Source organism: Clostridium sp. UBA2485 (genome assembly GCF_002341865.1).
In the GTDB taxonomy this organism is placed as follows: Bacteria; Bacillota; Clostridia; order Clostridiales; family Clostridiaceae; genus Clostridium_J.
Window position 1 is genome coordinate 57,672 of sequence record NZ_DDOV01000045.1, and the last position, 57,671, is coordinate 115,342.

Annotated in this window: 49 protein-coding genes and 1 riboswitch (1 of these 50 only partly in view); of the genes, 42 read left to right on the plus strand and 7 right to left on the minus strand. The window is 27.7% G+C overall.

From position 1 onward, the window contains the following. Positions 1–33: 33 nt before the first annotated feature. The 5 genes from B3603_RS08400 to B3603_RS08420 all read left to right on the plus strand — a co-directional run bounded on the left by B3603_RS08400 (position 34) and on the right by B3603_RS08420 (position 6,108). Positions 34–1,467, plus strand: a complete 1,434-nt coding sequence (locus tag B3603_RS08400) for a lipopolysaccharide biosynthesis protein (protein ID WP_291563242.1) — start codon at positions 34–36, stop codon at positions 1,465–1,467. Between the two features lie 69 nt (positions 1,468–1,536). Next, a riboswitch (SAM riboswitch) is annotated at positions 1,537–1,639 on the plus strand. Between the two features lie 436 nt (positions 1,640–2,075). Further along, complete coding sequence (locus B3603_RS08405; protein WP_291563245.1) at positions 2,076–3,041, plus strand: methionine ABC transporter ATP-binding protein; 966 nt, start codon at positions 2,076–2,078, stop codon at positions 3,039–3,041. Next, complete coding sequence (locus B3603_RS08410) at positions 3,034–3,693, plus strand: methionine ABC transporter permease (protein ID WP_291563248.1); 660 nt, start codon at positions 3,034–3,036, stop codon at positions 3,691–3,693. The genes B3603_RS08405 and B3603_RS08410 overlap by 8 nt, the downstream gene beginning before the upstream one ends. A 16-nt stretch (positions 3,694–3,709) precedes the next feature. Then, complete coding sequence (locus B3603_RS08415) at positions 3,710–4,498, plus strand: MetQ/NlpA family ABC transporter substrate-binding protein (protein WP_291563251.1); 789 nt, start codon at positions 3,710–3,712, stop codon at positions 4,496–4,498. Positions 4,499–4,797: 299 nt separating this feature from the next. Further along, the gene (locus B3603_RS08420) at positions 4,798–6,108 is read left to right on the plus strand and encodes a radical SAM/SPASM domain-containing protein (protein ID WP_291563253.1); all 1,311 of its coding nucleotides are present in this window, start codon (positions 4,798–4,800) and stop codon (positions 6,106–6,108) included. 993 nt (positions 6,109–7,101) lie between these two features. Here B3603_RS08420 and B3603_RS08425 read toward each other — a convergent pair. Next, on the minus strand, positions 7,102–8,463 hold the full coding sequence (locus B3603_RS08425) for a TIGR00366 family protein (protein ID WP_291563256.1): 1,362 nt from the start codon (positions 8,461–8,463) through the stop codon (positions 7,102–7,104). A gap of 385 nt (positions 8,464–8,848) precedes the next feature. On the opposite strand from B3603_RS08425, the gene B3603_RS08430 reads away from it, so the two are divergent. The 5 genes from B3603_RS08430 (at position 8,849) to B3603_RS08450 (ending at position 13,508) form a co-directional block, all read left to right on the plus strand. Further along, the gene (locus tag B3603_RS08430; protein WP_039635092.1) at positions 8,849–9,205 is read left to right on the plus strand and encodes a DUF2089 domain-containing protein; all 357 of its coding nucleotides are present in this window, start codon (positions 8,849–8,851) and stop codon (positions 9,203–9,205) included. Between the two features lie 183 nt (positions 9,206–9,388). After that, positions 9,389–9,778, plus strand: a complete 390-nt coding sequence (locus B3603_RS08435; protein WP_291563259.1) for a hypothetical protein — start codon at positions 9,389–9,391, stop codon at positions 9,776–9,778. Beyond that, positions 9,775–10,032, plus strand: a complete 258-nt coding sequence (locus tag B3603_RS08440) for a hypothetical protein (protein ID WP_291563261.1) — start codon at positions 9,775–9,777, stop codon at positions 10,030–10,032. Before B3603_RS08435 ends, B3603_RS08440 begins: the two co-directional genes overlap by 4 nt. 471 nt (positions 10,033–10,503) lie before the next feature. Further along, positions 10,504–12,060 carry an AbgT family transporter gene (locus B3603_RS08445; protein WP_291563264.1) on the plus strand — a complete coding sequence of 519 codons (1,557 nt, stop codon included), beginning with the start codon at positions 10,504–10,506 and terminating at the stop codon, positions 12,058–12,060. A gap of 338 nt (positions 12,061–12,398) precedes the next feature. Next, positions 12,399–13,508 carry a M20/M25/M40 family metallo-hydrolase gene (locus B3603_RS08450; protein WP_291563267.1) on the plus strand — a complete coding sequence of 370 codons (1,110 nt, stop codon included), beginning with the start codon at positions 12,399–12,401 and terminating at the stop codon, positions 13,506–13,508. A 234-nt stretch (positions 13,509–13,742) separates the two neighbouring features. Here B3603_RS08450 and B3603_RS08455 read toward each other — a convergent pair whose 3' ends face one another. Continuing rightward, complete coding sequence (locus B3603_RS08455; RefSeq protein WP_291563270.1) at positions 13,743–14,318, minus strand: cyclase family protein; 576 nt, start codon at positions 14,316–14,318, stop codon at positions 13,743–13,745. Further along, positions 14,308–14,796: a MarR family transcriptional regulator gene (locus B3603_RS08460; protein WP_349676802.1), complete on the minus strand. Its 489-nt coding sequence runs from the start codon at positions 14,794–14,796 to the stop codon at positions 14,308–14,310. The genes B3603_RS08455 and B3603_RS08460 overlap by 11 nt, the downstream gene beginning before the upstream one ends. A 282-nt stretch (positions 14,797–15,078) precedes the next feature. Between B3603_RS08460 and B3603_RS08465 the strand changes: the two genes are divergently transcribed. The 3 genes from B3603_RS08465 to B3603_RS08475 all read left to right on the plus strand — a co-directional run bounded on the left by B3603_RS08465 (position 15,079) and on the right by B3603_RS08475 (position 19,291). Further along, the gene (locus B3603_RS08465; protein ID WP_291563273.1) at positions 15,079–16,146 is read left to right on the plus strand and encodes a mannose-1-phosphate guanylyltransferase; all 1,068 of its coding nucleotides are present in this window, start codon (positions 15,079–15,081) and stop codon (positions 16,144–16,146) included. 585 nt (positions 16,147–16,731) lie between these two features. After that, positions 16,732–17,805, plus strand: coding sequence for a 3'-5' exonuclease (locus B3603_RS08470; protein WP_291563276.1), 1,074 nt, complete (start codon positions 16,732–16,734; stop codon positions 17,803–17,805). A 562-nt stretch (positions 17,806–18,367) separates the two neighbouring features. Then, positions 18,368–19,291 carry a GNAT family N-acetyltransferase gene (locus B3603_RS08475; RefSeq protein WP_291563279.1) on the plus strand — a complete coding sequence of 308 codons (924 nt, stop codon included), beginning with the start codon at positions 18,368–18,370 and terminating at the stop codon, positions 19,289–19,291. Positions 19,292–19,686: 395 nt separating this feature from the next. Here the strand turns inward: B3603_RS08475 and B3603_RS08480 are convergent, their stop codons facing one another. Then, positions 19,687–20,817, minus strand: coding sequence for a glycosyltransferase family 4 protein (locus B3603_RS08480; protein ID WP_291563283.1), 1,131 nt, complete (start codon positions 20,815–20,817; stop codon positions 19,687–19,689). A 340-nt stretch (positions 20,818–21,157) separates the two neighbouring features. Between B3603_RS08480 and B3603_RS08485 the strand changes: the two genes are divergently transcribed. The 5 genes from B3603_RS08485 (at position 21,158) to B3603_RS08505 (ending at position 26,341) form a co-directional block, all read left to right on the plus strand. After that, positions 21,158–22,162, plus strand: coding sequence for a CotS family spore coat protein (locus B3603_RS08485; protein ID WP_291563286.1), 1,005 nt, complete (start codon positions 21,158–21,160; stop codon positions 22,160–22,162). A 349-nt stretch (positions 22,163–22,511) separates the two neighbouring features. After that, positions 22,512–22,745: a hypothetical protein gene (locus tag B3603_RS08490; RefSeq protein ID WP_291563288.1), complete on the plus strand. Its 234-nt coding sequence runs from the start codon at positions 22,512–22,514 to the stop codon at positions 22,743–22,745. A 10-nt stretch (positions 22,746–22,755) separates the two neighbouring features. Next, complete coding sequence (locus B3603_RS08495; protein WP_291563290.1) at positions 22,756–23,532, plus strand: hypothetical protein; 777 nt, start codon at positions 22,756–22,758, stop codon at positions 23,530–23,532. Next, positions 23,532–24,569: a CotS family spore coat protein gene (locus B3603_RS08500; RefSeq protein ID WP_291563292.1), complete on the plus strand. Its 1,038-nt coding sequence runs from the start codon at positions 23,532–23,534 to the stop codon at positions 24,567–24,569. The genes B3603_RS08495 and B3603_RS08500 overlap by 1 nt, the downstream gene beginning before the upstream one ends. Positions 24,570–24,994: 425 nt before the next feature. Then, positions 24,995–26,341, plus strand: coding sequence for a hypothetical protein (locus tag B3603_RS08505; protein WP_291563294.1), 1,347 nt, complete (start codon positions 24,995–24,997; stop codon positions 26,339–26,341). Between the two features lie 128 nt (positions 26,342–26,469). Here B3603_RS08505 and B3603_RS08510 read toward each other — a convergent pair whose 3' ends face one another. After that, complete coding sequence (locus B3603_RS08510; protein WP_291563296.1) at positions 26,470–27,594, minus strand: glycosyltransferase family 4 protein; 1,125 nt, start codon at positions 27,592–27,594, stop codon at positions 26,470–26,472. 502 nt (positions 27,595–28,096) lie between these two features. On the opposite strand from B3603_RS08510, the gene B3603_RS08515 reads away from it, so the two are divergent. The 14 genes from B3603_RS08515 to B3603_RS08580 all read left to right on the plus strand — a co-directional run bounded on the left by B3603_RS08515 (position 28,097) and on the right by B3603_RS08580 (position 45,213). After that, positions 28,097–29,101 (plus strand): CotS family spore coat protein, encoded by a 1,005-nt coding sequence (locus B3603_RS08515; protein ID WP_291563299.1) that lies wholly within the window; start codon positions 28,097–28,099, stop codon positions 29,099–29,101. 559 nt (positions 29,102–29,660) lie between these two features. Beyond that, complete coding sequence (yabG, locus tag B3603_RS08520; protein ID WP_291563302.1) at positions 29,661–30,566, plus strand: sporulation peptidase YabG; 906 nt, start codon at positions 29,661–29,663, stop codon at positions 30,564–30,566. Positions 30,567–31,062: 496 nt separating this feature from the next. Further along, positions 31,063–31,299, plus strand: coding sequence for a Veg family protein (locus tag B3603_RS08525; RefSeq protein ID WP_039635127.1), 237 nt, complete (start codon positions 31,063–31,065; stop codon positions 31,297–31,299). Positions 31,300–31,712: 413 nt separating this feature from the next. Next, entirely contained in the window at positions 31,713–33,275 is a 1,563-nt protein-coding gene (locus B3603_RS08530; protein WP_291563308.1) for a DUF3794 and LysM peptidoglycan-binding domain-containing protein, read from the plus strand. 198 nt (positions 33,276–33,473) lie between these two features. Further along, positions 33,474–34,316 (plus strand): 4-(cytidine 5'-diphospho)-2-C-methyl-D-erythritol kinase, encoded by an 843-nt coding sequence (gene ispE, locus B3603_RS08535; protein ID WP_291563311.1) that lies wholly within the window; start codon positions 33,474–33,476, stop codon positions 34,314–34,316. A gap of 360 nt (positions 34,317–34,676) precedes the next feature. Continuing rightward, the gene (locus B3603_RS08540; RefSeq protein ID WP_291563315.1) at positions 34,677–34,874 is read left to right on the plus strand and encodes a CLC_0170 family protein; all 198 of its coding nucleotides are present in this window, start codon (positions 34,677–34,679) and stop codon (positions 34,872–34,874) included. Between the two features lie 31 nt (positions 34,875–34,905). Then, the gene (locus B3603_RS08545) at positions 34,906–36,369 is read left to right on the plus strand and encodes a spore germination protein (RefSeq protein ID WP_291563318.1); all 1,464 of its coding nucleotides are present in this window, start codon (positions 34,906–34,908) and stop codon (positions 36,367–36,369) included. A gap of 24 nt (positions 36,370–36,393) precedes the next feature. Continuing rightward, entirely contained in the window at positions 36,394–37,497 is a 1,104-nt protein-coding gene (locus tag B3603_RS08550; RefSeq protein WP_291563320.1) for a GerAB/ArcD/ProY family transporter, read from the plus strand. Then, complete coding sequence (locus tag B3603_RS08555; protein WP_291563322.1) at positions 37,487–38,764, plus strand: Ger(x)C family spore germination protein; 1,278 nt, start codon at positions 37,487–37,489, stop codon at positions 38,762–38,764. The genes B3603_RS08550 and B3603_RS08555 overlap by 11 nt, the downstream gene beginning before the upstream one ends. A gap of 306 nt (positions 38,765–39,070) precedes the next feature. Next, positions 39,071–39,745 carry a stage II sporulation protein R gene (spoIIR, locus tag B3603_RS08560; RefSeq protein WP_291563324.1) on the plus strand — a complete coding sequence of 225 codons (675 nt, stop codon included), beginning with the start codon at positions 39,071–39,073 and terminating at the stop codon, positions 39,743–39,745. Positions 39,746–40,125: 380 nt separating this feature from the next. Then, complete coding sequence (locus B3603_RS08565; RefSeq protein WP_291563325.1) at positions 40,126–41,157, plus strand: D-alanine--D-alanine ligase family protein; 1,032 nt, start codon at positions 40,126–40,128, stop codon at positions 41,155–41,157. Between the two features lie 592 nt (positions 41,158–41,749). Next, positions 41,750–42,733, plus strand: coding sequence for a tRNA 4-thiouridine(8) synthase ThiI (locus B3603_RS08570; protein WP_291563327.1), 984 nt, complete (start codon positions 41,750–41,752; stop codon positions 42,731–42,733). A 12-nt stretch (positions 42,734–42,745) separates the two neighbouring features. Beyond that, entirely contained in the window at positions 42,746–43,156 is a 411-nt protein-coding gene (locus B3603_RS08575; RefSeq protein WP_291563329.1) for a DUF1934 domain-containing protein, read from the plus strand. A 449-nt stretch (positions 43,157–43,605) separates the two neighbouring features. Continuing rightward, positions 43,606–45,213, plus strand: coding sequence for a CTP synthase (locus B3603_RS08580; protein ID WP_291563332.1), 1,608 nt, complete (start codon positions 43,606–43,608; stop codon positions 45,211–45,213). A gap of 303 nt (positions 45,214–45,516) precedes the next feature. Here the strand turns inward: B3603_RS08580 and B3603_RS08585 are convergent, their stop codons facing one another. Further along, positions 45,517–47,220, minus strand: coding sequence for a methyl-accepting chemotaxis protein (locus tag B3603_RS08585; protein WP_291563334.1), 1,704 nt, complete (start codon positions 47,218–47,220; stop codon positions 45,517–45,519). Between the two features lie 454 nt (positions 47,221–47,674). Here B3603_RS08585 and rho point away from each other — a divergent pair, with 454 nt between their 5' ends. Beyond that, positions 47,675–49,138 carry a transcription termination factor Rho gene (gene rho / locus B3603_RS08590; RefSeq protein WP_291563336.1) on the plus strand — a complete coding sequence of 488 codons (1,464 nt, stop codon included), beginning with the start codon at positions 47,675–47,677 and terminating at the stop codon, positions 49,136–49,138. A 140-nt stretch (positions 49,139–49,278) separates the two neighbouring features. On the opposite strand, the gene rpmE is transcribed toward rho, so the two are convergent. After that, positions 49,279–49,488, minus strand: coding sequence for a 50S ribosomal protein L31 (gene rpmE / locus B3603_RS08595; RefSeq protein ID WP_291563339.1), 210 nt, complete (start codon positions 49,486–49,488; stop codon positions 49,279–49,281). Positions 49,489–49,897: 409 nt separating this feature from the next. On the opposite strand from rpmE, the gene B3603_RS08600 reads away from it, so the two are divergent. The 9 genes from B3603_RS08600 to rpiB all read left to right on the plus strand — a co-directional run. Further along, on the plus strand, positions 49,898–50,497 hold the full coding sequence (locus B3603_RS08600) for a thymidine kinase (RefSeq protein WP_291563342.1): 600 nt from the start codon (positions 49,898–49,900) through the stop codon (positions 50,495–50,497). A gap of 256 nt (positions 50,498–50,753) precedes the next feature. Next, on the plus strand, positions 50,754–51,662 hold the full coding sequence (locus tag B3603_RS08605) for a DUF1385 domain-containing protein (RefSeq protein WP_291563411.1): 909 nt from the start codon (positions 50,754–50,756) through the stop codon (positions 51,660–51,662). Beyond that, entirely contained in the window at positions 51,637–52,488 is an 852-nt protein-coding gene (gene prmC / locus B3603_RS08610; protein ID WP_291563345.1) for a peptide chain release factor N(5)-glutamine methyltransferase, read from the plus strand. Before B3603_RS08605 ends, prmC begins: the two co-directional genes overlap by 26 nt. 188 nt (positions 52,489–52,676) lie before the next feature. Further along, on the plus strand, positions 52,677–53,753 hold the full coding sequence (prfA, locus tag B3603_RS08615; RefSeq protein WP_291563347.1) for a peptide chain release factor 1: 1,077 nt from the start codon (positions 52,677–52,679) through the stop codon (positions 53,751–53,753). A 195-nt stretch (positions 53,754–53,948) separates the two neighbouring features. Beyond that, complete coding sequence (locus B3603_RS08620; RefSeq protein WP_291563349.1) at positions 53,949–54,521, plus strand: hypothetical protein; 573 nt, start codon at positions 53,949–53,951, stop codon at positions 54,519–54,521. A gap of 205 nt (positions 54,522–54,726) precedes the next feature. Further along, positions 54,727–55,452: a ZIP family metal transporter gene (locus tag B3603_RS08625; protein WP_291563352.1), complete on the plus strand. Its 726-nt coding sequence runs from the start codon at positions 54,727–54,729 to the stop codon at positions 55,450–55,452. Positions 55,453–55,799: 347 nt separating this feature from the next. Continuing rightward, a complete protein-coding gene (locus B3603_RS08630; protein WP_291563355.1) occupies positions 55,800–56,849 on the plus strand; it encodes an L-threonylcarbamoyladenylate synthase in 1,050 nt (349 codons plus the stop codon). Between the two features lie 106 nt (positions 56,850–56,955). After that, positions 56,956–57,408, plus strand: a complete 453-nt coding sequence (locus tag B3603_RS08635) for a low molecular weight protein arginine phosphatase (protein ID WP_291563358.1) — start codon at positions 56,956–56,958, stop codon at positions 57,406–57,408. 57 nt (positions 57,409–57,465) lie between these two features. Next, positions 57,466–57,671, plus strand: the 5' end (the start) of a protein-coding gene (gene rpiB, locus B3603_RS08640; RefSeq protein ID WP_291563361.1) for a ribose 5-phosphate isomerase B. Its footprint extends 244 nt past the window's final position; the window shows 206 of its 450 coding nt (coding positions 1–206); it begins with the start codon at positions 57,466–57,468; the stop codon falls past the right edge of the window.

A 57,671-nucleotide genomic window follows, 5' to 3' on the forward strand; every position in this document is an offset into this window, starting at 1 on the left:
TATAAAGAGAACGTTAAATGAAGGAGAACTATTATGAAGAAGGATAGTTTGATAAGTAAGTTTTTATCTTTTTCCATTGGAAGTTGGATTAGCATTCTTATAGCAGTTGTAACAACTCCTATAACTACTAGACTTTTATCACCAGAGGAATTTGGTAAATTTTCAATGTTTGAGTTATACACAAATATAACAATGGCTTTTATAATTTGTGGAATAGACCAAGCCTTTGTTAGATTTTTTTATGAAGAGAAAGAGGAGGACAGAAAGAACTTACTCTTTAGTTGTTTAAAAATTCCTTTTATACTAAATATAGCTTCTATATTGATATTAGTTTTATTTGGCAAACAAATATCTAACTATTTATTTGGAGAATATAGTATAAGAATAATTATATTATTAATAGTACATACAACATTTCTAATACTTAATAGATTTGCAACTATGCTAATTAGAATGCAGCAAAAGGGAAAAACATATTCTGCGCTTTTAATAGCACAGAAAGTTTCAAATTTAATATTTATACTTCTATCAGCAGGATTTTTTAACAGAGATTTTAGAACACTAGCTTATGCAGCCTTTTTCTCTAATCTTGTAGTTACATTGGTGGGGGTAGTGGTAGAACTTAATTATTGGAACATATTTACTTTAAATAAAAAAGATTATAAGAGAAGGCAAAAAGAAATATTAGAATATGGAATACCATTGCTATTTACTTTTGTAATCACTTGGCTCTTCCAATCAGCAGATAAGATAGCCATTAAACATTTTAATGACTTGAATGAAGTTGGAATATATGGATCAGCTTTTAAAATTATTTCTATATTAAATATAATTCAAAGTTCTTTTACAACATTTTGGGTACCAGTAGCCTTTGAACGCTATGAAAAAGACCCAAATGATACGAAGTTTTTTGAGAAAATGAATTTATTAATAACCGTGACAATGATGCTTGGAGGTATACTTTTAATATTATTTAGAGATTTAATAATATTATTACTTGGTAAAGAATATAGAAGTGCTATTTTCTTAATTCCATTTTTAAGTTTTATGCCAATAATGTACACAATATCTGAAACTACTGTTATGGGAATTAATTTCCTTAAAAATCCTAGATCACATATATATATTGCAGCAGTATCATGCATAGCTAATATAATAGGTAATATTATATTAGTACCTATATATGGTGCAAAGGGTGCAGCTATTTCAACAGGAATTTCTTATATAATATTCTTTGCTATGAGAACTTTCATATCTTTAAAGCATTTTAAAGTTAATTATCATATAAAGGAATTCTCTATAATGACCGTAGCATTAACACTCTATGTATTGTACTCAACTTTTATGGAAGTTAACTTAGTTTATATACTTATAGGAATAGGTGAAATCATTCTGTTAATGGTTGTATATAAGGATTATTTAGGAGAAGGACTAAAAAAACTCAAATTAAAATTGAAAAAAAATTAAAAGTACTTGAAAAAAATTTAAAATAGATATAGAATAGTATGTAAGAAAAAAATAATAAAAAAATAATAACACTTATTAAGAGTGGTGGAGGGACTGGCCCTATGAAACCCGGCAACCAGTACATTATGTACATTGGTGCTAAATCCTGCAACGTTATGTTGAGAGATGAGGATACTTTGGTATATCAAGCCCGAGGATTTCCTCGGGCTTTAATTTATTTATTCGCGAATAATGTTTATTATACAATATTTACTATTTTTATATAATATTTATTATCTAATATATAAGATAAAACAACTAATTAAGATACAATATCTATTTCCTGCTAGTAAGATATAAAATTCGACTTAAGTTTGAGTTATTACTATATTCTAATGAAATAATAAAATGAAAACTGTAGTGATACATTCACAAGTCAATTTTTGAAGATACTAAATAAGTATCTTAGAATATAAGCAACTAATTATAGTAATTAGTAATTTATATCTAGAACTTTATTGATTTCTTTTATGATAGAAAAAAGTTTTTAGTAATATTAAAAATTATTCTTAATTATGAAATAGATATAGTGTATAGCAAATTATGTACTAAAAAAAGGGGTGATACTTTTGATAGAAATTTTGTCAGTAGAAAAAAGCTTCGGAGACTTAAAAGTACTGAAGGATATAAATTTAAAGATAAATAGAGGAGAAATATTTGGCATAGTTGGTCATAGTGGTGTAGGTAAGTCTACATTACTAAGATGTCTAAATAAACTAGAGAAGTATGATAGTGGCATTATAAAAATAGAAAATAGAGAAATAAATAACTTGCAAGGCAAGGAACTAAGAGAATTTAGAAAAAATTTAGGAATGATTTTTCAAAATTTTTCTCTTCTTGAAAGGAAAACTGTATTTGAAAATATTGCGTTACCATTAGAATGTTGGGGATTTGATAAAAATTATATAAAGTCAAAAGTTTTAGAATTATTAAAGGTAGTTAATTTAGAAGATAAAGTTAATTCTAAACCTAAAGAGCTTAGTGGAGGACAAAAACAAAGAGTAGCAATAGCTAGGGCATTAGCTTTAGATCCGCATATACTTTTATGTGATGAAGCAACTTCTGCATTGGATCCAAAAACAACTAAGGATATACTAAATCTTCTTAGAGAGATCAATGAAAGACTTAACATAACTATAATTATAGTTACTCATCAAATGGAAGTAATAAGAGAAGCTTGTAATAGGGTTGCAATTATGGAAAGTGGAGAAATAGTAGAGATGGGAGAGGTTGAAGAGCTTTTTATAAAGCCGCCTAAAGCTTTAAAAAGATTGATAGGAGAAGAAGAAATTGTTCCAGCTAGTGGAGTAAATATAAAAATATTTTTTCCTAAAGAAGCATCTAATGAAAGCATTATAACTTCTATGGCAAGAGAGTTAAATATTGATATGTCTATAGTGTGGGGAAAGCTTGAAAGATTTAGAGACGATGTGCTAGGAAGTCTCGTAATTAATATTGATAATTGTAATAAAGAAAAAGTCATTGATTATCTTTCAACTAGAAATATATCTTGGGAGGTGATTAATAATGAGTAGTGAGATTATAACCTTACTAAAGGATATATTATTAAAAGGTTTTTTAGAGACTTTATATATGGTATTTTGGTCTACAATATTTGCTGTAATATTGGGGTTTTTATTAGCATTAGTATTGACAGTTACTAATAGAGATGGATTAAAGCCTAATAGATTAATATATAAAGCTCTAGATGTGGTTATAAATATTTTAAGATCATTTCCTTTTATAATATTAATAATAGCCATAATTCCTTTGACTAAAGTTTTAACAGGATCAATAATTGGTGAAAAAGCAGCGATTGTACCTTTAACTATAGGAGCAGCACCTTTTGTCGCAAGGGTAGTAGAGTCAGCATTAAATGAGGTAGATAAATCATTGATAGAAGCAGCCAAATCCTTTGGAGCCAGCAACTTTCAAATATTATTTAAAGTAATAGTAAAGGAAGCTATGCCTTCTATAATATCAGCTATAACTTTAACTACAATCACTATCATAGGATATTCAGCAATGGCTGGTGCAGTAGGGGCAGGAGGATTAGGATCTGTTGCCATAATGTATGGATACAACATGTTTAATGAAAAGGTAATGATATATACGATTATTGTATTAATACTTTTAGTACAATGCATTCAATCCTTTGGAAATATAGTTTATAAGAAATTGAAATAATAGGGAGGTAATTTAAATGAAAAAAATTTTAACAATAATATTGAGTGTTTTATTAGTCTTTACATTAGGAGCATGTGGGAAAAAAGCTGATAGTAAAAAATTAACAGTAGGTGCAACAGCAGTACCTCATGCAGAAATATTAGAGGAAGTTAAACCAATATTAAAAGAAAAAGGATATGAGCTTGAAATTAAAGTTTTTTCCGACTATGTATTACCTAACAGAGCAGTAGAAGATGGTGAGCTGGACGCAAACTTTTTTCAACATATTCCATATCTCGAAGAATTTAATAAGAATCACAAAACTAATATAGTTGCCTTAAATAAAGTTCATTTAGAGCCATTAGGATTATATTCAAAGAAAATAAAAAACTTAGATGAATTAAAAGACGGTATAACTATAACAATACCAAATGATCCTACTAATGGATCAAGAGCATTGAAGTTGTTAGAGGAAAATAAAATTATAAAACTTCAAAACAAAGATTTAGTTTCTAAATTAGATATAGTAGAAAATCCTAAGAATATAAAGATACAAGAAATAGATGCACCTCAACTTTCAAGAACTTTAGATGATGTGGAAGCTTCTATAATTAATACAAATTATGCACTGCAAGCTAATTTAAATCCTACTAAAGATGCTATAGTAATTGAAGATAAGGAATCACCTTATGCTAATATAATAGCAGTTAAAAGTGGAAATGAAGATAAAGAGGATATAAAAGCTCTATGTGAAGCTATAGCTTCAGAAAAAATTAAAAAATTTATAGAAGAAAAATATAATGGAAGTATAATACCTTCATTTTAAGGAATCTTATAATGTATTGATGCAAAGGGGCTGTTTTAGAATTAATNNATTAATTCTAAAACAGCCCCTTCAAATTTTTTTTGGTTTAAATCTCATATTTATTTAACTTTTTTAATATGTAATTTAGAGTTAAATTTAGTAAATAAGCTTATTAAATTGTATATTTTGAATAATTTTCAATAAAGTAAGATGAATTTATAATAATTACTTTTGAATATTAAAAAATAATTACATAAGAAGGAAAAAAATGAACAATATAGAATATATAGATACAAAGCAGAAAGCGAGGGAAAAATAATATGAAAAAATCTAGATACAATTTTTTCTTTGATTTTGAAAGAGATGAGAAAAAAGTAGTGGCGTATAACGCTAGAACTAATTCATTAGCTTTGATGGATAAGAAAGATTTAAATAAATTTTTAGATTTTGAGAAAGAAAAAAATAGCATTAGTGAAGAATTACTTAATGATTTGGAATATGGGGGATTTATTGTACAGAATGATTATGATGAACTAAAAGAAATAAGATATTCATTATTTAAAAGTAGATTTGGGACAACTTCACTAGGACTTACTATAGCGCCTACATTAAATTGTAATTTTGGATGTGTGTATTGCTATGAAAAAAATAGTAGAAATACTACTGTAATGGATGAAGATATACAGAAACAAATAATAGAATTAATAAAACAACATTCATCAAGTATACATACTTTATCAATTGTTTGGTATGGAGGGGAACCTCTTTTAGCGATGGATGTGATTGAAAAGATGTCTAAAGAGATAATTAAGATTTGTGAAGAAAAGAATATTACTTATATTGGGCAGATGATTAGCAATGGATTTGGTATAACAGAAGATATTGCTAAGAAATTAAAGGAATGTAATATTTTATCTATGCAGATAACGTTAGATGGACCAAAAGATACCCATGATAAGAGAAGATTTCTTTTAGGTGGACAAGGAACTTATGACAAAATAATTTCTAATTTAGATATTATTAAAAAGTACATCAATAGAATATCTGTAAGAATAAATGTAGATAGGGAAAATGAAGAAAAAGTGGAGGAAGTTCTTAAAGAAATAAATCATATTAATACTGAAAATAATATTTTAGTATATCTAGGATTTGTGGAACCAACCAATAATTGCTATGAAAATAAGAAATGTTTAAGTAGACAAGCTTTTTCAGAAGCACAACTTAAATTTGCGGATAAACTTGTAAAATATGGATTTGAAGAAGATACTCCAATAAGATACCCTTCGTTAGTTCACAATTATTGTGGTGCAGATATGATAAATAGCTATGTTATAGACCCTAAAGGATATTTATATAAATGCTGGAGTGATATAGGAATGGAAAATTTAAGCATAGGTAGCTTAAATGAAGAAAAGGCAAATGCTAATAATATATTTAAATATCTTTTATATGATGCTAGTGAAGATGTAAGATGTAAAGATTGTAATATACTACCTATATGCATGGGTGGATGCCCAAGATATAGAATAGATGAATTTGATTCTATTAGGTGTTCAGAATATAAATATGTATTAGAAGATTACTTAAAGAAGGCTGCTAACCATTACTTATCAGTAGCCAATGATTCATAGTTCTTGCTAATCTTTTAATGATTTATAAGAACTGCAAGATGTAAAATTTATTGTTGGCATTGTTCATTGTATTTCCTTTTAAAGTAATCTTATCATGATTAGAGGGAAAACAATGTCCATATAAATCAATAAAACTTAAATTAGGAGAGGAGGAAATAAAATGAAATATTTAGTAAGCCCAAAAAACATGAAGATATTTGCATCAAGTCCTGGCCCATGTTGCCCAACATTTTGCTGGGGAAAACTATGTAGTGGTGCTAAAGCTGAACCATGCTAAAAAAATAGAGACTATTTAAAAGATTAACAAGTTTAGTAATTAATTATTTATAGTAAAAATATAAGGGGGAAAATAAAATGAAATATTTAGTAAACCCAAAAAATATGAAGATATTTACATCAAGTCCTGGTCCATGTTGTCCAACCTTTTGTTGGGGAAAATTATGCAGCGGTGCTAAAGCTGAACCATGCTAAAAACTACTAATTATTCATTTTCTAATAAAAAATTATTATTAAATATTTTCTAGAATTATATTATTTTAATCGTTTTTTATTAATTTGCACTAATAAAAAAGGAGGAGAAAATATAATGAAATATTTAGTAAAATCTATAAACAAAAATATATTTGCGATAAGTGATGATGACAGTTGTTGTCGGAGTTTCTGTTGGGGAAAATTATGTTCTCCAAAACGTAAACCAATTTGCTAAGGACATAAATGGTTATCATGGCTCTATCTTATTGGCATGCAATTCTAATGGTAAATATGCAAACATTGTTTGCATATTTACTTTTTAAAAATATAATTAAAGGATAGTGTATGTTTTATTATTTATTAAAATAGTATCTCATAATATATTTTTATTTGAAGTGGCAGATGGAATTATAAATTTATGAATTCATTGAATGAGATACCTTATATGAAAAGTCATAGCTTTAATAAAAAGAAGGGATAGTTAATACTATCCCTTTAAATGTTAGAAAAAAGCCAATTATTTTAGAATATGATACCACACAATAGGAATCCAACAGTTATTATTAATCCTGAATATATAAGGTCAACTATACAATATCCCATTATATCTTTAGCACCTAGTCCAGCTATTCCTAGAGCTGGAAGTGCCCAGAAAGGTTGTATCATATTTGTCCATGCGTCACCCCATGCAATGGACATAGAAGTTATTGCTGGAGATACTCCTAAAGCTTGACCAGCAGGTAGCATAATAGGAGCTTGAACCGCCCATTGTCCGCCTCCAGAAGGAACAAAGAAGTTAACTATACCTGCACTTAGGAAAGAAAATACAGGGAAAGTAACTCTATTTGAAATTGAAACAAAGCCGGTTGAAATTAATCCAGCAACTGAAACACCAGATGAGTTTGCTCCAATCATCATTCCAGTAAGTCCAGCATAGAATGGGAATTGTAGTAAAATACCGGAAGCACCTTTTGCAGCATCTGATATAGCAGCTACATAATTTTTAGGTGTTTTATGAAGTAAAATTCCTAAAAATAAGAATATAGTATTAACAATATCAAGATTTAAATTAAATCCATTTTCTATAAAGTAATAAATTATATAAGAAAAACCAAGCAAACACAAAATTATTGAAATTACAGGACTATTTTCAATTTTATCAGCAGGAGTCATGTCAACAGTGCTGGCAGCCTCAACCTTAGCTTCTTCTAATAAAGAAGGATCAATAAGTACTGTTTCCTTTTCGCTAGGATGCATTGCTCTATTTACCAAAGGTAAGGTTAAAAATAAAACGATTACAATTCCAAGCATAACAGGATTAAAAATAGTTTCACTAGTAGGTATAGGAGCATCAATTACTCCTTGAGTAAGTTTTTTTACAGCCTCTCCACCGCCAGCAACTGTTAATGGAATTGATCCAGAAAGTCCTGCATGCCAAACTAAAAAGCCAGAGTAAGCAGAAGCAATAAGTAAACGATAGTCTACTTTTTTTACAACTTTAGCAATTTCTTTTGCAAATATTGCTCCTATAACAAGACCAAAGCCCCAATTTATCCAACAAGCTAACAAAGATACCATGGTAACAGTTATAATTGCTTGAAAAGGTGTTTTGGGAATTCGTGCTAGTCTTTTAAGCAGTCTGTTAAATGCAGGTGCATTAGCTAAAGCATGTCCAAGTACAAGTACTAAAGCCATTTGCATTGAGAAGGCAAGTAAGGTCCAGAAACCATTACCCCAATGTTTTACCATATCTAACGGACTTTGTTTAGTTAAGAATATTCCTAGGATGAAAACAATGAAAGTAAGTGCGGAAGCAAAGATAAATGGATCAGGTAAATACTTCTGTACTAACTTAACACAACCGTTAGTAAATTTTTTAAACATAAATATCCCCCCTATAATATGATTTTGATAACTAGTTCATATAGATTATAACTCTTTGTTAACTTATTATCAATATACAGATTACATAAAGAATGTAAGTATTTAGGATATAATGTATTTAATTGATGAATAAACATATATTATTGCTATATAATAAAATTTTGCTATGAAACTTATTCCAGTACAAGAATATATATTGTAATTAGGATATTTTAATAAATTAATTTATTATGAAATACCAATTATAAAAATTAATATTATTAATAAATAAATTAATAATATTAATTTATTTCCTGATTATAATTAAAATATTTAAAATATATATTGAAAAATATAAAATGTATAGTATAATTAAATTATAAAACAACAAATGGAAGTGATTACTATGTACAAACTTATAAGTAAATGTCCGGTATGTGCTTCTAACCTTAAAATCACAAGATTAAAATGTAACACATGCAATACAGTAATAGAAAATGAATTTGATTTACCAGCTATAAACTATTTGAATGATGAACAAATACATTTTATGGAGGTATTTTTAAAGTGTAGGGGAAGTATTAAAGATGTTGAGAAAGAATTAAAAATATCTTATCCAACAGTAAGAGCAAAACTTGATGATGTAGTAGAAGCATTAGGATACAAATTAGCTAGAAAGAATGATAGCAATGATGACATATTAAATATGTTAGAGCTAGGAGAAATTACAGCAGAGCAGGCAATAGAAATGTTAAAAAAATAATTAGGTAAGGCATCTTCAAAAAATAATATACCAGTATGTTAGCCTATTTTCTATCACACTACGTTGTCAGAACCCGCACATAGTGCCACTATGAGCAGAACCTGACGCCTTGTCTAATATAAAATAAGCTAACATCTTTGGCTTATTATTTTCTTTCAGATGCCTAATTGGGGAGGGTTAATTATGAATGAAGAAGTATTAAGAATTACAAAAATGATTTCTGAAAACAAAATTACTGCTGAGGAGGGGGCTAAGCTTATTCAATCACTTAATAATGATAAAAGTGAAGTTATTATTCAAAATAAAGTTGATAAATTTAATAAGTTTGATAAATTGGAAAAAAGCTTAAAAATCAAAGTTACTTCTCAGAAAGACAACAGTGATAAGGTAAATATGAGTATACCTTTAAAGGTAATTAAAGCTTTTGGAAATTCTATAAAAAACATACCACAGTTACAAGAAAATGGTGTAGATGTAGGTATGATTATGGAGGCTATAGATTCAGGGTTAGAAGGCACTATTGTCGATATAAAAAGTGGAGATGGAGATATAGTGCAGGTTTATATAGAATGATAAAAATTAAAATTCAGCATAGTGAAAAGAAGAAAATAACTATTTATTGTCCTTATTGGTTATTGAGCGTTGCACTTAGTGATTTTTGTAGGAAGAAATTATTAAATAAAATAGCATGTAAGAACGTTGAATTTATAGAAAATTTAGAGAAAAATGATGTAAAAAGTTTCGTAAAGATACTGAAAGAATATAGAGGAGTAAATATTATTGATATTTCAAGTAAAAATGGAGAAAAAATAAAAATCAATTTATAAGAAAAAACTACTGTAATATTTTAGTTATATTACAGTAGCTTTTTATATTTTGATTATAAATTTTTGAAAATACAGTTAATTAGAATATTCAAACTAAAGAATAAGATAAAGATACAACCTTTATATATCTTAAAATATAAAATAATATTACCTTTTATGCAGTATTGGTAGTATGCATAATGTAGTATTTAATATGCCATAATACCTTAAAATTTTGAATTAAATGTACTACTAATTTACATTTAATCTAATTTATAGTACAATTAATTTATTTTTAATATAATTTATATTTTTAAAATTTTTTTGACAATAAAATGGATTGACTGGGGCAAAGTCATATGATAATATTCTAATATCAGCAATGGCTTTTGTATAAATTTGTCGAAAATTCGTACAAGCTATTAAGTAATGGATTACATTTAAGAATGTTTAATCTATTCAAACAAAAAAATAAAATATTAGGAGGTAATTATGGCTGAAAAGAAAAGAAAAAGTTTGTTTCAAAAATTTCTTGACGGTGTAGAAAAAGCTGGAAATGCACTGCCGCACCCAGTAACAATCTTCTTTATATTATGTGTTATTGTTATGATAATATCGCATATTTGCTATAAAGCTGGAGTTACTGTTAATTTCACAAAAATTGATAACAAAACTTTTGAAGTTAAAGACACAGTAGTTAGTGTAGTTAGCTTATTGACACCAGATGGAATAAGATACATGTTTGAAAATGCTGTTACTAACTTTACAGGATTTGCTCCATTAGGAACAGTACTAGTTGCAATGCTAGGAGTTGGAGTTGCAGAAGGTACAGGACTTATATCAACATTAATTAGAAAATTAGTTTTATCGACTCCAAAAAGTTTAATAACAGCAGTTGTTGTATTTGCAGGTATAATGTCAAACGTAGCATCAGATGCAGGATACATAGTTTTAATACCATTAGGCGCCTTAATATTTGCAAGTTTTAAAAGAAATCCACTTGCAGGTATTGCAGCTGCTTTTGCAGGGGTTTCTGGAGGATTTAGCGCTAACTTAGTTATAGGAACTATTGATCCATTATTAGGTGGTATAAGTACGGAAGCTGCTAAAATGATAGATCCAACTTATACAGTAGGACCAATNNGACCAATGGCAAACTGGGCATTTATGTTTGTATCTACATTCTTAATCACAATATTAGGTACATTAGTAACTGAGAAAATTGTTGAGCCAAGACTTGGTGAATACAAAGGAAACTCAGCGGAAATAAAACTAGATAAGATAAGTAAAGAAGAAAAAAGAGGACTTTTATTTGCTGGAATTGCATTCCTATTATTTATAGGAGCATTATGTTTATTATTAATACCAGCTAACGGTATATTAAGAAATCCTGAAACAGGAGAAATTCTTGGACACTCTCCATTTATGAATGGAATAGTATTTGTAATAATGCTATTTTTCTTCATACCAGCAGTTGCATATGGTATAGGTTCAGGAACAATAAAAAATGATAAACAAATTGTAAGTGCTATGTCTAAAGCAATGGCAAGCATGGGTGGATATTTGGTACTTGCTTTCATGGCTTCTCAATTTATAGCTTACTTTAACTATACTCAATTAGGTACAGTATTAGCAGTAAAAGGAGCAACATTCTTGGAAGCATTAAACTTTAAAGGTCTACCATTAATAGTTGCCTTTGTATTATTATCAGGATTCATAAATCTGTTTATGGGTTCAGCTTCTGCTAAATGGGCAATTATGGCGCCAGTATTTGTACCAATGTTTATGAAACTTGGTTTCTCTCCAGAGTTAACTCAAGTTGCATATAGAATAGGAGACTCATCAACAAACATTATATCACCGCTTATGAGTTACTTTGCGTTCATAGTAACAACAGCTCAAATGTATGATGAAGAGTCAGGAATAGGTACATTAATATCTATGATGCTTCCATATACATTAATATTCTTATTAGGATGGACAGCATTATTAATAGGTTGGTACCTACTAGGATTTAACTTAGGACCAGGAGCACCATTATTCTTTTAATAAAAACTAAAGGCACTATAAAGTGCCTTTTTCTTTTAAATAAGATATACCATATATAAATGTACCAGTTCTAAAATTATGTGAAAAAATTAATGCTTTTTAGTGTTATAATTTAAACTGCTGAATTCACAATTGTGGATATTTCTCAGCGGAAGCTGAGAAATTTAGAATTGATTAACTGTAGCGACGAACAGTGTTCGCTCCTACAAAAAATCTATTTAAAGAAATTAATTTATAAAATTAATTTCAACCTTAATTGTGCATTGTGAATTTTGAATTGTGTATTATTTTAAGTTGTTGATTAAAATATTTAATTTTACAGTAAAATGGAGGATGTTATGATAAATAGAGATAGAATAGTAAATGAGTTTTTAAAATATGTTCAAATTGACAGTGAAACTAAAAATGAAAAACAGTTTGCAGATTTTATAGCAACTGAGCTTAGAGAAATTGGATTAGAAGTGACAATAGATGATGCAGGGGAAAAAGTAGGTTCAAATACTGGAAACGTCATAGCTAAGCTTACAGGAACAAAAGAGGTAGAACCAATATTATTCAGCTGTCACTTGGATACAGTATCTCCGGGAAATGGTGTAAAACCTGTTATAAAGGATGATGTTATATATAGTGATGGAACAACTATATTAGGTGGAGATGATAAGGCAGGAATAGCTGCTGTAGTTGAAGCGTTAAGAGTTATAAAAGAAAACAATATAGAACATGGACCAATTGAAATAGCATTTACAATCTATGAGGAAGGTGGACTATTTGGTTCTAAAAATTTAGATTATAGTAAGCTAAATTCTAAACTAGGATTTGTGCTTGATAGTGGTGGAGAGCCAGGAAAAATTATAGTTAAAGGACCTGCTCAAGATAAAATAACAGCAGTAGTAAAAGGAAAACCTGCTCATGCTGGTGTTTGTCCAGAAGAAGGAATAAGTGCTATAGAAGTGGCTTCCCATGCTATAAGTAATATGAAATTACTTAGAATTGATGAAGATACAACTGCTAATATAGGTTCAATGATTGCAGATGGCCCTACAAATATAGTATCACCAGAATTAACTATAAAGGCTGAAGCTAGAAGTTTAGTTAATGAAAAATTAGATAAACAATCAGAACATATGGTTAAATGCTTAAAAGATGCTGCAGAAAAATTTGGTGCAGAAGTTGATATAGATGTACAAAGAATGTATGGTGCATTTTCTGTAGAGGAAAGTGATAGAATAGTTGAGATTGTAAAAAATGCTTCTAATAGCTTAGGATTTCCAATATCAATTGCTGCTACAGGCGGTGGAAGTGATACAAATGTATTAAATGCCAATGGAATAAAAGCAGTAAACTTAGGAATAGGGGAAAGAAAACCTCATACATTAGAAGAGCATTTACACATAAAAGATTTGATAGATTCCACTAAATTAATTATAGAGATAATAAAGTCTATATAAGGCATCTTTAAAAAAATAATAAACCAGTATATTATCCTATTTTTCATCATACTGCGTCACCAGAGCTCCATGATAGCTAGACTATCATGAAGACCTGTTTCATTGTCTGATGCAAAATTTTAACTAGCTATTTTATTTCATATGCCTAAAATATACTAATATATTTGGTTTATTATTTTCTTTCACATGCCTAAATAAAAAATCTTAGAGAGTTTTTCTCTAAGATTTTTTACTTTAAACTTCAGCAATTACTCTACAACAAAGTCCTGACATGCCTTCTATATTTATTGGGTAGGTATGAACCTTAAATTCTTTATTTGTTGTTTCTTTTAACAGTATTTCTAAATTATCAAGATTTTCGATAACAAATACATTATTATCAGCACAATATTGGTCTATTTTTACATGCTCAGAAGGTTTTCTTATTCCTGCTGTATCTATACCAATTATACTTACTTTCTTATCAAGAAGGTATTGAATTAGCTTTTCAGATAGCTCAGGATAGTCTTTAAAATATTCCTTTGTACCATATCCTTTTTCTTTTAAAGATCCTGTATAAAACATTACAAAATTATTTTCTTTTATTGATGTTATATCTATATCGTCTAGCTCTATTTCTCTATCCTTAATATGACTTACATCAAATACTTTTCCATTTCTTTCAGTGTTATCCAATGAGAATTCTTTATCCATAACATCAAAATGAGTTCCTATATGACCTAATATTGTCATTTTTTTGTTTTCTGAAGCTTCATTCCAAAGCTTATTCCACATGTCCTTACTTATTTTAACTGTTAAATCAATCTTCATATATATCTAACTCCTTAATTTTATTTTCTAAATGATGATTAAACTCTTCTAAGAATTTAATTATAATATCTTGTTCTTCTTCTCTTATTTGCTGAAAAAATTCTAAATCTCTTTTTTCATAATTTTTATGTGCTTTTTCATGTTTTATATAGATTTCTTTTCCAAGGTCAGTGAGCGCAAAATATATTTCTTTTTTATTGTCTGGCTTTTGATATTTTGTTATTACCTTTTGCTCCAGCATTCTTTTAGTCATTTTACTAATAGCTCCCCTTGTCATATCTAGAGCTTCTGATAATTTAGTAACATTGGGATCCTCTATTTTTCCTATTAAATCAATACAGTGTACTTCTGAAAGGCGAAAATCATTGAAGTATCCATAAGTGTCTGTAAGCTTACCTAATAAATCTTGTTTTTCATATACTTGTTTAAAATTATGGAAAAGAACATGTGACTTATTAATAATATTACCTCCTTTTATTTTAAAAAAGGTTTCCTAGGAAACAATTTAAGTATATATGCTTTTTGTTTCCTTGTCAACAAAAAAGTTATAAATATAAATAAAAAATAATTCAATTAGTTAATTATATTGAAATAATTAACTAATTGAATAAGAATTATAGATTAAAAATCTCATTAAGGTTTTATTATTATAAAAAAAATTATAACTTTATATGGAATAAAATATAAATTTATCCGTTATTATCACAAAAAAACAGAAGATATCATAGTATGAAATTAAGCAATATGTAAAGGTGATATTTTGTTGTACGCATTAATTCTGGCAGGTGGAAAAGGAACAAGATTGTATCCCTTATCAAGAGCTAATAATCCCAAGCAGTTTTTAAAAACTGTAAACAATAAGAGTTTTTTAAGAAATACTGTAGATAGAATTAAGCCAATAGTAAGTAAAGAAAATATCTTTGTTGTTACAAATCAAGAATATATTGATAAGATATATGAAGAATTGCCTGAAATAAGTAAGGAGAATGTATTTCTAGAACCGGCGAATAAAGAAACTGCAACTTGTATAGGATTGTCTGCTGTTAAATTGTTAAAGAAAGATAAAGATGCTGTTATGGTGGTATTGCCATCAGATCACTATATAGAAGGTGAAAAGCAGTTTATCGATACTTTAAATCAGGCTATTGAGATAGCAGAAAAAAAGAGAGGATTGGTTACTATAGGTGTAAATCCTACAAGACCAGAAACTGGTTATGGATACATTGAAATGGGTAAACCTATAGGGGGAAATATTCCAACCTTCAAAGTTGAAAGATTTACTGAAAAACCTAATATTGAAGTTGCTAAGGATTTTTTATTAAAAGGAACCTATCTTTGGAATAGCGGTATGTTTGTATGGAGGGCAGATGTATATTTAAGAGAAATGGAAAAATATCTTCCTAAGATGCATAGCTGTATAACGGAGATTTATATGCATATAGGTGAAGAATATGAGGAGGATATTATTAAAGAACAATATAACCTTATAGACGGAATATCTGTAGATTTTGGAATAATGCAGAAGACTCGTAAGGCTTATGTGATAAAATGTGAATTTACTTGGGATGACATAGGAAGCTTTGCAGCACTTACGAGATTTTTAAAGTGCTATAGAGGAAATAGTATATCTGGACCAGCTTTTTTGAATAGTAGTGAAAACTGTTCTGTATTTGGAGGTAAAAATTTAATTATTGGCTTTGGGCTTAAGGACTTAGTTATTGTAGATGCTGGGGATGTTATATTGGTAATGGACAAATCTAAAGATCAAGAAATAAAGCATTTATTAAATGAAATTAAAGAAGAAGAGGATTTAAGGGGATTCTTATAAAAATATATATGAGTAATTTTATGATAAAATAAAGGGTAAGGAATTAAGAATTACAGAAACTTCTCAAGTATATTGAGAAGTTTAAGATATTTTAAGAAAAGTGACGAAGTCACTTTTCTTTTTTATAATAAATTTTGTAAAGTCAATAAAGTAATATTTATAGTTTATTTTTAAAAGGATGTAGTACTTTTATAATTTTTATTTGATTTATCTATTAATTTTAGTTATGATTTTGAATAGTGATTTATAATTTTAATATAAAAATATAAACTTGTAAATTATAATGTATAAGTAATTATATATAGTTCATTTTAATTTATAAAGTTATACCAAATGGCCAGTAGGAATTATAAATATTTTAAAGTATAAGCTATTAAAATTGGTATTATATATAAAATAATAATGTATTTTAAACTATAAATTTTTGTATACATAAAAGTTAGTTAAGATAATTTACTGTATTTTAGAAACAGTTTAGCTATCAGTAAATTCTATAGATGTAATATAAGATAAAATTAGCTATATTGACTAATTATTTTTTTAGAATGCTTATTATAAATTACACTGTTAAAGGAGATGTAATAGTTGGAAAATCAGCAGAGACATATTATATGTTATTACAGCATGAAGTTTAATGCTGATAATGGTAATAGTAAAGGATTATTTTTGATTATTAATGAAAAAAAGCTAATATTCAAATCAAGAGAAAATTTTAATGCTGAAGATTTAAGAGAAGCACATATAAAATGCTTAAAATGTTTAATGGCAGAAATTGAAAGATTAGAGATAAAAGGAAAGATAACTTCTGAGGATATAGTTTATATTAATACTGATTCTAAAGCAGTAATAGATAAAATAAACGAAATTTTAAATGGATTTAAGGAAAATAAATGCAGTATAAAAAAATTATCTAAAATAGCTTTAAAATTACAATGGCATAAAAATTGGGAATTGGTTTTTAATAAGAATAATAGTAAAGAACTGTATAAGTTTTTAAAAGAATTTTATGGTAATAATAAAAAAATAAAAGATTCAAAAAGAAGAAATAAAGAAAATAATGATACTAAAAATATAAATAAAATATTAGAAAATAATGATTTAGATATTATATTTTTTGATTTTGAAATGAACTGTACCAATGCGGAAGGTGTAAATAATGAAATAATTTCAATTGGAGCAGTAAGATATAGTAACAATGATAATAAAGTATTTTACTCTTATATAAAACCATCTTTTAATTGGATTTTAAGTGATCGTTGCAAAACACTAACAAATATAAAACAGAAGGAAATAGATAATGCGGACTATTTTATAAAAGTTTTTTCTAGATTTGAAAGATGGGTAGGAGAAGATGAAGTGATTTTCATAAGTTGGGGAAATGATGATATAAGAGCTTTAAAAAGAGATGTAAGATTAAATAAATGTGATCTTTCAATTGTGAATAAAATGATAGATAATTATGGTAATTTTCAAGCTGTTTTAACGAAACACTTAAATAACAAGACTCAAATTTCATTAATAAATGCTCTGAAAGCGTATGATATCCAATTTGAAGGTCAGCAGCATAATGCCCTTGATGATGCTTGGAATCTAGGTAAACTATATATGAAATTTAAGGAAGAATTAAAAGGTAAAGAATTTACAAGAAGCAATAATTAATAGTGAGGAATTAAGAAAAGAATTAATTCTTCACTATTAATTCTTTGTATGTTTTTATAAAAAATAGTTAATTAAGATTTTCTCATATTTAGTAAAGAAATATATAATTCAATATAGCTACGTCCTTAAATATCCCAATTTACAACTTTAATCAATGGACAATTGATAGTTATAGTGAAAATTAGTCTGATTGAAACTAATTTCTTTAATAAATTTTTTTACTAACAATACAATTGCTAGTTTCCACCTCAGGGGAACAGTAGTGAAGCCCTTTAGGGTTCCCCTAAGGTACAGTATAGTTCGGAGCAACGCCTATTTATTTGACCATAACAATGGAGATAAGTAATGCAATTAAAGTATTAACTAATGTATTAAATGTCCACAATTGTGAACTTTGAATTGAAAAGGTTATGAATTCAATGGTTCTAATTATAATGCTAAAAAGCAACGATTATTTTCACATATATTAATTTTAGAACTGATATATATCTTATCATTATCTAAAATTTAATGATATAATATAGTATAAATGTTAAATTTTATATCTTACTGGGAGGAAGTAATGAGAATACTAACCTTTGATAGATTATATGATAAGAATAGAGAAGATTTGTACAATTTTATAATTAATTTAGATGAAAATTATAATAGAACTCTTGAAGATATGATAAAACTTTTTGAAAGTGAGATTTTTAATTACGGAAAGAATGTTTTTGCTATCTTTGAAGATGGAGATATAAAGGGGTCAATATCTGCCATAACAAGAGAAGTTAAAATCTCTGGAGATGGATATATTACTGATATTTACATAGCAGAAAAAACATTACAGAAAAATCCTAATATACTATTTTTGTTGATGAGTAAAGCAGAAGACGCTTGTGATAAGGCTTTTAGTAAGAGAATAATTTTAGGTATTAGAAATAAAATCATATATTTATCACCTTATATAGAAAGCTATAAATTTAAATATATTCATGATGCCATTATTATGAAGTATGATTTTGATAAATTATCACAGTTGCAAAATAATATAGAAGTAGAATTTATTCCTTTGACAGAGAAGAATATTAGTGAATTTAGAATAATTCACAATGAAGCATTTAAAGGTACTCCTAATGCTGGAACTTTAAGTGAGGAAGAGGTAGAAAATTTTATTTATCAGTATAAGGGAAATGAAGAACTTATAGGTATAGTTAAAGATAATGGTGTCAATGTGGGAATCTATATGTTAGCGGATATAGATAATGAAGGCTGGATTGATAATATTGGAGTATTAAATAACTCTAGAAGAAATGGAATAGGAAAGGCTATAGTTAAGAAATCCATTGAATTACTAAAAAAGAGAAATGTAATAGAAATTAAGCTTTTAGTTATAAGTTCAAATGAAGTAGCTTACAATTTTTATAATAAATATGGCTTTAAAGAAGAACTAGTTTTTTCTAAATGGTTTGAGAAGAAAGTGGAAAAAGGTATTGATAAAATCTAAAGTTATAATTTAAATAAAGCGACAAAGAAGTATAATTTTATTGTATCCTTTGAGTTACAATAGTAATATAGATAAAAACTTTCAGCCATGATATGCTAAGAATATATTAATAACGCATCTTAAAAAAAATAACAAGTCAGTATCCGCTCATAACATAACTATGAGCAGAATCTGATGCTTTGTCTGATATGAGGCATATACTAACATTTTTGCTTCATTATTTTCTTTCAGATGCTTAAATTAAAATAACTAGGCGTAAATTCTTGGAATATATTTTAATACTAATTTTAGGCTAAAAATAAAAGTGTAATATAATTTATTACACTTTTATTTTTATATTTTTAGGGAAAACTTATATTTTATTGATAGGACAATAAAGTAATCTAAGAGAAAACCTAGTATATATCTACTTTAGAATAAATCTCGTTGTATACATTTAGTGTGTTTTTAGCTGTATTTTCCCAAGAGTATAACTTAGCTCTTTCATAGCCTCGATTTCCATAGTGTGTTCTTAAGCTTTCATTTGAGAGCATTTCACCTATGGCATTAGAAAGTTCATCTATGCTATGAGGATTTACGAGCATACCACTATCACCTATTACTTCAGGTATAGATGTTACATTAGAAGTTATAACTGGAGTACCACAATTCATAGCTTCTAATGGAGGAAGTCCAAAGCCTTCATAAAAAGAAGGGTAAACAAAAGTTTCACAGGCATTATAATAAAGAGGGAGATCTTCTTCATCGGCGAAACCTGTAAATAATATCTTATCTGTCATATTCAACTTATCCCTAAGTTTTACCAGTTCTTGAGAAGCATCTCTATAGGAACCTACAATTACAAGATTAAATTCTTTATCTAAATCTTTATATATCTTTGTAAAAGCTGAAATTAGAGAGTGTACATTTTTTCTCTCACTAAATCCACCTAAATATAATATAAAAGGTTTGTCTATATTATACTTCTTACTAATAAACTCTTTGCAAACCTCTTTGTCTAAAGGTTTGTACTTTATATCTGCAGCTAAAGGGGTTACAAAAATTTTCTTTTCATCTACAGGAAAAAATTTCAATATATCCTTTTTACTGTACTCAGAAACAGTAATTATACCGTGAGCTTGCTCCATAATAGTAGGTATTTCTTTTAAAAATTTTAGTAAATATCCTTTACCTACAGTTTCAGGCATAATATAAGGTATTAAATCATGTATAGTAACTATTTTCTTGCAATGTATAGAAGAATTTAGTCCTATACCATTTTGGGGGATATGATATATGTCAATATCTTCAGATTTCATATTATAAGGAAAATAATGATCTTGAAAAAATCTATGATATTTTTTTGATGCCATTACTATTTTACTATTACTTTTCTCATATTTTTCATAATTCTCCCCAGACCAGTAAATATGATAATAATTATTTTTATCTATATTAAGTAGATTCAGTAGAACATTCTCTGTATAAGTACCAATTCCTGTTCCTCCATACCAATTGATACCTCTAGCATCAATTGCAATCCTCATAGAATTTCACCCCTTATAATTAATATAAATTAACATGTATTCTTCTTTATAGTAACTAATTTAACAATGGAAATGGATAATTCACAACTGTAAATATTTCTCAGTAGTAATCAACAATTTTTTAATTAAGTAGATGGTAATTAAAACACTAAAAAATAGCAATTATTTTACCACATATCAAATTTAAAAATGGTATCACTATAAAGGAATAATAAACCAAAACTATATATTACTATATTAGTTTAATTAAAAATATATGTTACAAACTTTACAAATTAAAACACACATTATAAATGCTTTTCATATATTACAAATAGAAGACTGTTTTGGAGGGAGATTTTTGGACCTTTCTACTATTGGACAATTAATTAAAGAGAATTATGATCTTGATATAACTCATGTAGAAAAAAATAAAAGTGTATATAGAGTGGAAACTCCTTATAATATCTATTGCTTAAAAGTCATAGGCTATGAATTTGAGCATTTTTTGTTTATATTGGGGGCAATTAAACATCTTCAAAACAATGATTTTAATTATGTTCCTGAAATAATTAAAACTATAGATGGATTAGATTATATTAAGGTATATGACAATTATGCTTATCTAACTCCGTGGATAAATGCAAGAGAAAGTAATTATGATAATCCTTTTGATGTTAAAAATGCGGCTAAAAAATTAGGAGAACTTCACAGTAAAAGTGAAAATTTTATTATAAAACCAAATATGCAGCCTAGAATTGGGTGGTTTAGATGGATAGAAACTTACAAGATAAGAAAAAACGAAATTGTAGATTTTAAGAGAAGGATTGATAAGAAAGAATGTAAATCCCAATTTGATTTGATTTATCTAAGCATTATGGAAGAAGAATTAAAAAGATGTGATAACAGTATAAAAAATCTTTTGAGTAGTAAATATATGGAGAAAATGCAGAATCATGTTTGTAATAAAGGCTTTTGCCATCATGATTATGCTCACCATAATGTATTAATTAATCATAATGGAGACATAAATATCATAGATTTTGATTATTGTATATTAGATTCTTATCTTCATGATTTAAGTAGTCTTTTAATTAGAAGGATGAAATATAGCAAATGGGAATTAAATAGTGCTAGGGAGATTCTAGATGCTTACATGGAGACTCATAGATTAAATCAAGATGATATTCCTATAATGGCAGCATTTATGGAATTCCCTCAAGATTATTGGCAAAGAGGTATTCAATATTATTGGGAAGAGAAACCATGGGGTGAAGAGTTTTTTCTTAAAAAATTAAAATTTTTCTGTGATGATCGAGAGGAAAAACAAGAATTTATAGAGAGTTTTAGAAATCTCATAATCTAAGGCATCCTCAAAAAAAATAATAAACCAGTATGTTAGTCTATTTTCTATCATACTGCGTTGTCAGAACCCGCCCATAGAAGCACTATGAACAGAACCTGATGCCTTGTCTGATATGAAGCATATTCAAAAAAATAACTAGTCAGTATGCTCATCTATTTTGTATCATACTGCGTCGTCAGAACTCCATGATAGTTAAACTATCATGAAAACCTGTCTTCTTGTCTGATGCAAAATATATTTCGCATCTTTAACTAGCTATTTTATTTCATATGCTTAAAATATACTAACATTTTTGATTTATAATTTTCTTTCAGATGCCTAAATTTATCATTTTAAATGGAGGGGTGTTATGTCATATAAAAGAGATGAAGAAAACAAAATAGAGAACTATGAAAAAGATTATGAAGAGGATAATGGATTAAAAACAGTTGACGACTATGACGAAAAGTTAAGACAAATGGAGGAGAATATTAAAGAGCTTAAGAAGATTAAGAAGAGACAAAAGAAGCTTCAAGAACTGGAACAAGAGAAGCAAGAAATATTAAATAAAATGTCTAAAAGGCTAAAAAGAAAGCACAAGTAGGGGTGGTGCTATGAGAAGATTTTTCTATGATACTTTTGGAGAATATTTAAAAGAAAAAGGAGTTAAAAAGATCGATTTTATATTGAAAGATAATAAATCATTGAGCAAGAGGGGGTTAGATGAAAGGGTAGCTAATCAACTACAATTAATTTCTGAATTTCATGCTAATTCTTGTGGCTTTAATGGTTATTTAAAAAGAAGGATAAATAATGATACTTGTAAGCTAGTTGAAGAATATAAAGTACAGATAAAGAGATTTTCTAAGCATATGGAAACAATAAAGGAAGTTGGACCTAAGAATGAATTTGAAAAATTATTAATCTTTAATGGTGATAAATATTTAAAAAGAGCTGAAGAATGCATGAATTATATTTATAGTTCAAATTATATGGACTTGATTTCAAGAAGTATGAAAAATGTTGAGGTGTGTCTAAGTGATGTAGGTTTTGATAATTTAGATAAGGGAGAAACTTTAGAAATAGTTAATTTTTACGACATAGCCTATAATATGGTTGAAATGGATGCCTATTACTTATTATCTAAGCTTAAAAGAAAAGGGGCAAATTTAAATTGGGAAAAACATGTTAAGAAATTTTGCGATTTAGAAAAGCTAGATAATAACAGTGAAAGATTTATATTAGCAATGCTATCATATCCTCATGAATTTATGAAAATATATGATAAATATAGAAAAAATAAAAAAAATTGGAGTGATAAAGATTATAGTAGCAAACTAATAAAGGCTATGGAGGAGGATGGTTTTTCCCTAATAGGTGAGGTGGAGTAATGATAGAGGGAAGATTTAGAGATAAAGACTTTTTGTGTAAATATGATTTAGATATAGGACTTTTTAAGAAATATAATTATAAGGTTAATGATATAATTCCGATTAGAAAGCTATTTATAATTTCTACAAATAAGGGAAATAAAATATTAAAGAAATTAGATTATGATTTAAATCATCTAGAATTTATAGATAGTGCTATTAATTATATAGAGAATAATAATTTTAAGAACACTTTTAGTTTTGAGAAGAATAAAAAAGGTAAAATATGTACTAAACATTATAATAATTATTACGTAGTTATGAACTTAATTGAAGGAAGAGAATGCGAATTTAATAATCCCATAGAGGTTAGTATGGCATCTAGAGCACTTTCTAAGCTTCATTTATCATCTGAAGGTTTTAGATATAAAGAAAATAGTTATAGATATATGGTAGGAACTCTGATCGACAATTTAGCTAGAAAGAAGGAAGAACTTTTAATTTTTAAGAATTTAGTTAAAACTTATGAAAATAAAAAAGAATTTGATAAAATTTTTATAAAAAATGTAGATTATTATATAGAGGAAATGGATAAAAGTATAGAAATTTTAAATTCATCTCCATATTTAAAACTTTGCAGCGAAGAAGATAAAATAGTTTTATGTCATCATGATTTAGCATATCATAATATATTAATCAAAGAGGATGATGTTTATTTTATAGATTTTGACTATGCAATTATAGATTTAAGAGTCCATGACCTTTGTAATTTTATAAATAAAGTAATTAAGAATTTTGCTTTTGATTTTGAAAAAGCGCATAATATAATAAATTGTTATAAAGAAAATATAAATCTTGATAATAGAGAACTAGAAGTATTATACGGAATGTTATACTTTCCTGAGGATTTTTATAGTGTAAGTAAGAATTACTATAAAAGAAAAAAAATATGGACAGAAGAAGTGTTTTTATTTAAACTTAAAAGAAAATTAGAATATCAGGAGGAGAGAAAAGAATTCTTAGAGCAATTTAAAAGTTATTATAATATAAAATATTAACATAAAAGAATAGCTATGATGAGGTTATAGCTATTCTTTTTATTATATAAATATATAATAGCATTTCATAAATATTTCACTAATAACAAAGTTATCAAGACCAATTACTGACGTACTTTATGAGACAAAACATACTCAACTCAGTTTAAATATTCGAAATAAAAAATTAACTTTATTTAATATAATTTGATCCCAGATTAGAAATAAATTTTCCCATTTTATTATTGCTATTTTTAAATTTTGCATAAATTGTTAAAAAGCAAGAGGAAGTTATGGATATTGTTTAATAATTTTATAATAAATTGAAAAAATGAAAGATTGATAAAAAATGAAATAACATTCATGAATTATTAATTAATAATTGCTTTGAAATGTTTTACATTAGAATTGTATCATGATACTAAAAAAATTAAGGAGTGAGATATTTGAAGAAAAAAATTGTATCTATTATATGTTTCTTATGTGTTTTAGTAGGAGCATTTGTTTTTTATAATCGTCCTATTAATAACATTGATTATATTAAGAAAAACAGCAGAGATTTAAAACTTAATGATATTAATGATAATAGCGACTTAGATTTAATATGGGAAAATATAAAAGATAAAAGCATAATTTTCACAAATAAGTACCATGCAGTTAAAGAAAACTCATATATTCAATATAAATTTATAAATTATTTGATAGATAATTGGGATTTAAAATATTTTCTAGTGGAATGGGGGCATGCGTCTGGAGTTATTTTTAATAAGTATTTACAAAGTGGAGATGAAAAATTATTAGATGATATTTTTAAATGGGAAATTATAGAAATGAGAAATACCGAAGAAGCAAAGGAATTTATGAAAAAATTATATCTAAAAAATAAAAGTTTATCAGAGGATAAAAAATTAACTATAGTTGGGTTAGATATTGCGGAAGAACAAGGTGGTGTAACTTATTATTTTAAAAATATATTAGAGGAATATAAGGAAATTCCTAAAGAACAATTGGATAAAATGAAAAAGGTTCTAAAATATTCTGAATTAGAATGGACTATAGGAAGAAAAAGCAGTGAATTCTTAAAATCCCTTGAAGATCTAGATAAAGATTTAGAAGAAAATGAAAATATATATGTAAAATATTTAGGTAGTGAAGGAGTATTTGATCTTAAGTTAATAGTAAATAATTTAAAAAACAACTCTGGAATAAATGAAGTGTTTAATGCACCAGTATATGTTAATAAAGATTGTTATGAACAAAGAGATAAAATGAATTATGAGAATTTTAAGAAAATATATGAACATTTTGATGGTGGCAAGTATTATCTTCATTATGGTACACAAAATGCTTATCAAAATGAAATCAATACTGTAAAATTTTTAGGCGCAAATATTAAAGAAGACTCTAATTTTAAAGATAAAATATATAGTATAAATATAATATATAAAGAAGGACAATGTTATGATTATGGTTGGTTGAGGCCAAAGTATTTTTATAGCATTACCACAGATTTAAAAAATACTTTAAAAGAAGCTGATATAGAAAAGGGAAGCAAAATAATTGTATTAGATAATAAAAGAAGTCCATATAAAAAGAAAATTTTTAAAGAGTGTTTTTCATTTTCTGATGTATATGAAGGTCATGAGATCTTACATGTAAATAAAAAGCTTTTTGAAACTAATAAAGGTGTAACTACAGATTATTTTCAATCAATAATAGTGATAGAAAATCCAACTCCAATTAAGTGGTGTTGGGAAGATTTTAATAAAAGACAAATTTCAAATAAACGTTAAAAAATTTATAATGAGTTCAAAATTGAATATAAATAAGAACTGCTTTAGAGTTAATTTTTCAAATTAATTCTAAAGCAGCTTTTTTATGCAATTCTAAAATAATCTAAAAAAATTATTTTAATAATTTATCATGGTGAAAGTATTGATTTGTAGGCTTTTAAAGTATCCAAAGCTGTTTTTTCCCAAGACAAGGAGTTATTCTTAATGAAACCCTTATGAATAAGCTCCTGTTTAATATCTTCATCCATTAAGACCTCATATAATTTACTACTCAGCTCATCAATGTCATTAGGATTAAATAATACTGCTGCATCATCTAATACCTCAGGTATAGAAGTTACATTTGAAGCTATTACAGGAACTCCACAAGCCATAGCTTCTATAGGAGGTAAACCAAAACCCTCATAAAATGATGGATAGACAAATAATGAGGCAGCGTTATATAAATAAGGCATGTATTCCATAGAGATAAATCCAGGGAATATAACATGATTATCTATATTGTATTCTTCAGCACATTCTTTGTACAGTTCATAGGATTTACCTTTATTGCCTGCTATAACTAAGTTATGAGATTCTCTTATATTTTTGGGTAATTTACTATATGCTTTTATAAGGCCTAAAATATTTTTTCTAGGACTAAAACCACCTACATATAAAATATAATTATTAGGAAGAGAATACTGTTTTTTTAAGATAGAACTTGCGATAACTTTATCTATAGATTTATATATATTTTCACTAGCAAGATAAGTTACAAAAATTTTTTCTTTAGGATAATTAAAATCTTTAGATATATCTTCTTTAGAAAACTCCGAAACAGTAATTATACCATCGGAGTTTTCTACAATGGATTTCATTTTAGTTGTAAATATTTCTAAATATCTATCACCTACAGTTTCAGGCATATGAATAGGAATAGTGTCATGAAGAGTTATAATAAAAGGACACTTTTTCTCAATAGGAAGCCCTACTCCATTTTGAGGAACATGATAAATATCTATATCCTTTCCATTTAACATATTAGGTATATTAACTTCATCCCAAAAGTTAGAAGAGTTACTTTCTTTAATAGGTGAAAGAAAAAAATTATTTTTAAAATCTATATGATTATTATAATTTTCAGCAGTAAACAATAAATATTCATTTATGAAGTCTACTTTATTTAATGAATTTATCAATTGATAAGTATACGTACCAATACCTGTTCCTCTGTACCACTTAGCTGCTCTCGCATCTATTCCAATTTTCATATTAAAACTCCTTAAACATACTTTTTCAGATACCTTTAGAAAAATTACTATTAATAAATTATATTAATTGAGTATAGAAAAATATGTTATGGTCGGGTAAGTTGTATAACAAATATTAATATTGGTTTTATAGTATACATATATTACTTAATATGATAGCTATATAAACTAATATAGTTGTTTATTTAAGTATTTTAATTCATAACTTTAATCAACGAAAAATTTATAATGAATAACTTATAAAAATTAAGAATTAATAATGAAGAATGAAGAATTATGGTGGAAATTAATTTTTATCAAATAATTTCTTCAAATGGTTTTTCAATAAAAGTGACTATGTCACTTCAAAAAGAAATCAATTAAAAACTTCTCTTTTATAAGAGAAGTATCGATAATTCTCAATTGTCAATCGTCAATTGTCAATTGCATAAGTGAGAAGTTCCTATAATCATATTCTAAACGCATATATAAATACATATAAATTATAGGGGAGGTGTTAACTATGATGAGAGAATTTGAGATTGAGCGTCAATTTGATATTAAAATAGAGAGTATAAAACCTAATAAAGGTGTATATTTCTTAAAGACCGATGATGGCGCAAAATGCCTTAAAAAAATTAATTACGGCACTCAAAAGCTATTATTTGTATATGGTGCAAAAGAGCACTTATATAAGAGTGGATTTCTAAATATAGATAGGTATTTTTTAAATAAAGAAGGGAATCCTTATGCACTGGTAAATGAAGATATTTATACTTTATCTCAGTGGATTGATGGTAGAGAGTGTGACTTTTATAATGATGACGACTTAGTTATAGCTGCAAAGAATCTAGCACATATGCATATTGCTTCTAAAGGGTATGAACCACCTGAAAACAGTAAATTAAAATCAGATTTAGGAAGATGGCCACATCTTATTGAAAAAAGAATTAAATCCTTTGATAAGATGAAGGAAATGGTGAGAAAAAAGAAAAATCATAAATATGAATTTGACATCAACTATTTAAAGACAGTAGACTATTATAAAAATTTAAGTAAAAAAGCCTTAGACAATCTTAACTCTTCTGATTACTTTGAAATTTGTAGACAAACAGAGGAGAGTAAAAGTTTTTGTCATCATGATTACACATATCATAACATAATAATTAGTGATAATAATGAGGTTAATGTTATTGACTTTGATTACTGTAAGAGAGAAGTACGAGTTTACGACATATCAAACTTTTTAATTAAGGTACTAAAAAGAAGAGAGTGGGATATTAAATATGCTAATTTAATAATAGATGCATATAATAGTATAAGTCCACTTACAAAAGAAGAATATAAGGTTTTATATTCATTTTTATTATTTCCTCAGCGTTATTGGAGATTATGCAACAGATATTATTATAACGAAGTAAATTGGATTCAGAACACCTTTAACAAGAAGATGGAGGAGTTAATCTCTGAACAGGAAAAATTTACAACATTTATTAAAGAATTCAGTAGTATTTATAATTTGGAATAATTTATCCATTGTAGTTAATTAAAGTTATGTAATTATATTAATTACATAGCTTTAATTTATTTATGTGTTAGACATAAGAAAGAAAAGACTAGTCAAAGATGGTAGTATATTTTGCATTAGACAAAGAAATAAATCTCTATGATGCACAGCTGTAGGGATACAATGTAAAAACTCGAAATATACTCTTGAAAATAAATTTTCTAAAAAAATAGCTTAACCTTTTGAAAATTAATAGTTAAGAATGAAGAATTTAGGATGAAATTCACCTTTAGTGAATTTCTTAAAATAAAATTTATTCTAAAAAACTCCAAAGCTTTTGTCAGTGGAGTTCTAACCATAATTCGTATCTTTAATTTTTAATTTATAGAAAAAATTGCTATGAAAATCAAAATCATGTATAAGTTAAACTTTCATTATGAAACCCTATATCACAGAGCTCTGACAACCTAGTATAAGAAAAAACAGAGGACATACTGTCTGGTTATTTTTAAATCTATCACCTTAATTTTACATTTCCATATCATATAATTATAGCTAGTTATAATGGAGAGGATTGTATATGAAAATAGGAGATGTTGTAGTAAGAAAGTCTTATGATGGAGATATAGCTTTTAAGATTATAGATATTAAAGAAGAGAATGGAAAAGAGGTTTATGTATTAAAAGGATTAAACATAAGAATTGAGGCGGATTGTTCTAAAGAGGATTTAGAACCTGTATCTAGAGATAGATTAGGAGAAATAGATAAAGTTTTCAATAAAAAAATAAATTCTTCTATTAAAAAAATATTGTTATCTAGAACTTCTAATTATAGAGGCGAAGCAGCTGAAGTATTAGATAAATCTTATTATGATTATGTAAGAAGAGAGAAAACAGGGCTACAAAATAGAGAATTATTTTTTGGAAGACCAGGCAAAGTACTTCATGTAGATGGAGATCCTAATTATCTTCAAGTATGTCTTAAAACGTACAAACAACTTTCAATAGATGCTGTAGGTAGAATAATAAATGAAAAGGAACAACCAAGTAAGATATTGGAGGTAGTTAAGGAAGTAAATCCAGATATAGTTGTTATTACAGGTCATGATGGTATGACAAAAGGAGTAACAGATTATATGAATTTAGATAACTATAGAAATTCTAAAAACTTTGTAGAGTGTGTATCCATATTAAGAGAATACAAATCAAATTATGATGACTTAGTTATTTTCGCAGGTGCTTGTCAATCATGTTATGAAGCACTTTTAGATGCAGGAGCAAATTTTGCTAGTTCACCTAATAGAGTTTTAATTCATTGTTTAGATCCTGTACTTATATGCGAAAGAATAGCTTATACAAGTATCGATACTATAGTAGATATTCAGGATGCAATTCAAAATAGTATAACAGGAATAAAAGGAGTTGGAGGACTTCAAACTAGAGGAAAATATAGAGAAGGATTTCCTAAGTCTCAATATATAAGATAATTAAAAAAAAGATATTGCCTAAAAAGTCAAAAATAATTTTTATGCCATAAATTTATTTCTAGAAAAGTGACTGGGTCACTTTTCTTTTTTATAAGAAGTTACTAAATAACTTTGAAGAAATAACTGTTGAACTATTGAAGGAATATCTATGAGGCCTTCATTCTCAATTTTTATTTGTAATTTTATCTTTCATTTTTATATTGAAGAAGGCTTTAAAATAAGCTTTGTTAATTGTTAACAATCTAAGAATAAAAATTATATAAGTATAGTAATCTTCAAATACAGCCATACTAAAGTTACACAAGTGAGTTCATATTTAAAAACACATGAAAATTCAACCAATCCTTAGCAAATATAATTTAGTTATAAAATTATCAAAGAATTTCCCGTATAATTATTATTGACAACGATTAATTAAAAGTGATAAAATTATAAGTTTTATTTTGACATAAATGTAATTTGGGCGTATAATATAAGATGAAAGAAGGTGTTTACCATGCAAAGAAGGGATGTACTGACTTCAATTAAAAAAGATATTGAACGTCATGTTGGCGAGAAGGTAACATTAAAGGCTAATGGTGGCAGAAGAAAAATACTAATAAATGATGGAATTTTAGAAAAAACTTATGATAGTATTTTTGTCATCAGATTAGAAAACGGATCTCAGAGGACTGTTACATACAGTTATTCGGATGTACTAACAAAGACTGTTCAATTAGTATTTGCTGGATAAGGTTTAGACATAAATAAAGAAAAACGATACAAATTTCATGTATCGTTTTTCTTTTTTTATGTTAAATTAGATTTTAAATTATATTGATATTATTACATATTCATTATATATTTGAACAACTATTTTATTTTAGTCATCTTATATAAATAAAAAAATGAAAGATGGGGTATCCATCTTTCAGCTATGGTATAAAAGGGTATTGAGAATTTATGAGAGGTTATATGGTCAATAACCATCTTTATAATAGAACAAATATCGACAAATGTCAACAAAAATGATAAAAAAAATTAAAAAAAATATTTAAACTATCGTAATATGACGAAAATATGAATTTATTGTTTTGTATTTAAGTCATATTTTTATTAAGAGATATATATAAATTATTAGTAGGTATTTATAGGAGGGATTAAGTTATGGATTTGAATCTAGTTAAAGACAATATAGACTATGAACAATCATTAGGTGAAAAATCTCAAGATATAGTTATAAAAGAAGAATACGTAGTACCAGATACTCTTCCGGATGTAACTGAAATATTGATGCTTGATGCAACGCCGTTAGTTACCAATAAAGAAGTAATGAATGGAAAAGTAGTAGTAGAAGGCCAAATTCAGTTTAATGTTTTATATATGGCTAGGGAAGATGAGAATACTGAAGCTCATGCAATTACTTATAATACTAAATTTAATACTAATCTTGATGCTCCAGATGCAACAGATGATATGCTCTGCGAAGCAAAGGCAGATATGGAACATATTCATTGTATAATAGTTAATGAGAGAAAAATTTGTATTCAAGGTGTTATGAATGTTGAATGCGAAGTTATTAAAAAAAATAGCTTTGAAATAGTTAAGCATGTTGATAGTGATAATGACATTCAATTCTTGAAAAATCCTATGATAGTAGATAAGGTTGTAGGACAATTCCAAGGAGAGATTATAGGTAAAACTGATTTTAAGATAGATATGGATAAGCCTGAGATAGGTAGAATAGTTAAATGCTTTATTACACTAGGAAAAAAAGATATTAGACTCTATGATGGTGGAATTCATATAGAAGCTGTTGCTAACGTTCAAGTCTTATATAAAGCTAAAAATTCTAGAGAGCTTATATGTGTAAGTGAAAATGTATTATTAACAAAGGAATTAGACGTAGAAAAAATATCACAAAGAATGGAACATAATACAGACTTTTTAATTCATCCAATTGAATGTGAAGTTAAGGAAGATGATATGGGGGAAAATAGAATATTAGAAGTAGAATTTTTAGTTAAAACTACTACTAATGTTATGAGCAAGGACGAAGTCGAAATGATAGAAGACGCTTATTCTCCAAGTCAAATGATTAAAATGGAAAAGCAAGACTTTGATATGAACGTAGTCCAAGGAAATGTTGGAAATGAAACATTAGTTAAGGGTGATATTGAGTTAGATAACGATATGCCTAAGCCAAATAGGATTATAATGTCTACTGGTACTGTTAATATTACTGATAAAAAAATTATGGAAGATAAAGTGGCTTTAGATGGAGTGCTTAAGGTAGATGTATTATATTCTACTAACGATGAAAAAGATTATGTGGCTTCTGTAAGTGATGAGATACCATTTACTACAAGTACTGATGTAAATGGCGCTAAGATAGACATGAATGCTATATGTAAAATGTATCTTGAAATGTTAGAGGCAAGTATTGAAGCGGGTAATATTTGTGTAAGAGCAATAGTTAGGAATTACTGTAAGGTGCTATATACAGTTAAGAAAAAATTCTTGACAGAGATGATGCCGATGGAAGGCGAAATGCCTAATAAGAAAGCTAGTATAACTATTTATGTAGTTCAACCAGGAGATACTTTGTGGCAAATAGCTAAAAAATATTATACAACTAAGGAAGAAATCATGAATATTAATGAATTACAAGAAGAAAATGATATTAAACCTATGGATAAATTGATTATCCCAGGTAGAGCGGTAATGTAAAATAAAGTTGCAAGGAATTATCCTTGCAGCTTTATTTTATTTATTTAGGATAAAAATTTAAATGTGATACTTTCTAATTTATAATTATTGGATAAAATTGTATATTTAAAAACTTGCTAGCTCTTTAAAAAAAGCTTATATATCTGTTATAATTGTTATACTATACTAATGAAAAATATTTTTATGGTGGTGAATTAAATGAAGATTAAAGCTTATGGAAAGATAAATATATCCTTAGATGTAGTAGGAAAAAGAGAAGATGGATATCATTTGCTAAAAATGATAATGCAAAATATAGATATATATGATGAATTAGATTTTGAAAAGTGTGATGAAGGTATACACATTAAGTGTAATAAACACTTTCTACCTGTGGATAGTAATAACTTAGTTTATAAATCAGCAGAATTATTTAAAAATACATATAAAATTTCTGAAGGAGTTAAAATAAATATTACTAAAAATATACCTGTAGCCGCTGGAATGGCAGGGGGAAGTGCTGATGCTGCAGCAACTTTAAAAGCTATGAGGGATTTATATAAAAATGATGTGAGTGATGAGGAACTTATGGACGTAGGGCTTAAAATAGGCGCTGATGTGCCATATTGTATTTTAGGCGGAACTGCACTATGTGAAGGTATAGGAGAAGTTATAACTCCGCTAAAGTCTTTTAATAATCATATATTAGTTGTGGTTAAACCTAACTTTGGAGTTTCTACTAAGGACGTTTATAAAGCTTTAGATATAAAAAAGATATTTAAACATCCTGATACAGAAGGATTAATCTCTGCCATGGAAAATAGTGATATAGAATTTGTGAGCAAAAATATGAGAAATTTACTTGAGAATGTTACAATAAAAAAATATCCTTTTTTAAAACATGTAAAAGAAGAAATGATAAAATTAGGTGCATTAGGCTCTATGATGAGTGGAAGTGGTCCTACAGTATTTGGTTTTTTTGATGATATGTTAAAAGCTCAAAGATGTTTTGAAAAGTTAAAAATTAAATATAAAGAATGTTTTATAACAAGAACTATATAAAACCGTGACTGATAGTCGCGGTTTTATTTTTTCTAACTAGTTTATCTAAAGTCCCTAAAATAGCTAATTAAAGATGGAATGAATACTATGTATAAGATAAGGCGGTAGTTTTCAATGAGAATGATTTTTCAGTAGAAATGTACAACAGAATATGGTATAAAGCACATCAGTATATTGGCTAATTATTCTTGAAGATATCTAAAAATCCATTTTAAACTATTCTTGAAAATATGAATTTTTTTTAAGTTCATATTTTTTTATTTCTAATTTTTAAGATCTCATATAGTTTGAGAAAAGTATATTTTTCTCTTTTACTGTAGACAATAAGATTACATAAAAATGCAAAAGTGAGGGTATTTTATGAAGATATTAGAAAATTTCGATATATATATATTGATTTTATGTATTTTAAATGGTGGCATTGTAGCATTTATTGATACAGCTTATTTTAAAAATAATAATGAGATGAAAGCTTATAAGGAGGCAAAATATGTAGGGTTTGGTCTTATGATTTTTGCGGTATCAGTATACTTAATAAGAATGTTTTATAAGTTATAAATTTAAAAAATAGTGAGAGGAAGGGTAAAGCATGAAAGAAGTTATAAACGATACCATATATACTAGTGCAAAAGAAAATATTGAGTATGTTAAAAAATTATTCAAAAATGCAACCGATGTTGTTTATAGGGAATTTGATATAGATGATAAATACAAAGCTGCTATTGTTTATATAGATGGAATGTCAGAAAAAAATCTTCTTAATGAATATCTCATGATGCCACTTATGACTGGAGATATAAAAATTCAATCTCCAAGTGAAATAAAAGATAAATTGATTACTATTTCTGATATGAAAGAAATTGACAAACTTAGTGATGGAATAAATATAGTTTTAGCTGGAGAAACCATTTTATTTATAGATGGTTTGAATGTTTGTTATTCTATAGCAAATAGAGCGTGGCCTAATAGAGGCATAGGAGAGCCTTCAGGTGAAACGGCGATTAGAGGTTCAAGGGAAGGTTTCACTGAAACTTTAAGATTTAATACTGCATTAGTCAGAAGAAGAATAAGAGACACAAGATTTAAAATTGAATCTTCTCAAATTGGTACAAGATCAAAAACAGACGTTGTAATAATGTATATAGATGACATAGTAAATAGAGATGTATTAGAAAAATTAAAGAAAAGATTAGATAAAATAAATCTTGATGCTATTTTAGATAGTGGTTACATAGAACAATATGTTGAGGATAATAGTTTTACTCCATTCCCACAGGTGCAAAGTACTGAAAGGCCAGATGTAGTAGCGGCGGCTCTATATGAAGGGAGAATTGCCTTAATAGTAGATGGTTCTCCTTTTGCATTAATAGTTCCAGCAGTACTAGCTACATTTTTACAATCTCCTGATGACTATTATAATAGATGGCTTAACGGATCTGGTGTTAGAATTATAAGATTAATTGCTATAATAATTTCATTAATTATGCCAGCAATGTATGTGGCGGTTACATCTTTTCATACTTCTATAATACCCACTAAGCTTGCCTATGCTATAGCGGCTTCCAGAGAGGGCGTTCCTTTCCCATCTTATATTGAAGTAATATTTATGGAGTTAAGTTTAGCTCTTTTGATTGAAGCCATTATAAAGCTACCTAAACCTGTAGGCTCTACAATAGGGATAGTTGGAGGATTAATAATGGGCCAATCTGCGGTAAGCGCAGGGCTTATAAGCCCTATAATGGTTATAGTTGTAGGAATAACAGCTATTACTACATTTTTAATACCAAACTATTCTTTAACTAATGCTTTTGCCTGTTTTAGAGTGTTATTTGTTATATTGTCTGCCATATTAGGTTTGTATGGAATTATGGTTGGAATAATATTCTTTTTAATACACTTAACAAGAATAGAAAGTTTTGGAATACCTTATTTATCACCAGCAGTAAATCTTGTTACTAGGGATATGAAAGACTTATATGTTAGACTTCCTTTTATAAAATTTAAACAAAGACCAGAATTTATGAAGCCTCAAGATAAAATAAGGCAAAAATAAATTGCTAAGGTTGGAGGAGTGAAAATGAAGAATAATGATTTTATAAGAGAACATGGATTATTTACCAGTTTAGTAGTTTCAATGATAGGTATAGGAGTATTTTATGGGCCATCTTCTCTTGCTAAGATTGTAGGGCGTGATGGTTGGATTTCAGCTTTAATTATGGGAGTAGTATTATTTTTACTTCTTTATATAATTAACCATCTTATGAAACTTAATGATTATAGAGATATTGTAACAATCTTAAATAATACTTATGGAAGAATATTAGGAAACATAATATCCCTAGCTTATGCAATGGTAATGATCTATATATTATCTATTTCACTTAGGATTTTTGCTGATGTTATAAATATGTACTTACTTCAAAAGACGCCAAGGGAATTTATAATTGTAATTATGATTTTCATAGGAGTTTATTTGGTAAGAGGCGGACTTATGAATATAGTAAATTTTAATGAAATTACATTTTGGATTATGTTTATTCCAACTATTTTTATATTACTACTTAATATTCCAAACGCAAATTTCACTATGTTACTTCCAATGCTAAGGGAAAAGCCTATATCATATGTAAAGGGAGTTTTAGATATACTTTTTTTAATCAATGGTTTTTGCATAGTGTTTGTACTGCTTCCACATGTTAAAAAAAAAGAAAGTATAACTAAAATATTTAGAAGTAGTAGTATTTTTATAGCATTATTTTATGCTGTAACTTTTATATTTGTAATTTCTACTTTATCTGTTGAACAAACAGCAGAGCGAATATTTCCAACAATAACTATGCTTAAATCCATAAATACAAGGAGCGGAATATTGGAGCGTTGGGATGGATTGGTTATGGCATTATGGGTATTGTTTTATTTTACTACTTTTTGCAATACATATTATTTTTCTTCTTATATAGTAAAGAAAGTCTTAAATTTAGAACATATAAGAATTTCATCAATATTATTTATACCTGTTATTTATATAGCTGCATTATATCCTGAGAGCATGATAGAAACACATAGTGGAGATATTAGTATGTCTAAAATGATTTTTATAATATCTATAATTGTGGTTATTATTATATCTTATTTGATAAGTTTACTTAAAAAGAAAAGGAGCATAAAAAATGAGAGTTAAAAAATTTTTCATAATTTTTATAATGTGCTTACTTTTAACAGGTTGTTGGGATAACGTTGAAATAGATAGAAGAGCTTTTGTATCAACTATTGCAGTAGATATAGGAGCAGATATTAATAGAGTAAAAGAACTAAAGCATATAGGATCAGAAGAAGCTTTTTCAGAAAAGCCATTATCGATTATTGAAGTTACTTATGGGTTTCCTGATATAAGAAATCTGAACCCACAAAAAGGAACTGCAGAGGAGATAGCCATAACTACTAGTGGTTACTCTATGACAGATACTTATTTTAAAGCTATTGCTCAAAGCAGTAGGGCATTACATTTTGGACATACGAAATTATTAGTTATAAGTGATAGGCTATTTAGTTATCCAGAAGTATTAAGAGAAGTATTTGATTATGTAGAAAGAGATGCTATTTTAAATAGATCAATGATGATAGTAATTGTAAAAGATGTGGCTAAAAATTATGTTTCTTACAAACCTACAATGGAAGAAAATTTAGAGTCTTATATCTCAGGTATTATGAGCAATAATAGTAGATATGGAGCAATTATTCCTGTTACTTTACATAATTATTTAGAGGATGTAAAAAAGCAAGATAGTATGCTGCCTTATATTGTATTAGAAGAAGAAAAAGAACCAGAAGAAGAAAGAAAGAAAAAAGAAAAAGAGAAAGAAAAAGCAGATATGATGCAAGAAAAGAAAAAGAAAAGTACAAATGAAAAAGAAGAGCTAAGAGCAAAACAAGATTTATCCCTTTCAGGAATGGCAATAATTAGAGATTTTAGCATAATTGGATATGTCAATGATGTTGAAACTCAAGATATTCAAATAATTAGAGGCAAGTTAGGATCAGGGAAGAAAGTTGTGTATAGAGATGGACGTCCAATTGATTATTATATAGATGAAAATGTAAGTAAAGTTAAGGTTGATTATAAAGAGGGGAAATTATTTGTAAATTACAAAATAACAAATGAAGGGGCTATTAAGGGATATTATAAAGGGGCTAAACTCTTAAATGAGAAAGATATTAAGGAGATTCAAGAAAACTTAAATGTGTCGATGAAAAAGGAATTAGAGAAGGTAGCAAAAAATCTCCAAACAGATATAAAAGCTGATTCGCTAGAAATTAGAGAATATATTAAGAGATATAAACCTAAATTATGGGCAGAAATAAAAGATAAATGGAATATCTTATATGAAAATGCTGAGATAACTGTAGATGTAAATAATAAGATAATGAATGTAGGGGTAGTGGATTAAATTTACAATTCGCAATGCAAAATTTACAATTATAGTAGAAATTAATTTTTCAAATTAATTTCTTTAAAAGAATTATTCTAGGGGGGACACTGTTCGCCCCTAGAATAATTATCAATAGTTTCAGTTATGATATTAAGTAATATTAATTATTTTTACATATATAACAATTTTAAAAGTACTACCTTGCAGATGTTTATTTAGACAAATAGCTATAAAGTTTTAAAAAATAAAAAAGGTTGTATAGAAAAAATATAACTGGAAATAATTGTAATATAACAATAAAAAAGCAATTAGGGGGATTTAAATATGAAAAGAATGATGTCAATTTTATTAACTTTAACAATAATTATTACAATATTTTCAGCTTATAAATCAAATTCTGTTAAAGCAACGGATGTATCTATAGATGATATTTCTAATAAACTTATAAGATTTCATGTAATAGCAAATAGTGATAATGAAAGTGACCAAGCGTTAAAACTTCAGATTAGAGATAGAGTTTTACAATATATATCACCAAAATTAAATAATTCAAAATCTATTGAAGAGTCAAGGGAAATATTAGACATAGAAAATGAAAATATATTAAACATAGCAAAAGAAGTAATAAATGAGAATGGATATAATTATGACGTGGAAAGCACATTATCAAAAGAATATTTTCCTATTAAAACTTATGGAAACATAACTTTACCACAAGGAAAGTATGAGGCTTATAGAATAATTATAGGCAGCGGAGAAGGTCAAAATTGGTGGTGTGTAATGTTTCCCCCGCTTTGTTTTGTAGATGTTACTAAAGGTTCAATTGCTTATGAGGAAACTGAAAAGCAAATGAAAGAGGTTCTAAATGAAAAAGAGTATAATAAAGTAAATAATTTGGTTAATGGCAACCAAGGTGTAGATCTAATAGATAACTCAAATGATAATAATATAGTAATTAAATCTAAAGTTTTTGAGATATTTGAAAGTGTGTTTAAGTAAACTCCCCAAATTTAATATAAATAATACAAATAGGAAATAAGCCTAATCTTCTAAAAAAAGTTAGGCTTATTTTCTTTTACATTGCAAGCTACACATATTTGAGAAAATAATTAGTTATTATGCTGCTGTGCCTTTCATTCGTAATTTTTAATTTATATATATTAATATTTAACAATCTTGTTTAATAGTGTTATTATATGTAAATTTATAATGTAGTTCAGTTAAAAAGTATTAATTGTTAAATACAATTTTAATAATTTTCCTTGATAAAGTTAGTGAAAATAAATAAACTATATTGTAGCAGTAATTATGATAGAGATTCCAAATTAAAACAAAAGAATATTATAATAATATGAATTTCAATTTAGGAGAGATGTTAAATGAAGAGAAAAGTAGCAGTATTATTTGGTGGACAATCAACAGAACATGAAGTTTCAAGAGTATCTGCCTCTTCTGTATTAAGACATATAGATCAAAGTAAATATGATATATACCCAATAGGGATTAATAAAGATGGCAAATGGTTTGAATACTCAGGGAAAATAGATAATATTGAAAATGGAGATTGGGAAAAGGATGAGTTTCATAAAAGCCCTAATGGAGAAAAAGTTGTTTTTAATAAAGAAGTAGAAGTAGTGTTCCCTGTTCTTCATGGTCAATTTGGTGAAGACGGAACAGTTCAAGGGTTATGTAAATTACTTAATATACCTTGTGTTGGACCAGGGGTAATGAGTTCAGCTCTTTGTATGGATAAGATATATACAAAGTATATATTAGAGCATGCTGGAATAAAGCAAGCTGATTATGTAGTTATAACTAATTATGATTATAAAACATCAAAGGATGAATATATAAAAAAAATAGAAGAAAAATTAGGATATCCTGTATTTGTTAAACCTTCGAATAGTGGATCGTCCGTAGGGATAACTAAGGCTCATAACAGAGAAGAGCTTGAAGCTGGATTAGAAGAAGCGTTAAAACATGATAGAAAGATATTAATAGAAGAAGGATTAAATGCTAGAGAGATAGAGGTTGCGGTTTTAGGTAATGACGATCCTAAAGCATCGATACCAGGAGAAATCATACCTGCTAAAGAATTCTATGATTATGAAGCAAAGTATCAAAATGCAGCTTCAAAGTTATTGATACCTGCAGCACTTGATGAAAAAAAGTTAGATTTTATAAGAGAGCAGTCAGTAAAAATATATAAATCGCTAGATTGTGCGGGAATGGCAAGAGTAGATTTTTTAGTAGATAAAGATACTGAAGAAGTATATTTAAATGAAGTAAATACAATTCCTGGCTTTACTCACATAAGTATGTACCCTAAAATGTGGCAAGCAACAGGATTATCTTATAGTGATTTAATTAGTGAATTAATAGAGCTTGCAATGGAAAGAAATAATAGATAATATATTTAGGCACATGAAAAAAATAAACAAGTCAGTATGCTAGTCTATTTTGCATCATACTGCGTCAGCAGGACCCACTGATAGCTCTACTAGCAGTGGAACCTGCTTCCTTATCTGATACAAAATATCCGTCGCATCTTTCACTTGTTATTTGTTTTCATGTACCTTTAGGCACATGAAAAAATAAACAAGTCAGTATGCTAGTCTATTTTGCATCATACTGTGTCAGCAGAACCCACTGATAGCTCTACTAGCAGTGGAACCTGCTTCCTTATCTGATACAAAATATCCGTCGTATCTTTTACTTGTTATTTATTTTCATGTACCTTAATCAATGGAGAACTTTAAATAATGTAGAATTCACAATGCAAAATTCACAATTGTGGATATTTCTCAGCAAAAGCTGAGAAATTTAGAATTGATTTATTTTTAAAGTGACACAGTCACTTTTATTAAAGAATCTATTAAAGAAGTTAGTTTGATTAAAACTAATTTCAACCTTAATTGTGAATTTTGAATTTTAATTGTGAATTAAAAAAGTTGTGAGCTAAGATATGTCAAATTATGAATTGAACTAAATGGGGGAGAGAACATGACAAAGGCTTTAGCGATGGTTTCAGGTGGTTTGGATAGTATATTAGCTGCAAAGCTAATAAAGGATCAAGGAGTGGAAGTTATCGGCATTTGCTTTAAATCACATTTTTTTAATGAAGAAAATGCTAAAAAAATGGTTAAACAAATTGATATACCACTTGAAGTAATAGATTTTAGTGAAGAACATTTCAAAATGGTAAAAAAACCTAAGCATGGATATGGAAAAAACATGAATCCGTGTATAGATTGTCATGCAATGATGATGAGATACTGTGGAGAACTATTAGAAAAGTTCAATGCAGACTTTATAATAACGGGTGAGGTTTTAAATCAAAGACCTATGTCTCAAAATAGAAGTGCTCTAGATAAGGTTAAAAATGAAAGTGGAATAGGTACTAAAATATTAAGACCACTGTGTGCTAAAAATCTTCCGCCTACAGAGATGGAAGAAAAAGAATTAGTAAACAGAGAGAATCTTTTAGATATTCAAGGGAGAAATAGAAAAGTTCAAATGGAACTTGCTAAGCAGTGGAATATAGTTGAGTATCCATCGCCAGCAGGAGGTTGCAAGCTTACAGAACCTAACTATTCCAGAAGGTTAAAGGACATATTAGAAAGTCAAGGAGATGCATCTGATAGGGAATTAGAACTATTAAAAATAGGAAGACATTTTAGGATAGGTACTAACTCTAAGATTATATCTACAAGAACAGCTGAGGAAGCAGAAATTATAAAAGACCTTTTAGCTAAGAATGATACTATATTTTTAGCAGCAGATTTTAAAGGATCAATGGTTGTTATAATTGGTGAGCCTACAGAAGCCGATATAGAATTAGCAGCAAAAGCAACAGCACGTTATAGTAAAGGAAAAGATGAAGAGTTTGTTACCGTTAAATATGGGAAGTATGGCAAGCCTTCAAGTAATATAATAGAAGTAAAAACAGTAAATGATAGTGAACTTGAAAAATATATAATTAATTAGTGAGGAAGAGATATGGTTGATAATGCTATAATAACTTTAAATAGTAAACAAAATGATGAAGAAGAAATTAAGGTAGTAACACCAGGAGTATTTTATGAAGAAGAAGGAGTATTCCATGCAAAATATGAAGAAACAGAAGTTTCAGGTATGGAAGGTACTACTACTATCTTAAAAATAGAAAAAGAAAAATTTTCTCTTATAAGAGAGGGTAGTATAACTACTAATATGAATTTTGAAAAAAATCATCAAGAAGATATTTTGTATAGTACTCCTCATGGAGGATTATCTTTAAAACTTAGAACTAAAGCTTTAAAGATTGATGTTAATAATGATGGCGGTGACATACATATAGAATATGAGATGGTAGTCCAAGGACAAGAAGTTTTATATACAACATTAGATATAAATATTAAGAAATTATAAGAAGAATTTTACAAACAATACAATAGAAAAAAATATATGCAACTATATTAATGAAGTATGAAAGGAATTTTTAATTGCGATAACTTGTATATTTCATAATTTGATAAATACTTTTATAGTTTTAATTAATGTTATTAAAATACAAAAATATAGTATGAATAATAAATTATATATTAAAAAAAAGGTGACATATGTCACCTTTNNAAAATATATAAAAATAAAAAACAAAAAAACACTAGCATAAAGCAAAAAATTATGATAGTATAGTACTTGTTTTTTAAATACAAATATCCCATTATACGATAGGGTAATTTCTATTATAATCAAACTATTTTAATTTGTCAACATGTTTTAATAGAAAAATTATTCGTATTTTTAGAATTTTTGTTTTTGCATTATAAAATATTGGTAAATTAATGTATAGGTAAAATTAGTGAGGAGGAGTTATTATGAACACGAAATATGTATTTGTTACAGGTGGAGTTGTTTCTTCTTTAGGAAAAGGAATTACAGCGGCTTCTTTAGGAAGATTATTGAAAAACAGAGGTTTAAAAGTTTCTATACAAAAATTCGATCCTTATTTAAATGTTGATCCAGGTACAATGAGTCCATATCAACATGGAGAAGTTTTTGTAACTGATGATGGTGCAGAAACAGACTTGGACTTAGGGCATTATGAAAGATTTATAGATGAAAACTTAAGTAAAAATAATAACGTAACCTCAGGAAGAGTGTATTGGTCAGTAATTTCTAAAGAAAGACGAGGAGATTATTTAGGTGGCACTGTTCAAGTAATTCCTCATATAACAAATGAACTAAAAGATAGAGTATATAGAGTCGCAAAAGAAAAAGATGTTGATGTAGTTATAACTGAAATTGGTGGCACTGTTGGAGATATAGAATCATTACCATTTTTAGAAGCTATAAGACAAATAAAATATGAAGTTGGAAGAGAAAATGTATGCTTTATACATGTTACCTTAGTTCCGTACTTAGGAAAAGCAGGTGAACTTAAAACAAAGCCAACTCAACACTCAGTTAAAGAATTAAGATCAATAGGGATTCAACCAGATATAATTGTTTGTCGTTCTGAAAAAGAAATTTCTAATGATTTAAAAGATAAAATAGGATTATTTTGCAATATACAAGGTTCTTCGGTAATACAAAACTTAGATGCTGAAAATTTATATGAAGTTCCATTAATGTTACATAGCGAAGGATTGGATACATTAGTATGTGAAAAACTGGGGTTAAATTCAAATTCTATAGATAATAGTGAATGGATTGACATGGTTGATAAACTTAAGAATTTGAAAAGAAATGTTAAAATTGCTTTAGTAGGTAAGTATGTAGAATTGCACGATGCTTACATATCAGTTGTTGAAGCGTTAAATCACGGTGGATTGAATAATGATGCTAAAATAGAAATTAAATGGGTAAATGCGGCTGAAGTTACAAGTACTAATGTAGAAGAGTACTTGGAAGATGTAGATGGAATATTAGTACCTGGTGGTTTTGGTGATAGAGGGGTAGAGGGTAAGATAGAATCAATAAAATATGCAAGAGAAAACAAAGTGCCTTTTCTTGGTATATGTTTAGGAATGCAATGTGTTGTTATAGAGTATGCTAGAAATGTATTAGGGCTTAAAGGTGCTAATAGTGCAGAGCTTATGCCAGAAACACTTCATCCAGTAATAGATTTAATGCCAGATCAAAAAGAAGTAGATGAAAAAGGTGGCACTATGAGACTTGGTTTGTATGCTTGTAGATTAGAGAAAAATACAAAAGCTTATGAAGCCTACAATAATGAAGTGATATACGAAAGACATAGACATAGATATGAGCTTAATAATCAATTTAGAAAGCAATTAATAGAGTCTGGGTTAATATTAAGTGGAACAAGCCCTGACGAAAGATTAGTAGAAATAGTTGAGATAAAAGACCATCCATGGTTTGTAGCTTCACAGTTTCACCCAGAATTAAAATCAAGACCAAATAGACCTCACCCATTGTTTAGTAATTTTATAAGAGCTTCTCTTAAAGGAAAAGAAAAATAAGGTAAATGAAAAGTTTTCCATTTTCTATTTTATAAGGAGAACTTAAAACAATGGAGAATTGAAAATGGACAATNNATTATGGTTGAAATTAATTTTGCAAATTAATTTCTTTAAATAGATTTTTTAATAAAAGTGACTGTGTCACTTCAAACAGAATCAATTTTAAATTTCTCAGCTTCTGCTGAGAAATATCCACAATTGTGAATTTTGTATTGTGCATCGTGAATTAAATTAAGTTTCTCATAATAAAAAAGATATATAGTTTCAGACTCCGTATATATCTTTCTAAAAGAGATAATATATTTATTTTAACTTAAATTTATTTACTTCATCTAGAACTTCTCTAACTTTAAAAGTTAAATTTTGGGAAGTGCATGCCACTTCTTGGGAGGAAGCTGATGTTTCTTCAGATGAAGCTACTATTTCCTGTGAAAAAGCAGAAACTTGTTGAGCAATAGCAGAACTTGAATGGATTTTATCTAATATAGAAGCCTTTTTATCTATAATATTAATAGTATTATTATTAACAGCCACAATTCTAGGACTCATTTCTTCAACGGATTTTGTAATTTCTTTAAAAGATTCAATGGCTATATCTATATTTGATTTTTGGTTCTCTATTTCATTTTTCATATCATCAGCAGTTTTTAACATTTTATTTGACTCAATAGAAATATTTTCTATAAGCTTGCTGATTTTTTGAGATGAGGTTTTAGACTGTTCAGCGAGTTTTCTAATTTCATCAGAAACTACGGAAAAGCCTCTTCCTGCTTCTCCTGCTCTAGCAGATTCTATTGCAGCATTTAAGGCTAATAAATTTGTTTGCTCTGAAATGCTATTAATTAAATCTGTAATTGAAGATATTTGTGATAGGTATGTTTCTGCTGTTGACATTATGTTTGTTAGCTTAGAGAAGGATTCAGAGGTATTCTTCATGGATAAATTAAGATTCTCCATATCCTTATTACTCTCAGTTGCTTTAATATAAATATTTGAACTATTAAGTTCTACTTCCTTTATAGATTCTATCATATTATTAAGATCATCATTTAAATTATTCATTAAGGTAGTGATATATAATAAATCCTCTGCCTGTGAAAGAGTTCCTTTTGATACATCTTGAATAGTAGCACTCACTCCATCAGAAGCAGATGAAAGCTGCTTAGAAATATTTGATAACACCTCAGAGGCGTCAGTTATATATTGAGCTTTATCTTTTATTACAGTAATCATCTCACATATATTATCTTTAGTTGACTTTAATGAAGATTTCATCATTCCAAATTCGTCATTTCTAGACTCATTAATTTTTATAGATAAATCTCCCTTTGAAAATACATCTAAAAGTTCAACCATTTCCTTAGAGGATTTTCTAAGTCTTGAAACTATTAATATAGAAGCTAGAATATTAATAAATATAACTATTGATAGAATTATAAGAAAGTTCATCATAGTATTTTTATACACTTCACTATTTTCATTAATTATATTATTAGCATTATCTAGTAAGTGAAGTCTAAGTTTATTTAATATGTTTTCTAAATCATCTCCTATTTTACTTAAATCATTTATTCTATTATTTGATATGGGTTTTCCTTGCTTTAAATCTTTTCTAATTTCTAACCAGCTATTCCAGTAATCATTAAATAAATCTCTATATGAACTAAAGAGAGTCATTTCAGTAGAGTCCATATTTATACTTAAGTAATCTTTAATCTCATCTTCTAAATCACTTTTTTGAGAATTTAGAGCATTTTCTAAATCAACATTATAAGAATTTATATTTCTCAATACATAAAGTCTAAGATTTATAAAGTTAGCCTTCATATTTGTTACAGTAGAAAGTGATGTAATAGACTTTGAAGATAATTTAACAGAATTATCATTCATTTTTTTTATACTTAGAGTACCATCTCCACCTAAAATTAGAGTAGACATACTAGATAAAATTACTAGTATTATGGTAAGTGTAGCAATCTTGATATTCTTTAATTTTTTAAATTTCATTTTATTTTATTTCCCCCTCTTAAATAGAAATAGTTCCAACAAATGTATACAATACAATTACATTTTATTCACATTATGTAATGAAGTGCAATATATTTTTAAGATAAATTTATTTTGAATACAAAAAGAGTATAATTAAAATAGGATAAATCATTAAACTTAAAATATAAAAATAGAAAAAACAAATAAAACATTTGAAAAAATATTGCAAAAGATATATGGTATATGTATAATAAGGCACTGTAACCTTACTAATAGTTGCTGTTTTTTAGAAATACATAAAACATGAAGTATTTATAATACATATTAAAAGTATTCCAATTATTTCTTGAAAAATATGGATAAAACTCTTTAAATAGGATATAATTTAACCTAACAATATTTACATATGTATCATAGAGAATAATTTTGTACTTAAAATAGATAATTTAAGAATTCGGAGGTGGAAATTCTCATGAGTAAGGACTTAGATGAAATGAATCTTAGCGAGCTTAAGGAACTTGCAAAGAGCTTGGGTATAAAAAATATTTCTAAGTTTAAAAAAGCTGAACTTATACAAGAAATAAAAAAAGTGTCGCCAGTATCAATAGAAAAATCGGGAATTATTTTAAGAGAGAGAATTAGTCCTAAGGAAAATAAAATTGAACAAGAAATAGTAGAACCTGAATATAGTAAAGTAGAAGTAACTAATAAGGAACTTCAAAGAGAAGAAGATTCTACAGATTTTGAGGAAGAAAAAATTGAAACAGTTCAAGAGAAAAAAGAGAGACTTAGAGAGTTAATAAATGAATCAGACACAGCAAAAGGTGTATTGGAGATAAGTGATAACGGAAATTTTGGATTATTAAGGTCCAACAATTACTTAAGTGGACCAGATGATATATATGTATCACTATCACAAATTAGAAGATTCAATTTAAAAACTGGAGATGAAGTAGAAGGAAAAGTCAGAATACCAAAAGAAGGCGAAAAATATAAAGCGTTATTGTTTGTTCAAAGTATTAATGGGGAAAATCCAGAAAAAGCTTCTAGAAGAACATCTTTTGAAAAGCTTATCCCAATATATCCAACAGAAAGAATCAAACTTGAAACCAATTCTAATGATTTATCTTCCAGACTTATGGATATCATATCGCCAATCGGAAAAGGGCAAAGAGGAGTTATAGTTGCTCCACCTAAAGCAGGTAAAACGACTCTTTTAAAGAAAATTGCTCAAAGCATATCCGCAAATCACCCAGAAACCAAATTAATAGTTTTACTGATAGATGAAAGACCAGAAGAAGTTACGGACATGCAAAGATGTATTCATGGAGATGTTATTTATTCAACTTTTGATGAAGAGCCAGAACATCATGCTAAAGTAGCATATATGGTACTTGAAAGAGCAAAAAGGATGGTTGAACAGGGGCAGGATGTTGTAATATTGTTAGATAGTTTAACAAGACTTGCAAGAGCGTATAACCTTACAATAACAAGAACAGGAAGAACCTTATCTGGTGGACTAGATACTGGGGCTCTTTTAATGCCAAAAAAATTCTTTGGTGCAGCTAGAAATGTTGAAGAAGGTGGAAGTTTAACTATACTTGCAACGGCATTAGTGGAAACAGGAAGTAGAATGGATGATATGATTTTCGAAGAATTTAAAGGTACAGGAAATATGGAAGTTCATTTAGATAGAATTCTTCAAGAAAGAAGGATATTTCCTGCTATAGATATATATAAGTCAGGAACTCGTAGAGAAGATTTATTATTAAATAAATTAGAATTAGAGATTACATATAGTATTAGAAAGCTTATGTATAATGAGGGTAATTCTCAAGCAGTAACTGAAAAGCTTATAAATCTTCTATCGAAAACTAAGAGCAATAAAGATTTTTTTGATATTCTAAGTAAAAATACAGATTTATTAAAACAATAAATAGAATCTTAACAATTAAAAATTGTCCATTACATTATGAAATAAAAAGTCGTGATAGCTTATCACGACTTTTATATATAAGTTTGTCCATAAAAAAATAAAAGCAAGAAATTACATTTTCTTGCCTTATATATTCATTACTATTCGCTTTTAATGTTGAATTTTTTCATGAATTTATCAACTCTTCCACCAGCATCAACAATCTTTTGTTTTCCAGTGTAGAATGGATGACATTTTGAACAGATTTCAACTTTTAGTTCATCTTTTACTGAACCAGTTGTGAAAGTGTTTCCGCAAGCACATTTAACTACTGTATCATGATTGTAATTTGGATGTATTCCTTCTCTCATTATCTTCACCTCTTTCGAACATACTTACCCGTATTGTCAACTACTTGATTATAGCATAATTTAAAACTTTAAGTCAATAAATTTAGAGCCTAGTGTAGAAATTTCCAACAATTTTTATTAAAGCTTAATTTGATTTACAATCAATTATGGATTAAAATAAATTATACGATTTTGTAATAGTGAAACATCATAATATATAGAGATTCAATGTGAAAACTTAAAATAAAATTTATTAAGAAAACTCCAAAGGCTTTGACGATGGAGTTCTAGCCGTAACTCGTATTTTTCATTCTTAATTTTCAATTCATAAATAAGAATTTTTTATGAAATTTAAAATGATGTATAAGTTAAATTTTCGCTAATAAACTGTATAGTTATGTTTTTGTGTTAAAAAGTGGAGGTAATTATAATGAGCAAACTTTATTTTAGATATGGTGCTATGAATTGTGGAAAATCAACAAACTTATTACAGGTAGCTCATAATTATGAAGAGAGAGGTATGAAAGTACTTATAGTAAAACCTAAAACTGATACTAAAGGAGGAAATAAGGTAGTTTCACGATTAGGTGTTACAAGAGAAGCAGACATTTGGGTACCAGGCGATGTAAATTTATATGATGAAATAGGTAGATATATAGAAGAAAATGGTCCTATAGATTGTATCTTAGGAGATGAGGTACAATTTTTTAAGTCTAAACAAATTGATGAACTTTTTGAGATTGCAGTTAAAATGAATATACCAACTATATGCTATGGATTAAGAACGGATTTCCAAATGAGAGGCTTTGAAGGAAGTGAGAGATTATTACTTTTAGCACATAGTTTGGAAGAATTAAAGACTATTTGTAATTGTGGTAAGAAAGCTCTATTAAATGGAAGAATGATTAATGGAAAGTTTGTTTTTGAAGGTGAACAGATTGCTATAGATAAAGAAGATAATGTAGAATATGAGGCGCTTTGCCCAAAATGTTATTTTGAATATAAAGATAAGTATGAGAGAGAAAAATAATTAAATATCCATTAGAAGCATATTTAAACTTGAGATATTAAATTGATTTTTTAAAATAGGATATCTTAAAAATAATTAGTTGATATTCTAGTACATTTTATATCATACTGTATGGTAAAATCTTAATTCTATAAAATAATCTAAATATTTTAAAATGAAGCAAATAATTAGGTAGGTAGGTGTTTATGTGAATAAGGATTTAAGTTTAAAAAAAAGAAAGACTTCCGTAGGAGGGCAAGCTGTAATAGAAGGAGTTATGATGAGAGGAGCTAAAGGCATAGCTACTGCTGTGAGGGTTACTAACGGAGAAATTAAAGTTGAAAGTGAAAGTTATGTAAGTAATACCAAAAAAAATAAGCTATTATCTCTACCTATAATAAGGGGATTTGTATCTTTAATTGAATCTTTAATTATAGGAATAAAAAGCCTTAACTATTCAGCATCATTATTTGAAACAGAAGAAGAGGAAGAAAGTAAATTTGATAAATGGTTTGAAAGAACCTTTAAGGATAAAGGACAGGATATAATACTTGGAATTTCATTGATAATATCTCTTGGGTTTGCAACACTATTATTTTTTATACTCCCAACCTTCTTAGCTAATGTTACCAAAAACTATATAAAAGATACTCCTCTAATATTAAATATAGTAGAAGGAATAATAAGAGTAACTATATTTTTTATATATATTGTTGCAATAGGAAAAATGAAGGATATACAAAGGGTTTACATGTATCATGGTGCAGAACATAAGTCAATTGCCTGCTATGAAAGTGGAGAAGAGTTGACACCAGAAAATGCTAAAAAATTTAGTAGATTACATCCAAGATGTGGAACAAACTTTTTATTTCTAGTTATGATTATAAGTATATTAATATTTTCATTAACAGGTTGGCAATCAATATCACAAAGAATTATTTCTAGACTATTATTGCTTCCTATAGTATCTGGTGTAACTTATGAAATTATAAGATTTTTGGGGAAAAGTGAAAGTAAGTTATCAAGAATTATTGCAAAACCAGGACTTATGCTTCAACATCTAACTACTAAAGAACCAGATTTAGAAATGATAGAGGTAGCAATAAAAGCTCTAAAGGAAGCAGAAGGAATAGAAGATAAGGTATTAGATGAGGTAGCTTATGAAAATAGCAGCATTATTAACTAAAGGTTATGAAATATTAAAAGATAATCAAATTGAAAGTTACATGATAGATACTAATCTTTTACTTTGCCATGTTTTGAAGGTAGAAAAACTGTATATAATGATGAATAGGGATATTGAGGTCTCTAAAGAAGATGAAGAAGAATTTTTATCTCTTATAAAACTTAGAAGTGAAAAAATGCCTATAAAATACATACTAGAAAGTTCAGAATTTATGGGGTTAGATTTTCATGTTAAAGAAGGGGTTTTAATTCCAAGACCAGACACGGAAACATTAGTAGAAGAATGTATAAAAATTATAAAAGAAAATAATCTTAAATATATATGTGATGTTTGTTCAGGCAGTGGTGCAATAGGAATTTCTATTGCACATTACATAAGCAATTCAAATGTTATTCTTTATGATATAAGCGAAGTAGCGTTAGAAGTAGCAGAAAAGAATATAGAAAAGTTAGGGGTAAGAGAGCGATGTAAGGTTTACTATAGTAATTTATTAAATAAAGGAATAGAAGAAAAGAAAAGCTTTGATATGATAGTTTCTAATCCACCTTATATAAGAAAGGATGAAATTGAAGCTTTAATGGAGGATGTTAAAAATTATGAACCTCATTTAGCATTAGATGGTGGAGATGATGGTTTAGATTTTTATAGAACAATTACTTTAGAAAGTAAATATACTTTAAAAAGTGGAGGATATTTAGCCTTTGAAATAGGTCATGACCAGAAAGAAGCAGTGATAAAAATTTTAAAGGAAAATGGGTTTGAAAATATCTATTCTTTAAAAGATTTATACCAAAATGATAGGGTTGTAATTGGTCAAATATTTTAGAGAACTTCTAGTATATTTTGCTAATTATTTTACTTAAGATATCACAGTGAAATTTTTATTTCACAAATTGCAAACAAATTATTTTATTGGTATAATGATATGATGTAGAATAATAGTATGTAAGTGTTTACGATAGATTAAACTAGATTTTAGATAAATTTAAATTGATTATACGGAGTGATAATTTTATGTTAGATAGATTGGATTTTATTGAAAACAAGTATGATGAACTTTCAAACAAAATAAGTGACCCATCTGTTATGGCTAACCAAAAAGAATGGCAAAAGCTTTGTAAGGAACATTCTGATCTTGAAGCTGTTGTAACAAAATATAGACAATATAAAACCTCTTTAGAAGATTTAGATACTAATAAAGAAATGTTAAATGAAGAATCAGATAGAGAAATGAGAGAGATGATTCAAGAAGAAATAAAAGAACTTAATGAATCAATAGAAGCATTAAGAGAAGAACTAAGAATTTTATTATTACCTAAGGATCCTAATGATGATAAAAACGTGTTTATAGAAATAAGAGGAGGAGCTGGTGGAGACGAAGCTGCACTATTTGCTGCAAATCTTTTTAGAATGTATACAAGATATGCTGAAAGAAATAGATGGAAAGTTGAAGTAATGAGTGCAAATGAAACTGATATTGGTGGTTTCAAAGAGATTGTATTCATGGTTAAAGGTGACAAGGCTTATAGTAAGCTTAAGTACGAAAGCGGAGTTCACAGAGTACAAAGAGTTCCAGATACAGAGTCAAGCGGAAGAATTCATACATCAACAGCTACTGTTGCAGTACTTCCTGAAGTTGATGATGTTGATCTTGAAATTAATATGAATGATATAAGAGTAGATGTATTTAGAGCATCAGGAAACGGTGGACAATGCGTTAATACAACTGACTCAGCAGTAAGAATGACTCACTTACCAACAGGGCTTGTAGTATCATGCCAAGATGAAAAATCTCAGCTTAAAAATAAAGAAAAAGCACTTAAAATATTAAGAGCTAGATTATTTGAAGCAGCAGAAGCTGAAAGACTTGCGGGTATAGCTGAAGACAGAAAAAGTCAAGTTGGTACAGGGGATAGAAGTGAAAGAATTAGAACTTATAATTATCCTCAAGGAAGAGTAACAGATCATAGAATAGGTTTAACACTATATAAATTAGAAGCGTTCCTTGATGGAGATATAGACGAGATGTTAGATGGATTAATCACAACTGATCAAGCAGAAAAAATGAAAGCAATGGGAAATAATAATTAAATATAATTAGATATCTTGAAAAAATAACTATGTAGTATTTATGAAGGATATTTTAACTTACTATTATATAGTATTATAAATAACTATTTTAGAGTTAATTTAATGTTTATATAATAGAATATTGATAACAATATGTTTATTAAATTGTTATGTTTTAATTAGCTAAATTAATTTATTATTATGGAGTGTGAGATTATGGACATAAATAAAGCTCTTAAGAAGCAAAAAAAATCTTATAAAAGGTTTATGCTGTCTATGGGCTTTATTTTCATTTTATTACCAGTGGTATTATTTTACTCTAAAAAGTTCAATATATTTTTTATTATATATTTATTAGTAACGGAATTTTTAATATTTCAAGCTATGTTAATAAGATATAATGAAAATTATTTAGAGTTTGAACAAAAAGATGATAGGCTTTTTATTGAGACAGGAATATTAAAAAATAAATATAACATCATAATAGATAAAATTGCAATAGTTCATGCTATTCCTAGTGATAAATATTTTAATATTATGATTATAACCAAATCAAAATTTAGAAATAAAAGGATTTATCAAATAGGCCCTAAATTTTTGCGAAAACAACGTACAGTAGCAAAATACTATAGTAGGGTAAGATTGCTAGAGGAAGACCCCTATTTCTACTTTATAATTAGAAAGGGTGGAATTAAAAAGTATATTTTACTTGAGTATTTATATAAGATGTGTGTAAATGCAATTTTCACTGACAGTGCAGTAGAAATAATAAAAGAATGCAGAAGATAAGAATAAATTTCCCTAACCTAAAATAAATTGATAGTAATAGAATTGGTAATGATGGTTTATAGTTTACATTTAAAAATCTAATTTGTATTTTTATATCAAAGTCTAAAATAGACTAATATACTAACTAAGTACTTTTAAAGATACATTATAAACAAGGTATTAGTAATCGTAAATTATTAATTGTCATGGGGTTAGGGGGACACACATGAAAACTGTAATTTATGTAGGTTTATTTTCTGCTTTAGTATCGCTTGCGGGAACACTTTTAGGTGCAGCACTAGGAGTCTTTATAAAGAATCCTTCTAAAAAATTGATGGGAACAATTTTAGGAGTAGCTACAGGTATTATGGTATCCATAGTTTTTTTAGAGCTAATACCAGAAGCTTTAAATTATAATGGATTTATTAATACATTGTTGTTTGTTTTGTTTGGCATAATAATTATATTATTAACGGATATGCTAAGTAAGGAAACAAGCCTTCATAAAGATGCACATATGAAAGTTGCTTTTTTAATGGCATTAGGTATTATGCTTCATAATTTTCCAGAAGGGCTTATTATGGGATTTGGTTTTTTAAAAGAAGCAGATTTAGGTATAAAGATGAGTATATTGATTTCAATCCATGATATGCCTGAAGGACTTGCTATGGCGACTCCTCTTATTATTTCAGGAGTTAAGCCTTCTAAAATATTGTTCTACGCTTTTTTAGTTGCATTGCCAACAGCTATAGGAGCATGGCTAGGAATTATCTTAGGAACCATTTCACAAGCAATATTAGGAAAGTGCCTAGCTTTTGCTAGTGGTGTAATGCTTTATGTTATTTTTGGTCAAATGTTGCCAGAAAGTAATGAACTAACAGATGATTTTACTACTACTTTATCAATACTTAGTGGTATAGTTTTAGGATTTATAATGTTAAATGTAATTTAGACATCTTCAAAAAATAACAAGCCAGTATGTTAACCTATTTTATATCATGCTACGCTCACAGAACCCGCCCATAGCACTACTATGAGTGAAGCTTGATGCCTTGTATGATATAAAATAGACTAACACCTTTAACTTATTATTTTCTTTCAGATGCCTAAGGTATCTTCAAAAAAATAATAGACCAGTATGTTAGCCTATTTTCCATCATACTGCGTTGTCAGAACCTGACCATAGCACCACTATGAGCAGAGACTGACGCCTTGTATGATGTAAAATAGACTTACATCTTTGATTTATTATTTTCTTTTAGATGCCTTAAACAATAGAAAATTTAGGAGAATAAATATATGGAAACAAAGGTTGCGAATTTAGTTGAAGAAAATATAGATAAAGATATAATAAGGGAAGCAGGAAATGTGATAAAAGATGGAGGAACTGTAGTTTTTCCTACAGAAACTGTATATGGATTAGGGGCAAATGCATTAGATAGTGAAGCAGTAAAAAAGATATTTATTGCTAAAGGCCGTCCTCAAGATAATCCTCTTATTGTTCATGTAGCAGATTTTGATATATCTCCTTATGTCAAAAATGTGCCAGAGGTTGCTAAAAAAATAATGAATAAGTTTTGGCCAGGACCAATAACTATAATATTTGAAAAAAGTGATATGATTCCAGAGACTACAAGTGCAAACCTTTCAACTATAGGTATAAGAATGCCATCAAACAAAATAGCACTTGAGCTTATAAAGGCATCCAATACTCCTATAGCAGCACCTTCTGCTAATATTTCAGGTAGACCTAGTCCTACTGATTTAGAGAGTTGTATAGAAGATTTAGGTGGGAAGGTTAATTACATTTTAGGTGGCAATAGAAGTGAAGTAGGTTTAGAATCTACTATTGTAGATTGTACATCATCACCACTTTGTATGCTAAGACCAGGTGGTATAACTATAGAAATGCTTAGAGAGATTGATAAAGATGTTTATATAGATCCTACTATAACTTCAAAACCTACAAAAGAATTTAAGCCTAAAGCGCCAGGAATGAAGTATAGACACTATGCACCTAAGGCTCCAGTAAAGGTATTTAATGGAGATATTAAAAAAACTATTGCAAAAATCAACGAAATGATGTTAAATTATATAGAAAATAATAAAAAGGTAGGAGTAATAGCTACAGATGAAACTATAGAAAATTATAAGCTAGGTACCGTGGTATCTTTAGGAAGTAGAAAAAATTTAGAGGATGTAGCAAAAAACCTATTTAAAGTTTTAAGAAGTTTTGATCATAGTGATGTTGATGTTATACTTTGTGAGGCATTTACAGAAGAAGGCGTAGGCCTTGCAATAATGAATAGATTAAACAAAAGTGCTGGTTTTGATATAATAAATCTATGATTAAAAGAATTGAGATTAAAGGGTAAGAATAAAAGTTATAGCGAACTTTTGACTTACTTTAAGATTATTTAGTATGATTATATAAATTTTAAAAGGAGGAGTAATTATGAAGATATTATTTATATGTACAGGAAATACCTGTAGAAGTAATATGGCAGAAGCGTTTTTCAATCATCATTGCAAATTAGAAAATGTATCTGCAATTTCAGCAGGTTTATTTATTAATCCTTCTTCTAAAACCTCAATACATACCTCAAATCTTTTGAAAGATAAGTATAACATTGATATTAGCAGTAGAGATGCAGTTCAATTGAATATTGATATATTAGAACAAGCTGACTTAGTTTTAACTATGACAACCTATATGAAAACTTATTTGACTACGGAGGTACCGCAGTTTAGTGACAGGGTATTTACCTTCAATGAGTATATAGGAAAGTCAGGAGATGTAATTGATCCTTTTGGAGGAGATATTGACATATATTCTAAAACCTTTAATGAATTAGAGGAGAATGTTCTATTACTTATTGAGAAAATAAAAAAAGATACTAGTATTTAACTAATATCTTTTTTTTATAATAATAAATAGAAAACAATGAAGTTCGGAGGTGCAAATATGAGAATAGCATTAGGTAGTGATCATGGTGGATTAGGCTTAAAAAATGAAATCATAAAGCATTTACAAGCTAAGGGACATGAATTGCAGGACTTTGGAACTAACACATCAGACTCTTGTGACTATCCAGATTACGCATTAAAAGTAGCTGAGGAAGTAGCAGCTAAAAACTTTGATTTTGGAATATTAATTTGTGGTACAGGTAT

Coding starts and splice junctions, on each gene's coding strand:
- B3603_RS08400 (WP_291563242.1), top strand. CDS start 34: ATGAAGAAGGATAGTTTGATAAGTAAGTTTTTATCTTTTTCCATTGGA.
- B3603_RS08410 (WP_291563248.1), top strand. CDS start 3,034: ATGAGTAGTGAGATTATAACCTTACTAAAGGATATATTATTAAAAGGT.
- B3603_RS08415 (WP_291563251.1), top strand. CDS start 3,710: ATGAAAAAAATTTTAACAATAATATTGAGTGTTTTATTAGTCTTTACA.
- B3603_RS08420 (WP_291563253.1), top strand. CDS start 4,798: ATGAAAAAATCTAGATACAATTTTTTCTTTGATTTTGAAAGAGATGAG.
- B3603_RS08425 (WP_291563256.1), bottom strand. CDS start 8,463: ATGTTTAAAAAATTTACTAACGGTTGTGTTAAGTTAGTACAGAAGTAT.
- B3603_RS08430 (WP_039635092.1), top strand. CDS start 8,849: ATGTACAAACTTATAAGTAAATGTCCGGTATGTGCTTCTAACCTTAAA.
- B3603_RS08435 (WP_291563259.1), top strand. CDS start 9,389: ATGAATGAAGAAGTATTAAGAATTACAAAAATGATTTCTGAAAACAAA.
- B3603_RS08440 (WP_291563261.1), top strand. CDS start 9,775: ATGATAAAAATTAAAATTCAGCATAGTGAAAAGAAGAAAATAACTATT.
- B3603_RS08450 (WP_291563267.1), top strand. CDS start 12,399: ATGATAAATAGAGATAGAATAGTAAATGAGTTTTTAAAATATGTTCAA.
- B3603_RS08455 (WP_291563270.1), bottom strand. CDS start 14,318: ATGAAGATTGATTTAACAGTTAAAATAAGTAAGGACATGTGGAATAAG.
- B3603_RS08475 (WP_291563279.1), top strand. CDS start 18,368: ATGAGAATACTAACCTTTGATAGATTATATGATAAGAATAGAGAAGAT.
- B3603_RS08480 (WP_291563283.1), bottom strand. CDS start 20,817: ATGAGGATTGCAATTGATGCTAGAGGTATCAATTGGTATGGAGGAACA.
- B3603_RS08490 (WP_291563288.1), top strand. CDS start 22,512: ATGTCATATAAAAGAGATGAAGAAAACAAAATAGAGAACTATGAAAAA.
- B3603_RS08495 (WP_291563290.1), top strand. CDS start 22,756: ATGAGAAGATTTTTCTATGATACTTTTGGAGAATATTTAAAAGAAAAA.
- B3603_RS08500 (WP_291563292.1), top strand. CDS start 23,532: ATGATAGAGGGAAGATTTAGAGATAAAGACTTTTTGTGTAAATATGAT.
- B3603_RS08510 (WP_291563296.1), bottom strand. CDS start 27,594: ATGAAAATTGGAATAGATGCGAGAGCAGCTAAGTGGTACAGAGGAACA.
- B3603_RS08515 (WP_291563299.1), top strand. CDS start 28,097: ATGATGAGAGAATTTGAGATTGAGCGTCAATTTGATATTAAAATAGAG.
- yabG (WP_291563302.1), top strand. CDS start 29,661: ATGAAAATAGGAGATGTTGTAGTAAGAAAGTCTTATGATGGAGATATA.
- B3603_RS08525 (WP_039635127.1), top strand. CDS start 31,063: ATGCAAAGAAGGGATGTACTGACTTCAATTAAAAAAGATATTGAACGT.
- B3603_RS08530 (WP_291563308.1), top strand. CDS start 31,713: ATGGATTTGAATCTAGTTAAAGACAATATAGACTATGAACAATCATTA.
- ispE (WP_291563311.1), top strand. CDS start 33,474: ATGAAGATTAAAGCTTATGGAAAGATAAATATATCCTTAGATGTAGTA.
- B3603_RS08540 (WP_291563315.1), top strand. CDS start 34,677: ATGAAGATATTAGAAAATTTCGATATATATATATTGATTTTATGTATT.
- B3603_RS08545 (WP_291563318.1), top strand. CDS start 34,906: ATGAAAGAAGTTATAAACGATACCATATATACTAGTGCAAAAGAAAAT.
- B3603_RS08550 (WP_291563320.1), top strand. CDS start 36,394: ATGAAGAATAATGATTTTATAAGAGAACATGGATTATTTACCAGTTTA.
- B3603_RS08555 (WP_291563322.1), top strand. CDS start 37,487: ATGAGAGTTAAAAAATTTTTCATAATTTTTATAATGTGCTTACTTTTA.
- spoIIR (WP_291563324.1), top strand. CDS start 39,071: ATGAAAAGAATGATGTCAATTTTATTAACTTTAACAATAATTATTACA.
- B3603_RS08565 (WP_291563325.1), top strand. CDS start 40,126: ATGAAGAGAAAAGTAGCAGTATTATTTGGTGGACAATCAACAGAACAT.
- B3603_RS08570 (WP_291563327.1), top strand. CDS start 41,750: ATGACAAAGGCTTTAGCGATGGTTTCAGGTGGTTTGGATAGTATATTA.
- B3603_RS08575 (WP_291563329.1), top strand. CDS start 42,746: ATGGTTGATAATGCTATAATAACTTTAAATAGTAAACAAAATGATGAA.
- B3603_RS08580 (WP_291563332.1), top strand. CDS start 43,606: ATGAACACGAAATATGTATTTGTTACAGGTGGAGTTGTTTCTTCTTTA.
- B3603_RS08585 (WP_291563334.1), bottom strand. CDS start 47,220: ATGAAATTTAAAAAATTAAAGAATATCAAGATTGCTACACTTACCATA.
- rho (WP_291563336.1), top strand. CDS start 47,675: ATGAGTAAGGACTTAGATGAAATGAATCTTAGCGAGCTTAAGGAACTT.
- rpmE (WP_291563339.1), bottom strand. CDS start 49,488: ATGAGAGAAGGAATACATCCAAATTACAATCATGATACAGTAGTTAAA.
- B3603_RS08600 (WP_291563342.1), top strand. CDS start 49,898: ATGAGCAAACTTTATTTTAGATATGGTGCTATGAATTGTGGAAAATCA.
- B3603_RS08605 (WP_291563411.1), top strand. CDS start 50,754: ATGATGAGAGGAGCTAAAGGCATAGCTACTGCTGTGAGGGTTACTAAC.
- prmC (WP_291563345.1), top strand. CDS start 51,637: ATGAAAATAGCAGCATTATTAACTAAAGGTTATGAAATATTAAAAGAT.
- prfA (WP_291563347.1), top strand. CDS start 52,677: ATGTTAGATAGATTGGATTTTATTGAAAACAAGTATGATGAACTTTCA.
- B3603_RS08620 (WP_291563349.1), top strand. CDS start 53,949: ATGGACATAAATAAAGCTCTTAAGAAGCAAAAAAAATCTTATAAAAGG.
- B3603_RS08625 (WP_291563352.1), top strand. CDS start 54,727: ATGAAAACTGTAATTTATGTAGGTTTATTTTCTGCTTTAGTATCGCTT.
- B3603_RS08630 (WP_291563355.1), top strand. CDS start 55,800: ATGGAAACAAAGGTTGCGAATTTAGTTGAAGAAAATATAGATAAAGAT.
- B3603_RS08635 (WP_291563358.1), top strand. CDS start 56,956: ATGAAGATATTATTTATATGTACAGGAAATACCTGTAGAAGTAATATG.